We start from the raw sequence: 57,671 nt of genomic DNA, 5'->3' as shown, positions 1-57,671 counted from the left end.
GACGTATTCGTTATATCGGAGTTATGTTATATGACGCTGACAAAGTAAAAGAAGCTGCATCTGTACCAGATGAACAAGACTTATACGAGTCTCAGCTTAACGTATTCCTAGATCCAAATGATCCAGAAGTAGCTGCTGAAGCAAAGAAACAAGGTATTCCAGAAGAATGGATCAAAGCTGCTCAGCAATCACCAATTTATAAAATGATTATCGATTGGAAAATTGCTCTTCCTCTTCATCCAGAGTATCGTACATTGCCAATGGTTTGGTATATTCCGCCATTAAGTCCAATTATGAACATGGTCGAAGGAAAAGGAAGCAACTGGCAAGCAGAAGAAATCTTCCCTGCTATTGATAATATGCGTATTCCGATTCAATATTTAGCAAATTTATTAACTGCAGGCGATGAATCTCATATTCGTCTTACATTGAAAAAAATGGCTGTCATGCGTACTCATATGAGAGCATTGCAAATAAATAAAGAACCAAATGAAGCTATATTAAAAGAACTGAACTTAACAAAAGAAGACATTGAAGATATGTATCGCCTTCTTGCAATTGCGAAATATAAAGATCGTTTCGTCATCCCAACTTCTCACCGCGAGCAAGTGGCAGATCTTTATAACGAGCAAGGAAGCTGTGGTCTTTCCTTTGCTGGTGGTCCTGGCTCATGCATGACAATCTCTTAAAATAAAGGAGGTAACAATTATGAATCAAAGTTTACAAACAGCGTTTTCTTGTTCTTCCTTTCTTCTCTCCTATCCTGAACAAGGATGGAGAGAAGCACTTCCTCATTTACAAAGTGATATTCAAACTATCCAACATGAGGAAATTCGCACCACCCTTACAACATTTATCGAACAAGCAAAGCAAAAAACAAGTGGCGAATTAATTGAAACATATGTATATACATTTGATTTTGGCAAAAAAACAAATATGTATCTCACTTATATGAATACTGGTGAACAACGAGAACGCGGAATTGAACTACTAGAACTTAAACAACACTATCAACAAGCAGGCTTCGCTGTTACAGATAAAGAACTGCCTGATTATTTACCGCTTATGTTAGAATTTCTCGCAAATGCTGGTGAAGAAGATAGTGAACTGATCATGAAAAAATATGAAAGCAATATCGAAGCATTGCATCAACAATTAAAAGACATAAACAGTATGCACGAACCAATTGTCCGATGCATCCTTACTGCTATTCGTGCATGGCAGTATGAAATAAACTAGAAAGGAGTACGACAAAGATGATGGATCAATTTTTATGGGTACTCTTTCCGTATATCATTTTAGTCATTTTCATTGGTGGACATATTTTTAGATACAACTACGATCAATTTGGTTGGACATCAAAATCTAGTGAACTATTAGAGAAGAAAATGCTCCGAATCGGAAGTTTACTATTTCATTTTGGTATTATGTTCGTAATTGGTGGGCATGTCATGGGAATTTTAATCCCTGAATCCGTCTACAGCTCTCTCGGCATTTCTGAACATACGTATCATATAATGGCAATTAGCTTCGGCCTTCCAGCAGGTATTGCTTCTGTAATCGGATTATTCATTTTAACGTATCGCCGCTTTACCGTAAAACGGATTATTGCAACGAGTACAACCGGAGACTATATCGCTCTCATCTTGTTGCTTATTGTAATGCTCGCAGGACTTTCTTCTACATTTTTAAATATCGATTCAAACGGTTTTGATTATCGAACAACGATTAGCCCATGGTTCCGCAGCCTCTTTATTTTCCAGCCTAAAGCGGAATATATGGCGGAGGTGCCAATTTGGTTTAAAATTCACATCATTGCCGCTATGGGACTGTTTGCAACATGGCCATTTACAAGACTTGTTCATGTCTTTAGCGTACCAGTGAAATACTTACGACGCAGTTATATCATTTATCGGAAAAGAAAACCGATAAAATTTTAATAAAAATAAAAAAGTGTGCAGCACCTTGATTGCACACTTTTTTATTCCTGCTCTATTTGTGTTCGATACTGCTTTCCCCAATCACGCATCATTATGATAATCGGAATTAACGACTTTCCGAATTCCGTTAACGAGTATTCAACCTTCGGAGGTACTTCCTTATATACTTCACGGTGAATCACACCATCAGCCTCTAGCTCTCGTAATTGTCTCGTTAACATTCGCTGTGTGATACCAGGCATCAATCGTAAAAATTGATTAAAGCGAATTTCTCCATTTATTAAATGAAATAGAATAACACCTTTCCATTTTCCACCGATTACATCTAATGTTACTTCTACTGAGCAACGATGTATATTCTCTTTCTCCATCTCATCACTCTCCATTAGTATACATTTTGATACTATATGTCAAAAATGTGCGTACTTACATCTATAATGATACTATAGTAAAATCTATTTTGTAATCAACTTACTAAGAGAAAGTAAATTATCAAAAGGTGGTTATTGAAATGAAAAATACAAAAGAAGAAATTTTAAAAGCATATCAGTTTAGACATGCGTGCAAAGTATTTGATGTAAATAAAAAAATCTCTGATGAAGATTTTCATTTTATTCTAGAAACAGGTCGTCTTTCTCCCAGTTCATTTGGCTTTGAACCTTGGAAATTTGTCGTGATTCAAAATCAAGATCTTCGCAAAAAGCTCCTGCCGATAGCATGGGGAGCACAAAAACAATTACCAACAGCCAGCCATTTTGTTGTGATATTAGCTCGAAAAAAAGAAGATATGATGTATAACTCTTCTTATATTTCTAACTTCATGACAAATATCCAAAGACTTCCACAAGACGTGGTGAATGTGAAAGGTGATTTTTATAAAACGTTCCAAGAATCCGATTTCAATTTATTAGAAAGTGATCGTGCTATGTTTGATTGGGCTTCTAAACAAACGTACATTGCTCTAGGTAATATGATGACTGCAGCTGCTCAAATCGGTATCGATTCTTGTCCTATTGAAGGCTTTCATCAAGAAAAGGTAGAATCGCTTTTACGCGAAGAAGGAATTATGTCTGGAGATACATTCGGTGTCTCTTGTTTAGTGGCTTTCGGTTATCGATTAGAAGAACCACAACATGAAAAAACCCGTCAAACAATGGATATGGTTGTTGAATGGATTAAATAGAGCATCTATCAGTGGGGAGTTTTCCCTCTCCCACTGATGGATACTTTTTCATAGAAGTAATCAGCCCGCACTTCTATGAAAAACCTACTCCAAAATCTGTATTCTCTGTACTAGGAGTTGCTTGAGGAACTGCTTGTAAACCGCTCCCGCTGCTACTACTTGAACTATTACTTTGGCCACTGCTTGGGCTACTTCCTAGTGCAGCGCCTCGTGTAATCGTAGTCGTCACTGTATCTCCAGGGCGTAAACAAACTTGATTTGTATTCCCGATAACGACGACAACATCCATACATGTTGGTCCTGTTGATCCTGTAAATGTTTTCGAAGCAACAAACGAAGTATCTCGCAAATTATCTCCTGTGAAAATATTCCCAGAATTATTAACAATAACAAATTCCTTAATACAAGCCCCCATTTTTATACAACCTTTCTACATAAATCCATTTTATTTTTTCAACATATAAGTCGCTGCTATGCAGAACAAAACATGACCACTACTTGCTTTCTCCCTTTGTTTTAAACCTCGCATGTGGCAGGAAAAGGCCCTGACCATCTCTATGCACGGCCAGATGCCCTCGTCCCCCCTAAAAGGAAAGGGGTTTTTATGTCGTTTTTTTAACTTGTATATATATTATGCTCCTGCCGTTAAACTTGTCTCTAGCGGTGGAATAAATTCAGTACCTGTTGGTACGCTCGGCGGCATTAACTTCCCATTTAAGAATGTCGCAGAGCTTGATCCACCAGCGCCGCTAAATGCCTTCGTCGCAAAAAATGGAGAAAGATTGTAGCAATTCCCCATATTGATTGCTCCTCTATTGTTTATGACTTTGATTTTTCGAATAAGTGAATTCACTCTTGAACCACCTTCCTTAACAATATCTCGTGCTTTCTACACTGTATGCAAAAGAAAAAAACTTGAAACGGACGCGTTTCAAGTTTTCAAAAGAATTATTACATTTTAACAAGTAGTAGATGAAAGATTTTATTTTATCCCGCATTAACGGGCAGTATAGTGGGGATGCACAGGGAAGAAAACTGCCCGTAAAAGCCCGATTGGGAGGGCTAATAATCAGTGGGGATGAACCCCCCCACTGATTAAAGTTTCACTTTATTTCTCCTTCATACTGCATCATACCGCCAACCATGTTCAACGTCTTATAACCTAGTTCATTTAAATAATGACAAACATTTTCGCTGCGCATACCAGATCGGCAAATAAAAATATATTCATTTTCTTTATCAAAGAAGTCTAATTTATGAGGAATATCACCCATTTTAATATGCACTGCTTCTGGAATTTTCCCATATTCTACTTCTTCATCTTCACGTACATCTACTAAAAAGAGCGTTTCTCCTTTTTCTAAACGCTCTTGTACTTCTTCTGGCATAATTGTTTTCACTTCAGTCATAAACTCTCCTCCTTCTTTCTCCTCAATTTTAGCATGCACCACTGAGAAAACAAGTTATGTGTAAAAGCTACATAATACTTGAGATCCGCTGATTAAGAAATTGATGCACTTTCCCTGCAAATAAATGCGTCTCAAACACACCTGCCATATGTCCGTATATACTTTCAATTTCATATACTTCTGCAAATTTCCCATTCTTTCTCAACAATTCAACCATCTTATAATTATAACGGGGAGGCTGCAGTAAATCTTGCTTACAAGGAATCATAAGGACACTCGCTTCTACTTGCTGAAGCGCTTCTTCTAATGAAGAAAACCCGTGAGCAATATCGTGTAATAAAGTTGCTTTTGCGGTGTACATCCATGAATTTGCATCAACAAAGGAGATATTCTGTAATGTAGCCTCATTAATTGCTTCTTCAAATGAAGTTAATGTACAAAAATCTTGATACGGCGCAGATTCTGTACTGTCCCGCGGAAATGTCGTTTCATAATAGTGAGCATCATATGCATTTATAAACATCATTTTCGCTGCTAAGTGCAGTCCTTTTACAGGCTGCTGCTCCCCATAATTTCCCTCTTTCCAAGCTGGGTCTAATTGAATTGCATCGATTGCATGTTGCAAAACATTAATAGACGTTACAACTGGATTTTGCGGATTTGTAATCACGCCAACCATTCGTTCCATCATATGCGGATAATGAACGGCCCATTGCTGAGCAATCATACCTCCAGCAGATGGACCAATAACCGTATGCAGCCTCGTAATTCCCATATCCTTTATTAATTCATATTGAATGCGAGCCATATCAAGAAACGTGAAGACTGGAAATTCCATTCCATACTCTGCGCCTGTTTCCGGATTTATCGTTTTTGGTCCTGTTGTCACAACATCAGAATTTTTCACTTGTACATTACAAAGATTATCTGTACAAATAACAAAATATTTATTTGTATCAATTGCTTTTTCTGGTCCAATTAACTCATCCCACCAACCTGGAACCTGGTCTTGCTCTGTATACTTTCCTGCCGCATGACTCGTTGCACTAAAGTAATGACAAACTAAAATAGCATTTGACTTCTCACGGTTTAGCATACCGTATGTTTCATAGCCAATTTGGATTGGAATTGATGTACCGTTTTCAAATGTAAATTTCTCTAATCGAAATACTTGCTTTTGTATATATAACATCTTTTCGCCTCCTTATGTAACACCTCGTTTCTACGTGTACAAATGAAGTGTACTACTGAAGACTATTCAAAAAATGAAGCCATATTTCCTTTATTCGTTTGATTATTATTCCATCGAAAACGAATCATTCGTAGCCTCACTATGTATACAAAATTTTTTATCTTGCTATTCACGATCAATAAGGCCGTTTCACTTTTTCACACACAAATATATGCATAATATATAAAAATTCCCACAGACTAAAGTTATCTTATTTGGATAAAGAGGGAATACACATGTTTTTCAAATGGTTTCGCAAAAAAAAGCACAATAATGCGCAAGCAGAAAAGAGCAATACGAGTACGAAAAAGGAACAAAATGAACAAACCAAAAGCAATCAAGTAGCGCAAACGAAACAACAGACAAACCAACAGACAAATCAACAGCAAGCTCAATCGAATAAACAACAGACAAATCAACAGCAGACTCAATCGAACAAACAACAGACAAATCAACAGCAAGCTCAAGCGAATAAACAACAGACAAATCAACAGCAGGCTCAATCGAACAAACAACAGGCAAATCAACAGCAAGCTCAAGCGAATAAACAACAGACAAACCAACAGCAGGCTCAATCGAACAAACAACAGGCAAATCAACAGCAAGCTCAAGCGAATAAACAACAGACAAACCAACAGCAAGCTGCAACTAATCAACAATCAAAGCAAAGTCAAAACAGCATTTTCGATTTTAGTAAGCCAGAGCACGAAACTGCTTATTCACTACAAGAACTGATCCAAAAATTACAAGAATCAAGCGATTTTGTTCACTATCATACTTCTGAAGACCCAGCTAAGCCTTATTGGATCTCCTATTTTCGGACGTCAATGGATGGTATGCGATTACAAAATTATTTAATGCCTGCTTTATTGCACCATACTGCGCCAACACTAGAAGAAATAAAAGCAATGGTTCCAATCAGCGGACTCATTATTACAAGTGACGTAAAAAAAATTGAAGAAATGGTTTTAAAAGGGCATGCTATCATTCAACTACACGAGCATGATACGGAATGTTTACTTGCGAATATCGCAATTGAGAAATACAGATTACCAACTATACCATTAAACGAATCAACAGTTATCGGACCGCAAGAAGGATTTGTAGAGGATATCGATACAAACATTAACCTTGTTCGAAAACGGTTGCCAGTTCTGGAGTTAAAAACAAAAGAACTCTTAATTGGAGAATTATCCAAAACGAAAGTCGTTATCATGTATTTGAATAATATAGCAGAAAAAGAAAACGCTACATATCTAGAAAATGCCTTAAACACAATGCAATATGAACAAATTAATGATAGCTATTATATTCCCCAGCTAATGGGCAATACATCTATTTTCCCAACATTTATTAATACAGAACGGGCTGATCGTGTCAGCAACGGGCTCATTGATGGAAAAATCGCTATATTTGTTGATGGCTCACCAAATGTTTTGTTATCACCTGTATCTCTACTGGATTTCTTCATCTCTCCAGAGGATTACAGCGTGTCATGGTTTTATGCAACTTTTTCCCGTTTATTACGCTTTATCGCAGTTACGTTTTCCATTTGTGCAACGCCCCTATATGTAGCTGTGCTTAGTTATCACTATGAATTAATTCCTAGTGATTTGCTGGAGACATTAATTTTATCGCGGGCACAAGTACCATTTCCTCCTATAATAGAGGCTATTTTCCTAGAGTTAGCTATTGATCTTCTTCGGGAAGCAGGAGCACGTTTACCAGTGAAAGTCGGACAAACACTCGGCATTGTAGGCGGTATCGTAATTGGACAAGCGTCTGTCCAAGCAGGATTAACAAGTAACATTTTGTTAATCATTGTCGCCTTATCTGCGCTTGCATCGTTTATTACACCGATTTATCAAATGGGCAATGCCGTTCGTTTACTTCGCTTTCCCTTTCTCATACTTGCTGAGTTATGGGGATTATTAGGAATTTCTTTAGGATTTATCTTTCTATTAACACGGCTTTTTCGATTATCATCTCTTCGAAAGCCGTATGGGTTTGTCTATCCATTTCGCAAACAGTCGACAAAAGACTCTTTCGTACGAATGCCATTATCTAAAATAGATCAGCGCGGGGTCCAAGCAAGGCCACAACATGCTGGTCGTTATATAAAGGAAGTGTTTCAAAAACGTATGACAGATTTCGATGAGTAAAAAGCGAGGAGCGCATATGAGTACAGTTAAAATCAACTATAAAGTATCTCCCATTTTTGTTTTTTTCTTAGTCCATAGCGCGCAATTCGGTGTTGGTGTTCTTGGATTTGCACGTGTTATTGCAAAAGCTGCCGGATACGATGCATGGATGGGGGTTCTTATTGCGGGTATAATCATTCATATTCTTATGTGGATGATATACCGTTTATTAGAAAGTATAAATGGAAACTTGATTACATTACATCAACATCTATTTGGAAAGTGGATAGGCAATGCATGCAATGTAATTTTTATGGCATATTTCTTTCTTGTCAGCGTCTCCGTTATGCGCACGTACGTAGAAATTATTCAAGTTTGGATGTTCCCAACGGCATCTACATGGAAATTAACAATCTTTTTATCCATACTTAGCTATTATATTATTTCATCCGGCTTTCGGGTTATGACCGGAATTTGTGTTGTTTCTGTCGTTGCTACATGCGGATATATCATGCTGCTATTTGTGGTCATTAAATATGGAAATTTCGGAAATCTATTGCCTGTATTTTCTCATTCTTTTGGAGAGATTTTAAAAGCAGCTCAAGCATCGACTTATACAATGATTAGTTTTGAAGTTATTTTGATGATGTATCCATTTGTCAAAACGCCTGAGAAATCTCATAAATTTGCACAATATGGTGTTTTATTTTCTAACTTTTTATATTTATTAAGTACAATCCTTGCTTTTGCCTTTTTTAGCGAAAAACAATTGTCAAAAACAATTTGGTCACAGCTCTCTATTACACAAGTCATTCATCTTCCTTTCATTGAGCGTCTAGAATATATTGCAATCTCAGGCTATGCACTCATTGTCATTACAAGTATTATCTTACCATTATGGGCTGCAACAAGAGGATTACACGAAGTCTTTCATGTAAAACAAAAGTATATATTAATTTCTTTATTATTTATAACTGTCATTATTTCACAACTCCTAACAGAACGGCATGACATTAATAATTTTATTAGTCAAGTCTCAAAAGGAAGCTTTTGGATTGTTTTTGTGTACATCCCAATCTTATTTCTTATAATGTGGGTGAAAAAGAAATGGAAAACATTAAGAAACAAGTAATATTCCTTTTTAGTTTTTGCTTACTTTTTACAACAGCATGTGTCCCAAAAAGTATCATTGACGACATTAGCCTCATTCAAGGTGCTGTTTTCGATGTCGCTCCAAATACAGATTCAAACCGTGAAAGATTAAAAGTGACTTATGTTTGTCCAATTCAAAGAAAAGGGAATAAAGTACAAGTACTTCAAGGCTATGGAAATACAATTAAGCAAGTTAAAACAACAACCTCTTTAGAATCTGGACAACCTCTTGCAAGCGGACAAATACGCGTTACTCTTTTCACAGAAAAATTGGCTAAAAAAGGCCTCTCTGGTGTATTTGATACGCTTCTTCGTGATGTAAATATCGGGAACTTAGTATATGTTGGTATCCTTGAAGGAGGCGGCAATGACGAAGGTGAGAAACTTTTATCAGGCAAATACAACACTGCTTCTAACGTAGCAATTTACCTCAAAAAAATGTTAGAACAGAATATGAAAACAGGTGTTGTACCAAACGATAATTTATACATGCAAACTTTTCGATATTATCGTGACGGACAAGATACGTATATGCCTATATTAAAGAAAAAAAAGAAAAGCATTAAAGTTACAAGTATGGCTCTTTTCAAACAAGATAAATATGTAGGAAAAGTAGAAGAAAAAGATATGTTTCTTTTTAAAACGCTACTCGATAAAAGTCAAATGGAATCACATGAATTTAAAACACAGTTAGGCTATACGATAATTAACAATATTCGTTCTTCTCCTTCTTATCATGTATATGTACAAGGCGGAAAACCTTCCTTTGTCATTCACGTAAAAATGGCAGCACGTATTCAAGAAATTTCCAAACATACGAACTTAGAAAATAAAAAAAATGTAGAAAAAATACGAAAAGACATTGAAAAGAGCTTGAATGCAGATGGAGCAAAATTAGTAAAAAAGCTTCAATCACTAGGTGCAGACTCGCTTGCTTTAGGTGCAAGATTTAAACAACACTATAAGCCTTTCAAATTAAAAGAATGGCGAAAAATGTACAAAGACGTTCCAGTAAAGGTAAAATATACGGTCGATATTACGAATTCAGGAGTTATTGAGTAAAACATTTGATCCTCTTCCCGAAATAAAAACTGGTTAGAGGATCAAACGCAAAATGGCTTTTCATATTTCATTTTATTCCCTATACTCAAAGTTAAGAGTTGAAACGGGGGAATCTCATGCCTAAAAAATTAATAAAGCCTATATTACATATCATTCTCTTTTGCACCGTCTTTTTATTTGCTCATACATATTTAAAAAACGCTTCCTTTACACGTTATCTCCTTGTGACAGTACCGATACTTATCATTGGAATGTTTGGAATAGATATCGCACTATCCTTAACAGAAAAGGAAGAATAACATTTGCAAAAGTAGAATATACACTGCCCTAACCTAAATCATGTTACAATAACAATCGGAAAAGAACGAGAAAGGATGAAACAACATGACAATCGAAAAAGGTTTAGATAAAGGGTACGAACTTGTTGCGAAAATGCATGAAGTATTTGGTCACCCTGTTGCAGATACACCAACAAAATTAACAGAAGAGCGTGCAAAAATTCGTGCAAGCTTCATGCAAGAAGAACTAGAAGAGTTCTTAGAAGCAAACACAGTTGAGGATCAATATGATGCACTAATTGACTTAATTTACTTTGCATTCGGAACGTTTGCCGAAATGGGTGTACGTCCTGATAAAGGGTTTGAAATTGTAAACAATGCAAACATGGCAAAATTATTCCCAGACGGTAAACCACGCTTCCGCGAAGGTGACGGCAAAATTTTAAAACCTGAAGGATGGGAAGCGCCAGAACCACAACTTCGTGCAGAAATTGAGCGTCAACGTCAAGAAGCAAAAAAATAATATATGATTTCCATTTGAAAAGGAGCCACCTGTTAAATGGCTCCTTTTCTCTATTTCTTTTTCGAATCTCCCATTTGGGGTTGCTTTCCTTTCGAAGCATTTGCATCGAAATTAGGCTGTCTTTGACCAGTATTATTACTTCTTCCTTTACCCATATGTAACACCCCCTTCTTCTTTATCATTCCCAAATAAAAAATCTCCTTGCATAGAAGGAGATTTTACATAGTTGATAAATTTTACATTTTATTGGCCTTGATACGGCATGCCATAATGATGGCCATGGTGATGATGATGCGGATGATAAATAACATGTTGATAGCCATGGTGATGATGTGGATAATGATGATGATATGGATGATACCCCACATGATGATAACCATAAGGATAGCCTCCATGTGGATAATGTCCTACTTGCGTTGGAGGAAATACCCCCATACCGTATGGACTAGGCATTTGGCGTTGTTCATAATAATTCATTCGGTTCACCTCTTCTTCACGATTTAATGTGTCGATGTTATCATATTGCAAAAAGAGAAATAGGTGTTTGTCTATACTATAATTCCGCTTTAATATGCGAAAAAAGGCACCTAAAAATAGGTGCCCTTTTTCATTAGTTTGCTACGATATTTACAAGTTTTCCAGGAACAACAATTACTTTTCGAACTGTTTTCCCTTCAATTTGTTCTTTAATTGCTTCAAGTGCAAGTTGTTCCATTTCTTCTTTTGATGCGTCTTTTTTCATTGTTAGCTTCGCACGTACTTTACCCATGACTTGAACAACGATTTCAACTTCATCTTCTACAAGTTTAGACTCATCAAATGTTGGCCAACTTACATATGAAACTGTTTCGTTATATCCAAGCTTGTTCCAAAGTTCTTCCGCAACGTGTGGTGCAACTGGCGCTAACATTTTCACGAAACCTTCTACATATTCTTTTGGAAGTGTTTCTGCTTTATATGCATCGTTAATAAATACCATCATTTGAGAAATCGCCGTGTTAAAGCGAAGCTCTTCATAGTCTTCTGTTACTTTCTTCACTGTTTGGTGATATACTTTTTCAAGATTTTTGTTTGGTGCATCAGTAATTTTCTCGTTTAGTTCACCATTATCTTGAACAAATAGACGCCATACGCGGTCTAAGAAACGACGAGCTCCATCAAGGCCATTTTCAGACCAAGCAATGGAAGCATCTAATGGTCCCATAAACATTTCATATAGACGAAGTGTATCTGCACCATGGCTTGCTACGATATCATCAGGGTTTACAACGTTCCCTTTTGATTTACTCATTTTCTCGTTGTTTTCTCCTAAAATCATACCTTGGTTAAATAGTTGTTGGAATGGCTCTTTCGTTGGAACAACGCCAATATCATATAATACTTTATGCCAGAAGCGTGCATATAGTAAATGAAGTACCGCATGCTCCGCACCGCCGATATAAATATCAACTGGAAGCCATTGTTTTACTTTTTCAGGATCTACAAGTGCTTCGCTGTTGTTTGGATCAATGTAGCGTAGGTAATACCAGCAGCTACCTGCCCATTGCGGCATTGTATTTGTCTCGCGGCGACCTTTCTTACCAGTCACTGGATCAACCACATTTACCCACTCTTCAATGTTTGCAAGTGGAGATTCGCCTGTACCAGATGGACGAATGTTCTCTGTTTTTGGAAGAACTAATGGTAATTCTTCTTCTTTCACAGCTGACATTGTGCCGTCTTCCCAGTGGATAATCGGAATTGGCTCACCCCAGTAACGTTGACGGCTAAATAACCAATCACGAAGACGGTACGTTACTTTTTGATTTCCTGCGCTTGTTACTTCAAGCCATTCAATCATTTTCGCAATCGCTTCTTCTTTATTTAATCCATCTAGGAATGCAGAGTTAATATGTGCACCATCACCTGTATGTGCTTCTTTCGTAATGTCTCCGCCTTCTACAACTTCTTTCATCTGCAGTTCAAATGTTTTCGCAAACTCATAATCGCGCTCATCATGTGCCGGAACCGCCATTACTGCACCTGTTCCGTAGCTTGCAAGTACATAGTCAGCGATCCAGATTGGTAATTTCTCACCGTTTACTGGGCTAATCGCATAAGCACCTGTGAATACACCTGTTTTTTCTTTCGCAAGCTCTGTACGCTCTAAATCACTTTTCGCTTTTACAGAATCAACATAAGCTTCTACTGCTTCTTTTTGCTCTGCTGTTGTAATTTCTGCAACAAGTGCGTGTTCTGGAGCAAGCACACAGTATGTTGCACCGAATAATGTATCTGGGCGCGTTGTAAATACAGTAAATTTCTCATCTGTACCGTTGATAGCGAAGTGAACTTCAGCACCTTCAGAACGGCCAATCCAGTTGCGCTGCATATCTTTTAAGCTCTCTGGCCAATCAAGCTCATCTAAATCTTCTAGAAGACGATCTGCATAAGCTGTAATTTTCAGCATCCATTGTCTCATTGGACGACGCTCAACAGGATGTCCGCCGCGCTCACTCACGCCATCGATTACTTCTTCGTTCGCAAGTACCGTACCAAGTGCCGGGCACCAGTTTACTGGTACTTCATCAACGTATGCTAAACCTTTTTCATATAGTTTTAAGAAGATCCATTGTGTCCACTTGTAGTACGTTGGATCTGTCGTATTTACTTCACGATCCCAATCATAAGAGAAACCTAATGCTTTAATTTGGTTTCGGAACGTGTTAATGTTTTTCTCTGTAAATTCAGCTGGGCTGTTTCCAGTATCAAGCGCATATTGCTCAGCTGGAAGACCGAACGCATCCCATCCCATTGGATGAAGAACGTTATAGCCTTGCATACGTTTCATACGAGATAAAATGTCCGTTGCTGTATATCCTTCTGGATGTCCTACGTGCAGCCCTGCACCTGATGGATATGGGAACATATCTAGTGCGTAAAATTTTGGTTTGTCTGTTTCATCTGGCGTACGGAATGTTTTATTTTCTTCCCAATACGCTTGCCACTTCTTTTCAATTTCTTGATGATTGAAGCTCATGAAATACCCTCCATTCAAATTTTATATATTTTTCACCGCCAAAAATACAAAAAACCCCTCATCCCAGAAGGGACGAGAGGTTATATTCCCGCGGTACCACCCTAAATTAATGTCATAAAGGATGTTCAAAACGTCCGGTAAAGATAGCTATCGCATTTCTTTATCCTTCTTTTTGAACAAGCACTAATATACATTCGCTTAGATCCGTAACGTGGATAAACGGCAATCGCTACTTTGTTTCACAACTGCAACTCAAAGGCGAGTTCATAACGAAACTTGGATTGACTTGCACCGACCGTCAACTCTCTAAACCAGCTTCTATTACTACTACTCCTTCTCACTGTTATTACATATGAGTTATTTAAAGTATATTCTAAAACAAGTTACATGTTCCGTCAAACTAAACTGCAACTTTTTCGTCTCCTGTTTCTTCAACATGTACCCTCTTATCATACATACTCGTTGCGATAATTGCTACTACAAGCATTACCATTATCGCTATAAACAATACTTCCATATTATATAAATCTACAATTGCTCCGCCCACAACCGGTCCAAACATTTTCCCAACAGTCGCTGCGCTATTTACAACACCTTGATAGAAGCCAATCTTATCATTTGGTGCAAGGATATTCGCAATCGTTGGCACAGCTGGCCAAACAAATAATTCACCAATTGTTAATGTCACCATCGCGACAAGGAACATTGTAAATTGCTGCGCTTGACTTAATACGATAAACGACACTGCAAAAATACCAATTCCGATCATAATTTGTTGTTTTAAAGAGCGTTTCATCGCACGAATCATCATACTTATTAATGGCTGGGCACAAACGATCATCGCTCCGTTTATCGTCCATAATAAACTATAGTGGCGAAGACTAATATTCAGTTCCTGCATGTGCGTCGCAATCGCTCCTTGCCACTGTACATACGTAACCCAGCATAAAGCATATGCTACACATACAATAAGAAGCGCCTTGAATCCCGGTGTAAGTGACCAACCATCTTTCGTTTTTTCTTTGACTGCTACACGCTTATCTTTCTTATCTTCCATACCACGGAATCCAATAAATGCGATTAAGAAGAAAATAAAGTATAAAATAAAGTTCGCTAAGAAAATATAATCGAAGCGATAAGAAGCAACTAAACCACCGCACGCCGTCCCAACGGCGATCCCAACGTTTTGTCCCACATACATCGCATTAAATGCTCTCCGGCCGCCTTCTGGCCAAACCGTTCCGACCATCGCATACATCGCCGGAAAGACCATTCCAGAACCAAAACCAATTAACGCAAGCCAAATAATATAAAATGGCCAGCCATGGAAAAATACAAGACCTAAAATTGATAATAATGTAATCACAATTCCAACTAAAATTGACTTATATCCGCCCCATTTATCAAATAAAACACCGCCGAGTAAATTACCGATTACTCCTGTTAACGAGTTAATCATTAATACCATTCCGGCCATAGATAATGACTTTCCTAAATGATCATGTAAATAAATTGTATTAAAAGGCCATAAAAAAGAAGCACCCGTGACATTAATAATCATCCCAGCTACTAATAGCCATACTTTCCTTGGCATAGTCCCCCTCCTATTCTTTTTTTCGTTCCTCTATAACAGTAAAATTGTAGTCGTTTTTAAATAAGAAGGCAACTGATTAATAGTTGATGAAATTCAGATAATGAGATGTAAACCATATAAATACACATTAAAAAACTAACATAAAACCATTTTCTTTTTAGGTGGGCGAGAGCGTCTGGCCATGCGTAGGAGCGGTCAGGGCCTTTTTCTGCCACATGCGATGGTTTGCAAGCAAGTGCAGATCATAATGTATTCCGCATAGCAGCGACTTATATGTAAAAACATAAAAAAATAATTACCGAAGGGTTTTTACATCGAAATACCATTTTATGAAAATCAACTATAAATATGGTATATTATAGAATAAATTAAAGATAATATAATGATATATACATAATTATATTTAGGAGAAAACTTATGAAAAAAGCTCGTTTTTATTTTATTTTTGCTTTCATCTTACTCTCCCTCTCTTGTATTCCGATGTTTCATATACTAAGAGAGTTATGGATTGTTACAAAAATAGAAAACACTTATGAAATACACGAAGCATATGTAGCTAAAGATGGACTTGAAGGTTCATTAGATGTTCAAGAATTAAATGTAAATGGTATCAACCTTAAAATAAAAGAAGAAAAAACAAATAAACTAGCACCACGCACTTTTTTTGACATAGAAGACAACGTTCCTCCTGGTGAAATCGTTAAAATTCATCTTTTTATAAATAATAAAGAGGTTTCTACCCCTGATGAGATATGGCTCTCAAATCGACAAAAAGGTGGAAAGTATTTTTCATGGTTAGATATATTAACCGTAAAAAACAAACGAACTGATGAACAGCAAGTTTATTTTGTGCAGAGATTAACAGATGACAATGCTCCTATGGAAAAAAGAAAATGGAAAATTATTCGTATCAATCAAGATGGTACTTCTTTCGAAGAACGCTTCACTTATAACGAAAGAAGCAATCATAATCTCGGTGCAAAACTTATTAATTTCTCGCATACAGGTTTAATATCAACGGGACATCATTCAGACATAATGCAAGGATTTCCAAGCATGTTCTTTCCTCTACTTTATCCAATATTCACATGTTTATTAGGCGTTATGTTGCTAATCATGGCTATTGTATTACGAAAAAATAAACAAAAAACTCATAATTAAAGCTCCTTCTCTACAATTGAAGGAGCTTTAACTATAATATATAAAGTGAGTCTTCCGTCAGTATTTTTTCATCTCCTTATAAATCACGCGATTTAAATGTACGCATCGCTATAAAAATAGCTGCTAACACATATAAAACAGCATAAACAACCATCATGTTACTCGGTGTTGAAACACTTCCGAACACGCCTTGTGAGGCGATTGATAAAGGATTGTCTGATGAATCAAATAAATAGATTGTCATTTTACGATACATTGTATCGATTGGGAATACAAGGCTTGCAATTATACCCATGTTCACAAGTGCTGCTTTATGTGCCAATGTACCGATTTGTTCAACAAATCCGCCAATAAATCCAGTTCCGTATAAAATAATTAACACAATGCCAGCATTTAATGTCGCCATACGCGTGCTTAGTAATATCGCGATGCTAATTAAAATAACGGGCTGTATCAAGAAAAGCGCTAATGCTTTTATAATCTGCGCGGCTGTGAAATCTAAATGAAACGTACTACCTCCCATTGTTTGATGAATAATCACGATACTTATAAACAGGAAGGCCGCGTACGCAATCAGTAACAAGCATAAGCCGATCCATTTCCCCATTAAAAAGGAAAAGCGCGAGATTGGCCTCGTTAGCCACGTATCAATTTGATGACTTTCAATTTCATTTGCAATGCTGCCAACACTACTTAAAATAGCTAGCAACGCAGTAATAAATGAAGAAAAGTATAACCCCACTCCAAGCAGCTGTGTAGAAAAGAAACTCTTACTCATAAAGTCTTGAGCTGACGAAATACCGCTAGATTCTCCTGGAAGGATTTCACTGACGGCATAATGAATGGCCACTCCATAAAATATTAAAAAAGCAAATGTCATACATAACGTAATGGTAAAAATACGTTTTAACAGAATTTCTTTAAACGATAACTTGGCGATTGTCCACATGCTGCGTCCCCCCTTTCTTATTTACCCAGTACATAAACACATCTTCCAAATGCGGGTGAACCGGATTTAACTGATACACAGGAATTTGTAGTGATACAAATGCTTCTAACAATCTCGGAATGTCATCTTCTTGTTGCAGCGTTATAATCCAGCGCTTACGATTTTGCTGTTCTTCTATCTTCCTTACATTTTTAATAAACGAAGGCAGTTGTGTAAAGAATAATTCGCTCTTTTCACCAAGTGTTACCTCAACTTCCGTTTGAATCATCATCAATGAGCGCCAATCTCCTTGGACAATTAGCTCTCCTTTATTAATAATCGCTACGTGATCACATACATGTTCAATTTCATTTAATAGATGGCTGTTCAAAAATACTGTTTTCCCTTGGTCACGAAGCTCTTCCATTAAATGACGCACTTCTTTTCGCCCGATTGGATCAAGTGCTGATGTTGGCTCATCTAAGAAAATCAATTCAGGATCAGAAAGCAGGGCACAAGCAAGCCCGATACGCTGCTGCATTCCTTTTGAATAACCGCGAATTTTTTCTTTCTCCCTTCCCTTTAGACCTACCTTTTCAATAACCTCATTCATTTTTGCTTTCCGCTCCCGAAAAGGAAGATCGCATAACTTTGCATGCGTTTCAAGTAACTGCCAACCAGTCAGCCAATCAGGATAGCGAAACAGTTCAGGTAAATAGCCAATGCGCCGTTTTGATTCAATCGTCCCAATCGGTTGCCCTAACATTTGTGCTGTTCCAGAATCAGGGTAAATTAACCCAAGCATCGTTCGCACAAACGTACTTTTTCCTGCACCGTTAGGACCTATAAATCCGAATACAGTACCGCGCGGCACATCTAATGAAATGCTTTTGATACCGCCTTTTCCATTATATTGTTTTGTTAAGTTCTTCGTTTGAATAATCCAGTCTTGATTCATGTTTTACCTCCGCCTCATACAGGAACAGAGCCGCCCCTTTTTACGGAGCCGCTCTTGTTCAATCATTATTTTATTTCATTTGCAAGTTTAATAAGATCGTTTGCATTCGTATCTTTCCCCTGCTCTTTATGTTGCTCAATCATATGCAATTTCCCTTCTTTTTCCCACACAAGCACATTTTCATAATCCGTACTATATAAAACCGCCTTCACTCCTTGAACCTTTGTCTCTGATGCTTTTGCATCTTTTGCTACATAAGGAATCGGCAATGTATGTGTCCAATCTTGAATACCTGCAAGCTGTGTTTTTACATTCCCAGGAATAATCGGAAGCTCTAAAACTGTTTTTTGTAATTTCGCAACATCTACACCTTCTGGAACAGAAATTTTTGGTGCATCAATCACATTATAAGAAAAACCACTTGATGTTCGATTGCCCTCAACATCTATTTGTGTACGTACTGATTCTGGAACTGTGATTGAAAACTGCTTGCCATTCAAAGCACTTTCAAACTGCGTATTGCTCTGTAGTTGTTTCAACAACTTATTAGCTTTTTCTGTATCGAGTTCAAATTGCATAATAAATGACGGGTTCGTATCTACACTCGTTACATGGTATCCATTTGGTACTTTTGGAACAGCATATCCAGCTTCTCTCGCTTGCTGTTCCGACTGAAAATGAGCATCTTTTTTACTTCCGTTATCTTTGATTCCTATTTTCCCAATTCCTTTAATGGACTTCTCTCCTTCTTCCATATGAGAGATCCATCCTTCAATTTCATGTAAGTCCGACTCGGTAAGTTGAACTAATTGCACATCCTTTACTCGAAAAATCGATAACAAGTTACTTGCTCCTGCCCGTACTTCTGGAACTGTTAAAGACACACACACAATTGCCGCTGCTGCTGCTCCGGTAATCCAACGTTTAGATGATTTCTTCATATTATGCCATCTTCCCTTCTTTTTGCTTTCTTCACTGTTTATTTCTTCTGTTTTATGAGTTCGGATATTTTGTTCAAAGGTTTTCCAAGCTTGGTCAACATCGATATCAATTTCTTGACTAAAGTTTGCAAATTCATCATTTAATATCACTTGTTCCCATTGATTAAGCTTGCTCACTTCTTCTAACTTCTGTTGACATGCTTTACATTGATCAAGATGCTGAATATATTGCTTTCTTTCATCACGGTTTAACTCTCCATCTAAGTATGACTGAATAAATCCAATATCTTGGCATTTCATTTGTTATCCCTCCTTCATCCCTCTATACATTTTCCGGAATTTTGCTTTCGCTCGTGCTAGCAATGTTCCAACCGAGGATACTTCCATCTGGGTAGCCTCCGCTATTTCTTTGTATTGAAACCCCGAAAACTTCATTAATAAGAGGGTCCGTTCACGCTCATCCATCTCTTTTAATGTACTTTGTACGCGAGTAATTTCTTCATTTTGAATACATTGTTCTTCCGATGATGGACTACTAATTGACTGTTTATAATTTGCTTCTTTTTCGATTCTTGCTTGATGCCTTTTTTCAGATCGCAAATAGTTATATGCTGCATAAATGGATGCCTTTGCAAGCCATGCTGATACACTTTCAATCTGTTTCCATTCTGTATGATATAATTGCAAAAATACTTCCTGTGCTAAATCTTCAGCAATTGCTTGATCTCGCACAATCCTCATAATCTGTCTCACAACGTGAGCATAATATTCTTTAAATACATCTTGAAACTGTATATTGGAAACTGAATCTTGTTCATATATATTTAACAATGAAGCTTTCACCTCCACTCGTTTTTTCCTCCTTATTAGCTACTGTCACTATAAAGAAACCACAAACTAGTTATTTGTGACAAAAAAATAAAAAATATTTTCTTGTATTGAAACTAATTTTTATCCCTTGCCCTCTAAGATATTTTGTTGAGAAGCATAAATCTATATATAAGTTAAAAAACAACATAAAAACCTCCTTTCTTTTTAGGGGGGGACAAGAGCATCTGGCCGCGCATAGAAACGGTCAGGGCCTTTTCCTACCACATGCAATATTTAAAACAAAAGGAGGAAGCAAGTACAGGTCATGTTGTATTCTGCATAGCAGCAACTTATAAAGAAAGGCGGAAGACGCGAAGCCACCGACTGTTCTAGCCGCTGGAGCTGGATCATAAAGAAAGGTGGAGCCGACAGGACTAGGAGGCAGAGCTAGACAAAGATGTCGAAAAATTAATATATATATAAACCTAAATAACGACATAAAAATCCTCTGTTTTAGTGAGGCGAGAGCACCTGGACATACATAGAATTTATCCATAAAATGGTATACAATACATATAATCATTTTTAAAGGAGAAGTAAATGGATACTAAAAAAGCACAAAGAGAAATCAAGAAAACAAAGAGAAAAGTAGGAATTGTATTACTTTCTACGTTGATGATTGGAGCTGGCTTTATATATTGGAAGTTTTTTAGTTTGCAAGGTGTTCCAACAGGAAAATTAATTCGAACAGTTGAATCTCCAAATGGAGATTATAAAATAAAAACTTATGTTCAAGATGGAGGCTCATTAAGTGCAGACGCCGTTAGAGGTGAATTGGTCCATCTTAAAACGAATTCTGCTAAAACGATATACTGGAATTATCCTGATAACGATCCAACCGTTGAATGGATTGATGAAACTACAGTTACAATCGGAAATCAAACTTTACATATTCCGAAACAAGAAACATATGATTGGCGTGACGATAAAAATTATAAAAGAGAATATCCTAAACAATTTTCAAAATGAAAAAGGAGGATTATACAATCAACAACATACCTAAAAAAACGTTAAAAAAGATTGAAAACGATATTACAAATAATGATTTAGGAAAAGCAAGAGATCGACTACATGGCTTAATTTCGACTTATCCTAATGCATTAGACCTTCGTAAGAAACTAGGAGATGTTTATTACAAATTACAACACCCCGCAATGGCTGGTCGATATTGGTACTTAGAAGAGCAGAAAACATCTGAAATGATTGAGGCGTGTTCACTATTTGAGAAATCTATGGGGAACAACGCTAATCAGATAGCTAGAGCCTTAAAATTTAAAGGGGATAACGAAATAATTCAAAAGTTATGTTCTGAACCTATCGCATCTTCTCTGCAAGAAAAAGTAAAAGAAAGCATGATCGAAGAATATGAAGAAACGTGGCAAGATAAGCTCGTTCCTTTTGGATGCATCTCGGCGCTTATATTAATCATTTTGTTTGCTCTACTTGGTATTTATACTGTCTTTGATTGGATATTTTAATAACTTATTCTTAGAACAGGAGGCTACGCATGCAAAATATAAGTGAGCACAATTTCTCAGAGTTACTTGGTCAATCAGTAAAAGAAATAAACCCCGAAGTAAACCTTCCTCTTATCATCGTATTTGAAGATGGGCGCTTAACCGTGGAATGTGCGTGGCGTATAAGAAACCATCGTGAGGTGCAAGTAGGAAAACCAAACTATGAACTTACAAATTCGGATGGATCTAGATTTCGTAAAATCGCAAAAAAACTACTACGAAATCGGAAAGTACAAAAGATACATCATTTTTCACCAATTTCCGATTTAACAATTGAATTTGACGAAAATATCTTTTTAGATATCTTTCATGATAGTAGCTTTTTTGAAGGCTGGCAGTTAAATATAGGGGATGATTTTCATGTTTCTTTACCAGGTGGAAGTTTAGGATAAATAAAAAAGAAAAGAGAAAATAGAATGAATAATACGACGAGGTTAACGCAAGAAATTAACGAATTGAAAGCATCTGTTAATGAATTAAAAAATGAAGTCCGCAGTTTAAAAGAAGTACAGAAAAAGAAGAAATTTGATATTGGGGATAATCTATGGTTTATTGCAATGCTACTCATTGTTTTTGCAATTACATACATCACTCGTTAACAAAAAAGCTAGCAAACAAATCGTTTGCTAGCTTTTATTTATAGTACCGTATCTAATTCGACAATTTTTAAAAATCGGTTATTCCAAATGTTTTCATGATGTTTAATAATTTGCTCTGCATCTAATACTGTACTTGTTATTGTACTATGTGTATTTCTAGCAAGAAGGTTATTTTGGTATCCTAAGCTATAAGCAGCTCGAATTGTAGTATCAAAACAAAATTCAGTTTGAGCTCCCGCAAAAATAATTTGCTCAATTTCTTTCTCTTTTAAGTAGTTTAATAGCTCTGTTTGATAGAATGCATCCCATTTCGTTTTTTGAATAACTTTATCTGAGGAAGCCCTAGCTAATCCTTTATGTAATTGCCAGCCATCTTTCCCTTCAAACATTTCATCTGTTTCCTCTGTATCTGTATGTTGAATGAAGATAACGGGGATATTTTTTTCATGAGCCTTCGTAATTAATTCGTTGATATTTTCAACTACGCGTTCTTTATCATATAAAAAGTTTTGCGGTTCAAGAAAGAAAATCTCTTGCATGTCAATGACAACTAAAGCTTGTTTCATTACTATTCTCCACCCTATTCGTTTCTTTTTTATTATAACACTTATTGTTTCACTATTTTGATAAAATGATAAAAAGCATTCTTATCTTCAAAAGAACTAGAGGAGGAAAGCATGAAAAGAAGAAAAGACGAGAAAGAACTGAAAGCTTATGCTATCGGTACAGATGATTATGAAGTTGTAGTCAGTTACAACAAAGAAATTGCTTTCTACTGGTTACGAGAGCCATTCGGAAAAGAACACGCATCAGATTGGAAGATATGGGAATTTCCATTAGAACAAAAAGTTTATATAAGAGACTTTGGAGAAACAACTGCAAGAGAGTTACTTAAAGAAATAGATAAAACTCCTGCTGTTGTTTTTTCAAAAAAAGCAAAAAATGATTTCTACGAGAATTGGTTATCACATGATGATTTGCCAGAATACGACGAGGATGATGATACAATGTAAAATCTCGCCACAGAGAAACTATGTTTTCTCCGTGGCGGGATTTTAACTGTTACTTTCAACTATTTTACCTCTACTGTATAATTCCCTGTTCCACCGCTATATTTATATACACTCAAATAATATTTTCCTGGCTTCGCATTATAATTTCCGAGCAATTTGTTTCCGTCGCGTTTTGTTGCATAGGCGGCATAATTATTTAAGTCTGATTCAGAATATAATACCCAATTCATTCCAAGGTTTTGTTCATTCGTAACGGTAATCTGTAAATCTTTTGCTGTCTTCACATCAATAACAAACCGATCAACTTGATCTTGATCACTTAGGTTACCTCGTAATAATGTGTTCAGAGATAGTGGATTAGCTGTATTAAATGAATCATTCGGTTCTTTTTCTACGCTATTATCTTCTTCAGTATTCACTCCGCTAAACACAACATCATATTCAAATTGTCCAGCCGCATTGACATGGTAATTCACAAAATAAGCAGTCAATGTTTTATAGCCGCTCCACTCTTTTTCAGAAAGATGCTTTAACATCTCATTCGTTGCTTGATTCATCGCTTTCCAGTCCTCAGTTTCTCCTTTTGACGCACTTCCTGTATATGTTCCTTGTAGTGTAAATGTATTAAAGAATTGTGATTTGTTTTTTGTTACCTTCACATTTGTTAGCTTTGCCTCGTTAGTAATATCTGCTGCAACATCAGAAAGCGCTTTCGGTTTATGCTCTGCTAAATAATCATCTGATACCTGCGGAATTGTATACTTATCCCGATTATCAATCAGCATTTGCATATAAGATTGGTAGTCTTCATTTAATTTATTATCCTTACTTAATGCAGAGCGGTACGCATCATAACCTGGAACATCATTTGCACGAATTAAATCATGCACTTTATCGAACATACCAGAGCGATTATTATACATATAAGATTGCAATGCAAACGAATAGTTATAAAAATCCCACGTTCCGTATTTTGCATACAATGTTTGCTCTGCCGTGTATCGTTTCGCTGGATCATTAGATAATCTGTTAATTATACTTTTTCGCGGTACAACGCTATCTAATCGCGTTGATCCTGCAAAGAACTCCGCGTTTCCTTCTTCAAACCAAGTCAAACGTTCATCTTGATACATGTTTCCCTGTCCCCATAACCCTGGAACTTCATATCTTCCTTGTAAATAGTGTGTAAATTCATGACGGAACAATTCCTCCAAACTAAAAACACTTTGCTGTGGTGTACGTTCATATGTGAAGAACGTTCCGATTCCTTCAATGTAAATACCACCATTATTCGTTTCATAGCCATACAATTGACGGTTAAATTGATATTCGTCGGGACTATTGTAAATAACCATTGTTAACACATCATCAGCATGTCCGCCCTCGAGCGGCTTATCACTACCAACTGTACGATAAAATTGAGCGCGTACTTCTTTTGCCGCCCAGTATAAACGTTTAATTTTATCCTCAGTCACTTTATCTCCCGCTTTCAAGACGATTGCCCCGTCATCAAACGTATAGGTTTTAGGCAAATATTTCTTCTTACCATCTTCTCGAATTTGATCTAAATTTACTGTTTTTCCGTTCGCATCTACTCCGCCGTAATTTGTAACAATTTGTTCTACCGCAACAAAATATTGCTGTCCTAAATATGGATAAATCCACATCGCTTCTGTTGCAACTTGCTGTCCTTTTGCCTGTGTACTATGAAGCTTACCAAATCGGCTAGCATAGTAAATTCCATTATTAATTAACCATCCGTTTTTGTCTGTTACCGTACCAATGAGTGCAAAACGACTTATTTCATTAATAAAGCTATCGATATTCCTATACCACATCGTATCTTTTGGTTCTTTGTCTGTATCATACATATACGACTGAACATCATAATCAATTTCTTTCATCAAATTATATATAGCATTACCTTTTGTCCGATCTTCAATAAACGTGGAAAGATTATCATTATATTGTTTAAAAATTTTAGCAGCATATTGAATGATTTCAACATCACTTGATGCCCCGCCAATTAACATTCCATACGATGAAATAACTTTGTTTTGTTCCGATGTACCAAGTTTAAAATTCGGATTTTTTGCAATCGCTTTCAAAGATGGCAAACATTTATCATGATAGCTGCGTTCACTTAGTTTACTTAATTCTTGATGATAAAAACCTAAATAAAATCCCGAACGTATAACTTCTACTAATGTCTCAATTCCTTTTGAATCGTCCTGCGTATACGCTTGGCCTTGTTCTGCTAGTTTATCAATAAGCGCTTGTATCCGGCTATCATCTTGATAGAACTTCAGACTATCACTATTAAACTGAAATAATTCCGGAATTTGATACCATTGAATCGTAACAAGAAGATCGGCTAATTGTTTGTTGCTTAATTGATTTAATTCAGCCATCGAATATTTTTTTTCTTCAGCCAGCTGTTTAGCATCCTCTTTTGGTGCTGGCGGACGCTGCGATAAATCTGCTAACTTTAACCGTTTTGTAAAAGATGGACTTTCTTGTACGTTCGAAGAGTGCGCTAACTCATCAACGGATTTCTTTAATCCTACCGGCTCCATTTGTAATACATTCTTCGTATTTTTCTCTTTTGCCTCTGCTTGAATTTGCATGCCATTACATGATATAGTAACAAGCCCAACACCAAGCATCAGTTTATAAAATTTCGAGTATTTCGCCATGCTATCTCCTCCTTTTTAAAATAATGAAAATTCTGACTTTTTAAACTAAAGCTTTCTTTCATGTACCTTTACTAGACAACCTCATCCCCATTGATACCTGTAAAATAAGTGCCAATATTTTCAATAAGTATTCCCTTATTGCAGCTACTGCTAAATTTATTTATCCCCCTTCCTTATTTCAGATAAGCAAGAACCATGCCAATATTAAATTTCATAGAAAAAATGAATTTTTATCAGAATAATCTAATGATTTATACACCAATAATTTAGTCATGTATAAATTATTTGACATAAAAATTCCCTTTCAATCAAAAGCATCCTGAAGTTAATTGTTCTGTCGCGAATAAAAATAATATCGAAAAATGTCGAATTAATAAGAATATTGTCTTTTTTTATTGATTCATTTTATTTTTAATGATACACTCATATTATAAAGAAAGAGTAAAACGAAAAAACCCTTCAGCTTTATAATTTTCCGAAAATTAAGTTTTTAACCATTTTACTGTTCACTTCCATGCTTGTGTTTCTCCTACTCTTTCTTTTTAGCGTCCCCCCTTATCAAGCTACCCTTCTTGATAAGGGGGGATTTGTGTATAAAATCCTTGTTCATTAAAAAAAGCACTTTTGAAAATTTCATAAGTGCTTTTTAAAGTTAGCAAATTATCGATTAACAAATTGCATTCCTATATCTGTTGCATCTTCTTTATTTAAGTGATAGATTGTTTTGTTTCCAACACATTGAACATAAGCTTCGGCATAGTATGGTTCAACGCTAAACAATACTACATTAAATGTAATTCTTTTCCCGTCATCTAACACAAAATCAATTTTACAGTGCGAAGATTGTTCAAAAAATCTCTTCTTAAAAAATTCTTTTTGTGTCACCACTTTTTTTGAACTCGTTAACTTTTGAAATACATCTCTCGCATCTTTCCCGCCATCTGTAATCATACCCCCGGCAACCGAATCTGTTTCTAAATATTGCACCTTTGATATCATATCAGGTGTTAGCGCTACTTTATCTTCATGCTCTATTAGAAAGATATAAATAAAGGAACGAATATAAAGTGAAACTTTAATCAGTGGGGGTTTTCTTCATCCCCCACTGATTATTAGTTAAACCAATCGGGCTTTTACGGGCAGTTTATCTCCCACCTAACTTCTTTGCTTTCGCTGAATTTTGAGGTGGGAGTATTACTGCCCGTTAATGCGGGATAAATAATAAGCCGAATACTATTTTTTTCTTGTTCATTTTCTCCCCCCTCGTATAATCGTAGCACAAAAAACTTTATATCAGATTTACTAAGTTAAATCATTCTTGTAGATGTAAAAATACCGAGCATCACCGCTCGGTATTTCCCAAATTCTATTCCTCTTTCGGAAGAACAATTCCTTTATACAATTGAACGGTAATAAAATAATAGATCATATAAATGACTACGAAAATCAAGATTGGAAGCCATACACGGAAGTAAGGATTAATTAAAATGAACGAGAAGATGTTCATACCAACTAATACGTGGACAATCCCTACGATTCCTGGGAATAGGAATACTAAGAATAACTCTTTGTAAATTGATTTCGTTAATAATTCACGGCGAACGCCAATTTTGCGAAGCATTTGGTAACGTGTAATATCGCTTGATGCTCCTGAAAGAATTTTAAACATTAAACAACTTGCCATCATTGCTAGGAACGCAATTCCTAAGAAGAATCCCATAAATACTGTTCCGCTTGCAATGCCGTAAAATCCAGTATAAAATTGGTTCTTACTTTGCAAGGAATTTTCTTTTATATTTTTATATTTAGCTAGCTGCAATTCGTCAATTTTTTTCCATTCTTTTTTATATGTTAAGAAATCATCTACTTTTCCAATTAATGCAACACCCTCTTTGCCTTGCAAACCATCATACATTTTTTGATCTACAATTTTGATTGTTTGATTAGGGGATACATAAGATAGATGAATTGTGCTTAATGCCTGATCCCACTCTTTTGGAATCACATTATCAGATTTTTCTTGACTGGAACTCAAAATCGCACCTACTGGCAGTTCTTCAGAAGCTCGTTTTACTTTACCGATATCTTTCATCCCTTTAAAAACTTTTAAATCTTGTATTAAAGGACGATTTTTCTCTAAATCTTCTTTTAAATAATACACATATTTATCATCTATTTTATAACGATATTCATTTTTCTCTTTAAATGTAATACCATCTAAAATTTTCTTTTCTTCGGCTGTTGGATTATGAATTGCAACATCATAAATTGCCAAACCATCTACAGTAAGCATAACATTATTTTTAAATGCCATACCGCCAGAAATCGCACCTGCTCCAAGCGCAACTAACATCGCTACTGTCGCTAATACTTTTGTTAAGCTATTAATACGGAAATTTAATTGTGCAAATGTAAAGGCATTAAGTCCTTTTTCAGTAACCTTTTTATTACTTTTAAGCTTTTTAATAATAAGCGGAAGGAATGTTCCAAATAACATGTAAGTTCCGGACGTTACAGTAATTAATGCTATAATAATTCCCATTTGCGCCAACTTGTCCATGTAAACCATAGAAGCATAGCCGATTGCTAACAGAATAATTCCAACGAATGCAGCTATAACAGTCTTTATTCCTGTTTTAGAAACACGATCCGTTTTAGAATCTGCATGAACCAGTTGCAGAACCGTAATACGCGATAATTTGATACTATTCATAATTGCTGATAAAACAAATAGTACTAAGAAGAAAATACATGTAACAAGCATAGATGGGACATAAAACGCATGATAGCCACCTGCAGTAAACTCAAGCTGCTGCATAAGTAGTTTACCAATTCCTTGCGCTAGCCCTATACCAACTGCAATACCAACTATAAGAGATGCTGCTCCTAATACAATTGTTTCAATAAACATGAGCATTGTAACCTTATGTTTTTTCGCTCCTAGCATCATGTACATACCAAATTCTTTTTGACGAAGTGATAGTAAGAAAGAATTTGCATATAAAATGTAGAAGAATGTAATGATAGCTAATAGTACCGCACCTGCATGGAAGACGAATTGAATACTACTAATTACAGAATTCGCTTCAATAAACGCTTTATTTAGTGCTAACGTTTGAAACATGTAAAAAATCGAAATTGACATAACAAGACCAACGAGTAAGACAATATAGTCTTTCAGCTTACTTTTCAGTCCTGACATGGAAAGCTTAAATAACATGCCTGCCTCTCCTTTCTTACGCTTTTTGTGTGCCTAAGTCTGCCAGCACATCTAAAATTTCTTTATAAAATTCTTCACGTGTACCCTTGCGGTGAATTTCTTTATATAACTCACCATCTTGGATAAATAAAATACGTCGGCAATAACTTGCACTATACGGATCATGTGTAACCATCATAATAGAAACACCTTGTTCTTCATTTAAGTTTGTCATCGCATCTAACAAACTTGTTGCGTTTTTGGAATCCAGCGCTCCTGTTGGCTCGTCACCTAAAATAATGGCTGGTTCATGTACAAGTGCACGTGCCGCCGCTGAACGTTGCTTTTGTCCCCCAGATACTTCAGATGGATATTTTTGAAGAATCTCTGAAATTCCTAGCATTTCCGCTACCTTCTCTACTTTCGGTCCAATCTTTTTTGAAGGAACCCCTTGCAGTGAAAGAGGCAATGCAATATTTTCATAAATTGATAGGTTTTCTAGTAAGTTAAAGTCTTGAAATATGAAGCCTAATTTTTGTGAACGGAAATCAGATAATTCCCCCTGCTTCATTTTCGTAATATCTGTACCTGCAATTTCAACAACGCCGTCCGTCGCTTTATCTAATGTTGAAATAACATTCAATAATGTTGTTTTTCCAGAACCAGAAGGTCCCATAATCCCAACAAATTCACCTTCTTGAATGGAGAATGATACACCCTTTAATGCATGTGATTGACTTTCACCTTTTTTACCGTATACTTTTTGAACATTCTTTACGTCTACAACTGGTGTTTTCATATAAATCCTCCTGTACTTTGTTTTCCTGTTCCTATTTTGCTCTTTTAAAGCATTTCCTGCCATAGATTAAACTTACATTTATCTTACAATTTTGTAAGATATATAAACGGCTCCATATGTTACATGTAAACACGTAGCATATGGAGCCGCTTGTTATTTTAAGATATATATTTTCATTTCACGTAATAAAGTTACATTATTTTACCATAACGAACATAAAAGAGGCTGAACTCATATAAGCTCAGCTTCTTTCATTTTATCCTTTTAAAACAAACTCATTACCTTCGTTATCTTTAAAAATGGCAAATGTACCCCATGGCATTTCATTTGGCTCTTGTGTAAATTCCACACTATTTTTCTTCATTGTTTCATATGTATCTGTCATATTTTCCGTTACAAATACAATCGATGCTTTTAGTTCATTTGCATTTTTCATCATTGATTTTGGATAAATAACTAGGTGAGAACGTGTATCTTTCGGTCCTACTTCAATCCAACTTGCATTTGGCCCCATTGGATCATTACGGTATACTTCAAATCCCGCTTTCTCTGTCCAAAATTGTAGTGCCTTTTGCTGGTCATCTACGTACACGGCTACTGTGCCGATATGTACAATCATGTTTCATTCCTCCGCTCTGTGATATTCGAGCATTATTATAATACATCTCTCGTACGTATGAAAAAGAAAGCAAATTTCCATAAGAAATAAAACCAGGTCATATTTCGACCTGGTTTATTCTGATTGCTTTGATTTTTGTGGTTGGCCTTTTTTACGATTTCTTTGCTTTGCTTGTACTACTGGATCTAATTCATTTGAAAACTCAGCATTATGTCCGTTTTGTGTTTTTTGCTCTGGGTTATTTTGATCTGAACGCTTTGCCATCCTTATCGCTCCTTATTAATGCGGTGTAATAATCATTTGATGTTGTAATTGTCGTATTGCCATACGTGCACGATTCAGCTGTTCACGTTGTTCATCATTTGCATAGTGCTGCATCGTTTGCATCTCATTGTAAGCTTGTTCTAATTGAAGCTGCGCATCAGAGTAGTTCATTTTATTGTAATGCTCTTGTCTCATTCCAATGTCCAATTGTTCTTTTGCATATTCCATTGCTTGATGTGCATTTTGGATGCACGCTTCCAGTGATTCACGCTCTGCCATGATTGTTCCTCCTTACCAATATTTCTCCTTTAGCTTGTCCGTTCTATATGAACCTTATGAGTATGTTATAATGATTTTTGCTCATATCTTTGAGGAGGAATAACTATGAAGGTCCAAAATCCTTTCCCATATTCAAACGACAATAAACGTTACCATACGTGGAACTACCATCTACGCGGGCATTTCGGCGAGAAAATCTTTAAAGTTTCTTTAGATGCTGGATTTGACTGCCCAAACCGTGATGGCACAGTTGCGTACGGTGGCTGTACATTTTGTAGTGCGGCTGGTTCCGGAGACTTTGCCGGTGACCGCCGTGATGATGTTGTTACGCAATATCATGAAATGAAAGAAAAAATGCATACGAAATGGAAAGATGGTAAGTGTATTGCCTATTTCCAAGCTTATACGAATACACACGCTCCTGTTGAGGTGTTAAAAGAAAAATTCGAACCACTTTTAAAAGAAGACGGCGTTGTCGGTCTTTCTATCGCTACCCGGCCAGACTGCTTACCTGATGATGTTGTCGAATATTTAGCTGATCTAAATAAGCGTACGTACCTTTGGGTCGAGCTTGGCTTACAAACCGTACATGAACGTACAGCGCTTTTGATTAACCGCGCTCACGATTATCCTTCTTATGTAGAAGGTATAAATAAACTTCGTAAGCATAACATTAACGTGTGCTCACACATCATTAACGGTCTCCCTCTTGAAGACTATGACATGATGATGGAAACAGCGCGCGAAGTGGTAAAACTTGATATTCAAGGAATTAAAATTCATTTGCTACACTTATTAAAAGGAACGCCTATGGTGAAGCAATATGAAAAAGGACAACTACAATTTCTATCTCTTGAGGATTACGTAAATCTCGTTGTTGACCAGCTTGAAATCATTCCATCAGATGTCATCGTACATCGCATCACAGGTGACGGTCCACCTGACTTAATGATCGGTCCGATGTGGAGCTTGAACAAGTGGGAAGTATTAAATGCAATTGATGCTGAATTTGTACGCCGCGGCAGCTGGCAAGGTAAATATGCAAATGAGGTGAAGACAGTATGAAATTAGAACGCATCTTACCTTTTGCCCGCACGCTGCTAGAACGAGCGGTGAAAGAAGGAGATTACACTGTTGACGCAACGCTCGGCAACGGACATGATACGTGCTTTTTAGCAGAGCTTGTCGGCGAGAATGGAACAGTATTTGGCTTCGATATTCAAGAAGAAGCAATTACCAATTCAAGCACACGGCTGCAAGAAAAAGGACTGACTGAGCGTGCCGTTCTTATTCATGATAGCCACGATACATTAACAGCCGTATTACCAGAAGACGCAAAAGGAAAAGTAACAGGAGCTATCTTTAACTTAGGCTATCTTCCTGGCGGTGATAAAAACATCGTCACAAAACCAAACTCAACTCTTTCTGCCTTGCAGCAGTTATTAGAAGTTATGGCACCAGAAGGAATTATCATTCTTGTCATTTATCACGGACATCCTGAAGGACAAATAGAACGCGATGCCGTTGTCAAATTTGCCGGGCAGCTAGATCAAAAAGAAGCACACGTACTGAAGTACGAATTTATGAACCAACAAAATAACCCGCCGTTTATTATTGCGATTGAAAAGAGATAAAGTGAAACTTCCATCAGTGACGCTTTTCTCACTGATGGAAAGCCCGCCCAATCGGGCTTTTACGGGCAGTTTTCTTCCCCGTGCATACCCACTTTACTGCCCGTTAATGCGGGATAAAGCGCCTGGCCAATATATCGGCGACTTTTGAAATATATCGGCGCTTCGACACAGGATAAAGACCCTTCGACAAATTACAGCATGAATACACCTACCAAAATACGTGCATACTGCGCGTATTTTTTATTGTCTAAGAAGGATTCTTTCATACGAAACAAGAATTTCTATATTCGAATTAAAACAAAGGGGATGAACAACCATGATTGGAATACTAGCTGGAATGGGGCCGAAGTCTACTGGGCCATTCGTTGATAACGTAGTAAAGCAATGCCAAGAAATTTATGGTGCGAAAGATGACATGGACTTTCCTCATATGATGATTTATTCATGTCCAACACCGTTCTATATCGATAAAGCTATTAATCATGAAGATATGAAAAGAGCAATTATAAACGGGGCACAAAAACTTGAAAGTACAGGTGTCGATTTTATTGCTATGCCATGTAATACTGCACACCTTTATTTTGATCAACTGCATAGTTCCATTTCAATTCCACTATTAAATATAGTCGATGAAACAATAAAAGAAATACCTTATCACGTAAAAAAATTAGCTCTTTTAGCAACTGATTCGACCGTTCAATCTGGTATATATCAAGAGGGATTTTTGAAACGTGGTATACAATATATTCAAAAAAATAGCTGGCAAACTGCTATCAATCAAATTATATATAAAATAAAAATAGGACAACTAAACGAAGCGAGTCAATCGTGGAATACACTATGCTCAGAATTAACTGAAACTGTCGATGCTGTTGTCATAGCATGTACAGATTTAAATGTCATATTAGAAACAAAACAAAATCATCTTTACGTTGTAGATTCCTCTACATGTCTTGCCAAAGCTATTGTAAATAAGTATTTAGCTTATCAAAAATCTAATTGAACAAAAGGAGCCCTCATACAAAAATATGAGCGCTCCTTAATTCGTTTCTTCTTGATGTTTTAAAAACCAGATATCCACAATAATAACAACTGCTAATACCGCCTGCATGATGTAATCTACAGTTGTTGGCCCACCTGCTTTTATCAGCATATTATAAATGCCAAGTACAAATGAAATAGAAAGGCATACTAATAACGAAACTTCGGTATTATCATATAACTTTTTAAAGAATTTTTTCATTTTAGCACCTCCGCATCTATATTTTACCATATAAATACGAAGGTGCTAAATAAATCCAATGAGGAACTAGGAAGAGATAATCCTCATAAAAAAACGAGCGGAGCTGCCTCCTACCTCTGTAGAATACAGCTCAGCTCGTTTTCATCACTGTGCTATCTTCTTGCGATACATCCTTCCATTCCAATAGAAAAAGCGCGAAGTAAAGCCGCCGTATTTCACAATGCGCCGTGCCATGTGTTGCATTTCTTTTTGCTGTGACACTTTCTCGTCTGATAAATAAATTCCAAGCAACCCGCGGCTTATGAGGCGATGAAATTTCATATGTGGCAGTTGTTCCAAGCTTCTTTCTGCTTCTATTACAAAATGTTTCAATCTCTCAAGAGTTGCTTCTTTATTTTCATAGTAACTACAAAAATTTAAATCTCCGCCAATACGATCTTCTTCTTGGTCAATGAAATAATCAAGTAAAATATGTAATCCTTGTACATAAGGAAAATACCCTTGTTTAATTTTCATAATATCATCGTCTGTTAATTCATCATGGAATGCATATGCTACAAGACAGAAAATACCTAGCGTAGAACCTGCACAAGCTGAAAATTCAAACCAGCTCATTGGCGGAACTTTTTCACGATGCGCTGCAAACCACGTTTTCAAGCGATCTTCTCTCTCTTCTTGCTTTACATGTTTATGAATTTGCAAATCACAGTAATAACAAGCAAGTTCATGAAGAATCGGGGCAATCTTGTTATAATGCTTCGTCTTTGCAAGCACTTCTTGACAAGTTGCTACAAGTTCATCTAAATAACCACCGTCATCTTGATCATCACGGTAACGATAATAGTTGCTTCCTTCGCTTCCTGGTGTTAGCGCCGCAAGCATTGACTCATGGAGCGCTGCAAAATCCTTTGGATCAAGTGATGTACTACGGTCGCATAAATTGTCCAAATAATCACTAATCGTTTGGTACGCTACAATGAATCGAATACATTCCTCGCGATGTTCATCGGCAAGCAGCGCTAAAATGCTGCCGCCTTCACAGTGAAATGTTTTATGCTCAATGCTCGCTAACGCTTGATTATGAAGTTCATCATTCGGAATATGGTAGGCGCGTTCTTTCCACATTGCGAGCTCATGGTGTACAACCGGAAACACATCTCGGTATACTTTCGCCATGAGCGTTATGGGGTTACTCGGTACTTTCACTTCGTTCTTCATCTCCTCTAAATGAATATGGTCAAATACTTTTAAAATATATACTGGTAATTATTTATTTTTGTTTCCTAAATTAAATGCGTTTCCACAAATGATTTTGCATATGCAAAAATATCATCTTTCTCATACTCATTAAATAGCTCATGATAACAGTTTGGCCATTCTTTATATGCTTTGTCACTAATTTTCAGACTATCAAACCAGCTACAGACACGTGTTTTATCTACAAGTTTATCCTCACACGCCTGCATTAGCAAGAGCGGTACGTCTGGAAATTCATTTCGTTTTTCATGTGCAATTTCTACCGCTTTAATTAACTCACTATACCAACGAACTGATACTTTGCGCAAGAACAATGAGTCATTTTCCATTGCATCGCGAATTTCATGATTACGTGTCGCCATTTCGACTGTAATATTCGAATTAAATTGCATTTTCGGGGCTACAGCATTTAGTACTTTCGCAATGGTACGAAGCGGTAGTTTCGGCATTGATAACACTCCTAAGCACGGCGAAGTCAAGATTACTCCTTGCACATCCATTTTCGTTTCTTGCAGCACGCGAATAACTATTAACCCTCCCATACTATGTCCATATAGGAAAAGGGGCAAGTAATATTTTTTCGCTTCTTTAATCCATGTCTTTACTTCTTCTATGTATTCATCAAATGACGTAATATGTCCTCTATTTCTTGAAGTTGTTCCGTGCGCAGGTAAATCTCCCATCACAACATGAAAGCCAAGATAGCGCCACATGTCTGCAAGTGCCTCGTAACGTCCATGATGCTCCATTGCACCATGTACCATAACTATAACACCTTTTGCCTCTTCCGCTTCATAATTCCACATAAAATTCCTCCATTTCACTCTATTTCATAATTTGCTACACTAATATTAGTTTCTAGGAGAGGAAGGTTACTTATATGATTTATCCTTACAAAGACAAACATCCGAAAATTGCTAATAGCGCATTTATCGCTGACTACGTCACAATTACAGGTGATGTTACAATTGGTGAAGAATCAAGCATTTGGTTTAACACTGTCATCCGTGGAGATGTTTCTCCAACGATTATCGGAGACCGGACCAATATACAAGATCAATGTACACTTCATCAAAGTCCAAAGTACCCGCTTATTTTAGAAGATGATGTTACAATTGGACATCAAGTCATTTTACATAGCTGTACAGTGAAAAAAGATGCATTAATTGGCATGGGGTCCATTATTTTAGACGGAGCTGAAATTGGTGAAGGTGCATTTATCGGTGCCGGCAGTTTAGTACCGCAAGGAAAGAAAATCCCGCCAAATACACTTGCATTCGGTCGTCCGGCCAAAGTAATCCGTGAACTAACGGATGAAGACCGTGAAGATATGGCTCGCATTCGTCGTCAATACGTCGAAAAAGGACAATATTATAAAAGTTTACAAACGAAATAAAATTTTTAGCTGCCACCTGAAACGGCAGCTTTTTCTTCGTAAAACTCTACATTTTCTTTACAAAACCTTAGTATTCCCTCAATAAAATTTCATTAAAATAAAAGTGAGACTTCAGTTAGGAGGAGAAGTTTGATGAAAACTAGACCCATTAGCTCCTTATATAAAATAGAGTGCTACATCTTCAAAGGAATTAATCGCTATTTCGAGCGTAAAACATTAAACATCTTTTTTCGCACCATTACACATATGGGCGGTGCAACCTTTACAATCTCTCTTATTATATTCTTACTTGTTCTCACAAACGGATCTTTACGAGGCATAGCAATTGCAAGTGCTATTTCCCTTGCGATTAGTCATATTCCTGTGCAAATTTTAAAAAAGTTTTATCCGCGAAAACGTCCTTATTTAACCATTCATAATGCAAAGTATCCGACGAATCCATTAGCGGATCATTCTTTTCCATCTGGACACACGACGGCTATCTTTTCTGTGATTATCCCTTTTCTATTATATGAACCAAGCATAACATTTTTGCTACTTCCAGTGGCAATTAGCGTGGGCATTTCGCGTATTTATCTTGGCCTGCACTATCCATCTGATGTACTCGTTGGCATGTGTCTCGGGACAATAGCCGGCATTGTTTCTTATTATCAATTCATTCCACTTTTTATATAGAAGAAGGAGGGAATCTGATGAAGATTGCCATCTTTACAGATACGTTTACACCGCAAGTGAACGGTGTTGCCAAAACACTCGATCGTTTTACACAGTATTTGCAAAAACAAAATATTGCTTACTCTGTATTTGCCCCGCATCATACAACGGAAGATCACTTCGTTACCAACGTCAATAAAATGAAAAGCATCCCGCTTAAACTGCTCTATCCAGAATGCCGATTAGCATTTCCAAATCCACGTTTCATCAAAAAAGAACTCTTTCAATTTCAGCCGGATCTTATCCATGTCGCAACCCCCTTTAACATGGGGCTTTGCGGTATGTATTACGCAAAAAAACTGAACATCCCTCTCGTCGGCTCATATCACACAGATTTTGATGCATATTTACAATATTATAAAATTGAATTCTTCTCCAAGATGTTATGGAATTATTTAAAATGGTTTCATAGCGCTCTGCAAAAAACATTCGTTCCTTCTCTTGAAACGATGCAACAACTACAGAAAAAAGGCTTCCAAGACTTATATCTTTGGGGCCGAGGAGTAGATTGCAATCTATTTCATCCTCATTACGATCAAGACGCATTTCGAAAAAAATATAGCATCACATCACCGTACATCCTCTCTTACGTTGGACGTTTAGCTCCTGAAAAAGATATTGAAACCTTGCTGGTATTAATAAAACAAACAACAAAAAAACGACAAAATGATATTCATTGGCTAATCGTCGGAGATGGCCCTTTCGCTGGTGAAATAAAAGAAATAATGACAGAAAATATAACATTTACTGGATATTTACAAGGAGATGAATTAGCTGAAGCATATGCTTGTTCAAATATTATGGTATTCCCATCCCCAACAGAAACATTCGGAAACGTCGTCTTAGAATCGCTGGCATGCGGCACACCGGTTATCGGTGCAAACGCAGGCGGTGTGAAAAACATTATTACAAACGGAGCAACTGGTCTTCTTTGTGAGCCGAAACAAATAGACTCTTTTTTATCTTGTATTTATACATTGCTTGATCATCCAATAAAGCGTGAGTATATGGGGCAACAAGGTAGAAATTACGCTTTAACACAAAGCTGGGATGAAATTTTCAACGACCTTGTTATGCATTATGAAGATGTAATTCAAAACCGAAAAGCGGAAATGCTGGCGTAATCTCACTCTTGTTGAGCTAAACATATGGAAGTTTAACTTAAGATTGAAACTTCTATCAGTGGGAGGAATCCCATTAGCGGAAGCTTCAATCTTAAAATTTTTGAAGAAATCTTACTACCCGTTAATACGAGCTGAGTGTATCGTATTTAAAATTGAAGTTTTATTTGTAGTAAACAACAAATAAGCTTGTTTTTTAGTCCTAATCAAAATTCGATCTGTTGTCCCTTGCGGCATTCCGATTCGAATAGCTTTCGCTTCTTTTCCACCATAAGTGTCATCTTCAGTAACCTCAATAATTTCCTTCAATGGAATACGAATTTTTGCTAATTGCCATTCAATCATTAATTCTTCATCTGCTTTCGTAATTTTAATTCCTGGCATATGATCAAGACCTTTCTTTTTATTCATCCCATAACAAAAAATGAGAATATATTAAAAATTTTACATTATTAACAAAAAATAAAATATGCAATTATGCATATTTTCCAAAGTAATTATTGTATTATAATTATTTTATGTACCAAAGATACCGAGGTGGATATACATGAAATTCAAAGTAAAGCAAAATCCTTTTCATATGCTTATACTTTTACTGACTATTTTCTTTTTTATTGCACTATTTTTCATACAAGAAACGAATAATATTTACTTAAGTTGTATGATTTTGTTAAACATAATCAACTTTTTATTTGTTTATAAATCTACTTACACAATCACTGATGAATCACTCATTATTAAATATTATTTCACAAACACCGAAATCCCTTTTAATGATCTCCAACATATGAAATACTACGGAAAACCATTGGATTCAAACAAATGGACAAGACAGCGATTAGAAATTATGTATGGTTTATTTGATATAATAACAGTTTGTGTGCCGCAAGACGAGGAGACATTTATTCGTTTATTAAAAGAAAAATGTCCTAATATAAAGATAATAAATAAACCTGCTAATTAATAGTTTTAGTAGGTTTATTTATTACAAAATAGTCACTTTTCTTCTATTACAAGTAACCGTTTCTCTGACTTTACAAACCATAAACCAATAAAAATAACGAGCCCGCCAATCAATTGTTGTAAAGATAATTGCTCTCTTGCCCATATTGCTGCAAATAAAACCGCTACAAACGGTGTAATGTACATATATACCATCGTATGTGATGCACCAATTTTTTGAATCCCAACGTACCACATCACAAGCCCAAATACAGTAACAAGAAAAATGGAATAGAGTAACGAAAACCATGTACTGCTGTGCTCGATCGCAAAAGGTAACTGAACAATTTGCCAACCGCTCAATAATACAAGCGGCACCGCACCAATTGCTGAAGCCCAGGCCGTTACGCGCAAAGCAGAATACCTTTTCATAAGCGGCGTTGCTAAAACAGGATACAATCCCCAGCAAATCGAAGTAATGAGCCCAATTGCATTACCATAAAAAGATTGCACAAGAGAATGCCCTGCAAGTAATACAAGTGCCGCTCCGATACACGCAATAACTGATCCAACAAGTTTACGTGATGAAAACTGCTCTTCTTTCAAAAATACAGCAAACATCGTCGTAAAAATGGGAGAAATCGAGATTAATAACGATGCATTTGTTGCAGACGTATATTGAATCGTCTCCATAAATAACGTTTGATACAGCGTAATCCCAACCATGCTAACAAAAATAAGTCTTATCATATCTTTCCATGCAATATAAAGCGATTTTTCTATGTAAAACGTTAGCAACAATAACAGCGGTGCCGCAGTAACCATGCGAATGGCTGTAAATTGGATTGCAGTTAATTCTACGAGTCCGTATTTTCCGATTGTATAATTGACGCCCCATATGATAACAACACATAAAAGCAGTAATTCAATTCCCCATCTTTTCATATATTTCCCCCGCTATATCCGATACTTTACTCCATTAATTTTCGAGACATATGCTGTAACTCCTTCTTACTTGCAAAATTCCTACTTTTCTCATTGAATTTTAGTTTTTTTACGTATGCATAAAAGAGGAATATACATATGAATACAGACAAACAACTATCTCAATATCATGGAAAGCAGGGATTCCTTACCAGAAACGACTATTCGGAAGAAACAATTTTTGAATCAGTGCATGAAGACTCTCACTGCCGAGTCTCCTACAAACTATTTCTCTAGCTATCCTCTTTGTTTATTCTAAATTTTAACGTATACAAATAGCAAAAAAGAAGAAAGCAAATATAATCTGCTTTCTTCTCACTTTGTTGAAAAAATCGTTTTTCAACAGTTTGTAGAGACACTTCTTTCTATAAAGAAATATCTCTATTTCTATCTTTATTTTACTTTAACAGAATATGTCCCGGTTACAAAATTAGGGGCATACACATATAAATAATACTTCCCTGGTTTTGCAGTAAACTTCCCTTTAAGTATAGTTCCATCAGGGCTCCCATCAGGTCTTTCGGCTGCAACGTAGTTTTTCATATCTGATTCATGAAAAAGTACCCACATCATGTTGATGTTATCTTTGTTTTTGACCAAAATATCCATTTCTTTTGGTGATGACACGTTAAATGTATAAATATCCTTAGCATCTTCATTATCAAGTGAACCTTTGAGAAGCGTATTAAACGGAATTACATTTGCTTGTTCAAGATGATTATTTGGTTCTGTTTCAGTTGCTCCTATTCGATCTACACTAACTGTCATTTGTTCTTTACTTTCTTTTCCTTTATCATCTTTCGTTGTTAAGGTTGCCGTATACGTTCCTGCTTTTTCATATGTATGAGTAGGATTTTCTTCTGTACTTGTTTTCCCATCTCCAAAGTCCCAAAGGTAAGAAACAACTTTTCGACCTTCAGCTTTTGAACTATCGCTCTTAAACTGAATTGCGCTATTTTCTTCTCCGTAATATGTTGCTCTTGCTCGCTCTACATGAACTGTCACTTGTTCTTTACTTTCTTTTCCTTGATCATCTTCCATTGTTAAGGTTGCCGTATACGTTCCTGCTTTTTCATACGCATGCGTAGGATTTTCTTCTGTACTTGTTTCCCCATCTCCAAAGTCCCAAAGATAAGAAACGATGTTTCGATCTTCAGCTTTTGAACTCTCTCTCTTAAACTGAATTGCGTTATTTTCTTCCCCAGAATATGAATCTTTTCGCCTTACAATCGTTCCTTGATTTGCGCCTTCATCTGTTGCAATGCCGTGGAAAACAATATCATATTGGAACTGATTTTCATTATTTACACGATAATTTACAAAGTACGCTGTTACTGTTTTATAACCGCTCCACTCTTTTTGTGACAGCTTCTCTAATGCTTCGTTCACTTGTTTACTCATCGTTTTCCAGTCTTCAGATTCACCTTTCGTTGCATTGCCTGTATACGTACCTTCAACTGTAAACGTATTAAAGAATTGAGACTTGTGCTTTGTAATCGTTGCATCTTTTACATTCGCAACATCCGCAATTTCCTGCTTCACTTCAGCTAATGCTTTCTGTGCATGACTTACTACATAATCATCTGATACTTGCGGCACAGTAAATTTTTCTTGATTATCAATTAATTGCTGCATATATGTTTGATATTCTTTATTCAATTGTGCATCTTTACTTAACGCCTCTCGGTATGCATCATAACCTTGCACATCATTTGCACGAATTAAATCTTGTACTTTATCAAATGTATCAAATTTGTGATTATACATATAAGACTGCAATGCAAAGGAATAGTTATAAAAATCCCACGTTCCGTATTTTGCATATAGTGTTTGTTCTGCTGTATAGCGTTTTGCTGGTTCGTTTGATAAACCTCTTATAACACTCTTACGCGGCACTACATTATTCGTACGCGTCGATCCCGCAAAAAATTCTGCATTTCCTTCTTCATACCATGTCAAACGTTCATTTTGCTGTAATTCCCCTTGCCCCCATAATCCAGGCACTTCATATCTTCCCTGTAAATAATGTGTAAATTCATGACGGAACAATTCTTCCAAACTAAAAATACTTTGCTGCGGTGTACGTTCATATGTAAAGAACGTTCCGACGTTTTCTATATAAATACCACCATTACTCGTTTCGTATCCGTACAATTGCTGGTTAAATTTATATTCATCTGGCGTATTATAAATCACGATTGTTAATACATCATCCGCATTCCCTTGTTCTAATGCTTTATCATTTCCGATTACACGATGATATTGTGCTTTTACTTCTTTCGCAGCCCAGTACATTCTTTGGATTTTTTCCTCTGTCACTTTATCTCCCGTTTTAAAGACAATCGCCCCGTCATCAAATGTATACGTGTTAGGTAAAAATTTCTTCTTTCCCTCTTCTTTAATTTGATCTAAATTTACTGTTTTTCCGTTCGCATCTACTCCGCCGTAATTTGTAGTAATCTGCTGTGCCGCACCAAAATATTGCTCTCCTAAATATGGATACATCCCCATTGCTCGCGTAACAACGTCTAACCCTTTCTTCGGATTACTATGAAATTTCCCTAAACGTCCTGCATAGTAAATCCCATTATTAATGAGCCAACCATTTTTATCCGTCACATTACCTATAAGCGCCATTTTATTGACTTCATTTATAAAACTATCAATCTTCCCATACCACATTGTCGCATTTGGCTCTTTACCCGAAAGGACCCAATCAGTATCTATACTGGCATCGACAGCTCCCATCAAAGCGTATACAGCATCTCCTTTCTTACGGTCACTTTCATATGTAGAAAGGTTATTATTATACTGTTTTAAAATTTTTGCTGCATATTGCACCGTTTCAATGTCACTAGAAGCATTCCTCATTAAATCCCCGTATGCATTTACAACCAAATCTTGCTCAGCTGTACCAAGTTTAAAGTTTGGATTCTTTGCAATTGCTTTCAGTGCAGGTAAACACTTATCCTTGAAGCTTCTCTCTTTTAAATAACTTAATTCCTCATTATAAGCTCCGACATAAAAAGCGGAACGGAGCACTTCAGTAAATGTATCAATTCCTTTTGTATCATTTTTTGTAAACGTACTTCCTCGTCTCTCTAATCCGTTCATAATTACTTGCATACGCTCTTTATTTTTATAGAAAGCTTTTGTTTCTTCATTAAACTGAAATAAACCTTTAATTTGTCCGCTGCGAATATTTGCTAGTGTATTAATTAACTCCTCATCGCTCATTTTATTCAGTTCATCTAAAGTATAGCTTTTCTGAGACTGCTCCGCTTTCACACTTGTCTTAGCGGAAGCTGGCTTCTGTGAAAAATCTCCTACTTTTAAACGGTCTTCAAATGATAATGTTTCATCAGCTTTTGAGGAATGAGCAACTGCATCTTTTGGCGTTTCTATCCCTGCTGGTTTCATTTGCAGTACATTGTAAGGTACTTTTTCTTCCGCTGATACTTCAGCTTGCAATGCCCCTAACGACAATGCCATTGTACTAACTCCAAGCATAATTTTATTCATTTTCTTTTTCATAATGTCCCTCCATACCAATATATAACTGAAACAAGATAACATATTATTTAAATGAATAAAATTAAATATGCAAGATTTCATATTACTTTTGAATAGTTTTTAAACACTTTGTGAATGATTCAACAGAAGAGAAAGGCATTTTTAGGCTATGAATAAGCTTCATATAAGGAGTACACAACATACTGATATTGTAAATGTGGATAAAAAAGATGAGGTGATGTTTTCATGAATAATCAACCAATGTATTTTCCATATGCAAATTATAATCAACCACAGTATTACCCTATGCAAACTCCTGGTTATCAATCCTTCGAGGACATAAGAGAAATCGATGATGACGTATATCGTCCCGACGATGCTGAAGATGCTCCAACATCAGCACCACCGGCACAAGCACCATCAGTACCATCAACATTTTCTTCTCCTGTACAAATGGGTCAAATACGATCATTGATGTGTAATTGTTTAGGAAGATGGGGATTTATTGGCTTAAAAGGACAAGGACCTTTTGGAAGAAATTTTTGGTTTTACCCTACTGAAGTAAGAACGCACGGAGTATCCGGATATACCTGGCAAGCAGGACGACGTCGCAAAGTAAGCTATCGATATTCACAAATCAGAAACTTTATATGTGTTTCTTAACATAAATAACAAACCAACACATCTCAAACTGACAACATCCTAAAAGTACGATATGCAATATTGCATAAAATTCAAATAATTTACAGTGTTATAATATATATAAAGAGTGAATTTACCTCATATATAGCAAGATACCCTAGTATTCAATTACAAAAAAGCGAAGAATCTTTATGGTTCTTCGCTTTTTTGTATCATTCTAATCCCCTTGCTTTATTATATATACAAATTAAAAACTTCTTTCTTTTGAATGGATGAGAGCATCTGGCTGTGCATAGAAGCGGTCAGGACCTTTTTCTGCCACAGGCTAGGTTTAAAGCACAGGGCAAGTAGCGGTCATGTTGTATTCTGCATAGCAGCGATTTATATGTCGGAAAATTAAAATGAATTTATATATTTTTAATTCAAAAATGAAAGCTATAAAATTTCAAACATTAATATTATGATGGATATAACTATATACAAGTTAAAAAAACTTTCTTTTTCAGGGAGGACGAGAGCATCTGGCCGTGCATAGAAGCGGTCAGGGCCTTTTTCTGCCACATGCAAGGTTTAAAACAAAAGAAGAAAGCAAGTAGCGGTCATGTTGTATTCTGCATAGCAGCAATTTATATCTCGAAAAATTAAAATTGAAAGAAGCTGAGAAATATGAAAAAAATATGTTTAAAAAATGGTAAAGAAGTGATGATAAAAGAAGCTGTCCAAGAAGACGCTCAGTCTATGATCAAATTTTATAATATAGTCGGCGGAGAAACTGATTTTCTTTCGTTCGGAAAAAATGGGTTCAGTATGTCTCAACATGATTATGAAAACTTCATCGAGTCTACTAGAACAGATAATCATTCAATTATATTGCTAGCAACAATGGATAATGAGATCATCAGTATCGCATCTATTACCTCTAGTCAAAAAGCGCGAACGAAGCATGTAGGAACGCTCGGAATCGTAATTGCAGAAGAACACTGCGGACTTGGTTTAGGCAGAACATTGATGGACGAACTTATTGAATGGGCGAAAGGAAATGGAACAACTAAGAAAATACATCTTGTAACTCGAGAGGACAATGATAGAGCAATAGAACTTTATAAGAAAGTTGGCTTTAAAGAAGAAGGATTATTACAACAAGATACGTATATAGATGGTATGTATTATAGTACTCTTATTATGGGATTGTTGATTTAAATATTCTGTATACACAATTAACAAAGACAACATAAAACCTCTTTTCTTTAGGGGGGACGAGAGCATCTGGCCATGCATAGGAGCGGTCAGGGTCTTTTTCTGCTACGGGCAAGGGATAAAACAAAGTGAGAAAGCGAGTGCAGACCACTTTTTTCTCCATAGCAACGACTTATGTGTCGAAAAATTAAAATACATTTATATATTTTAGATATATAAATGTATTATTTTTACGAAAGTAAAAGCATTCGAATATGAGTGCTTTTGCTAATTCAATCTTATGTGGTTGTTTTTTTGGATGATTTTGATTTGTAAATACAGAGCAATCATTTTTTAGACCAATAACTTCATATTCTCTCTCATCAACGTGATAATGCTCTCATAATACGAAAGCTCATGCGGCACAAAATAACTTTTATCTATCGTTTTATGAATAGAAACTTTTTCTCCGGCTTCATTCATTTCGAATCCTTCTACTGTAATTTCATTTCTTTCTCCTAACCAAAGTTCAGCAAAACTATTGAAGTCAATTTTGACAATACCTGACACTTCTTCTGCTTGCAGTGTATAATCGTCCATTGTGCCTTTCATTTCATATAAAAAGACGTGAGCTAATTCTTTATCAATAAAATCTTCCATTGTAACGCAATAATTGATAATGCCTAATGATATAAGTTCATCAAACGAGACATCAATCCCCACTTCTTCTTGCACTTCGCGTATTCCGTCGTACACGTTTTCATGAGCTAGTATATGTCCCGCGGCTGTAATGTCTAACAAATTTGGATAATCCTTTTTTATATGACTACGAATTTGCAGATGAATATAATCTACTCCATTTTCCCTACTTATAAACCAGCAATGAAATGTTTCATGCCAATGCCCTATTTTATGTACTTCTTCACGTGTTGCGACTCCGACTGGATTTCTATGTTCATCAAATATTTTTAGTAATTCGCTTTCCATTATGTACTCCCCTTATTTGCTCTTTTTCTTCTGTAATTCCTTATATTCTTCCTTTGTATTCACATTTACAAAAATATCTGTTTCTGTCACCGTTACATACTGAACGTTACACTGCGATAATAACCCCTGCATACTTCTTTTCTCTTCTTTTAATAACCGTTCTATTTTCTCTTTTACTTTATAATGGTATAGTGCTAAAAGCGGTTGTTTCCGCCCTTCAGCTAACGGAACAATTGCTTCATATGCTTCTTCCGCTCGTTCTATTAATTCCAGTGCCCACTCTTTCGAAACATTTGGTGTGTCACACGGTGCAACGATGTACCAGTCTGCGCTTACATATCCCATGCCTGTTACTAAACCAGCAAGCGGGCCGTTTCCTTTATACAGCGCAAGATCTTCTATAACAGGAACATTCAGCATATGTGAAAGCTCATCTGTAATGTCTGAATGGCTAATGACAACCATATCTGTTACAACTTCTTTTAACGCTTCTATACTATGCTCAATAAATGTTTTCCCCTGCCAATTTGCTAATGCTTTCGGCTCTCCAAAACGACTCGATCTCCCGCCGGCTAATACAATTCCTGCTATTTTCATTGACGATGCAGCTCAAATGTAATATGGCCAAGCTCTGGTAAAATTAATTTATTCATTGCCAGACGAACTGCACCTGTCGATCCTGGCATAGAAAAGACCACCTTTGTACCAATTGTTCCGCCAATCGCCCTGCTTAGCATCGCTGCGCTGCCGATATCTTCTAAATAACTAATCGTTCGAAATAACTCACCAAAACCAACGATTTCCTTATCTAATAATGGAGAAACAGCTTCAATTGTCACGTCACGCTTTGTAATACCTGTTCCTCCATTAGTTAATACAACGTCAACATCCTCTTGATGATATCCAGACAAGACAGCTTGCTGAATGCTTTCCTTATCATCTTTCACAATCTCATACGCTGTTACTTGATGATTTGTTTCTCTTAATAACTCTTTTAATAGCTTACCACTTTTATCGGTTTCTTCTGTACGCGTATCCGAGATTGTGATGATTTTACAACGAACTTGTACAGGTGCTTGTTTTTTATGTTCTGTGACGCTCATTCTTTTTTCCTCCTCATTGATAAGCTTTTCTAAATTTTATCATACATAATATAACAGTAAAAAAATGTGAGACCTATCACACTTCTTTATCGAAAAAACATTTCTTTTCCGAAATTTACCTTATAATAAAAATATAGACTTTTAAAGGGGGAACTTCATATGGATACAATGAGAAAATTAACGACGGTATTTATTTTGCTATTCGTCGCTTCTATTAGCGCTGGCATGGCATTAAAAGACGCTGTACCATATGCTGCAATTGGAGGCTGGGGACTTGGCACACTCTTTTTACTATGTTCAGCCTTTTGTGCAGGAAAAATTCGTTATCGTAAAGGGGACTAACTATGTTTGGTAAAAAATCAACTATGTGTACAACATGTGGGAAGGAAATTGCAGTACATGAACGTTCTTGGGTGTACATGCAATATCCACCAAGTGGGATGACAAATATTCAAAAATATATTGAACTCAGCGGCGAAGTGTATTGCACTTCTTGTGTTGGAAAACTAGAGGAACGAAAATAAAAAGTCTTTGCGTGTGTGCGCAAAGATTTTTTATTCCTATAACGAATTCTATTTTAAAGTAACAACAAAAAAGAACGCTCTTGATTGACTTGTATATTCTATATATCTATTTTAATTTTTCGCCATATAATGCTGCTATGTAGAATACAACATGACCGCTTCTATGCATGACCAGCTGCTCTCGCCCGCCTAAAAAGAAAGACGGTTTTTATGTCAATTTTTTAATTTGTATTTATATAGTAGTGTATGTAACTATTCTAGTAAATTATCCGTATTATTTATAATAAAGCTTCCTCATCTGCTTTTTTTACAGCTTCACTTCTCCCTGAAACCTTAAGCTTCATATATATAGAAGAAGCATAATTCCTTACAGTCCCTTCAGATAAAAACAATTTTTGGGAAATTTCTTTATATCGAAGGCCCTCTTTAAGAGCACCTAAGACCTCAATTTCACGTCGCGTCAATTCATAAGGATACTTTTTCGGTATTGAGTTATATTCATTAAACAAACGATTCGCAACACCTTGAGACAACATAGTCCCTCCTGAATTTACTAATCTAATTGCCGCTACTAATTCTTTAGGCGGGGCAGATTTAAGTACATATCCTTCAGCCCCTGCTTTAAGCGCTTCAGAAACACTAGAAGATTCTTCAAAAGTCGTCACCATAATAACTTTAATATTTGGCCATTTCCTTTTAATTTCTTCTGTCGTTATAATCCCATTCATCTCAGGCATTTGTACGTCCATAAGAATAATATCTGGTTGATTTACTTCACATTTTTCTAACGCTTGTCTTCCGCTATTCGCAATAGTAACATGAAAACCAGTATATTCAGTCAATAAAAGTTGTAAGCTATCTAAAACCATAGATTGATCATCTACTATTAGTATATTTATTTCATCTTGAGTAGGAGTCTTCTCTATATTTAAACTTGGAATTACACAAGTTAAAATGGTGCCAACATTCTTTTGAGAGTCTATGTACAAGCTTCCTTGATATTCATTTAAACGATTTCTCATTCCAGATAAGCCAAATCCCTCTTGGATATATTCTATTCCTTTACCATTATCTTGTACCTGAAGCATGACATGACTTTTATGATATTGTAAAAGAACTTGTATCGATTCTGCTTCTCCATGCCTAGTTGCATTTGTCATTGCCTCTTGTAAACAACGACAAAAAGTCATTTTAACTTTTTTCGCTATCGTATACTGCTCTCCAATTGTTCGAAAAACAACATCAATGTGTGTATTGCTTTTAAATTCTTCTATAATATTAAGTAAAGATACATCTAAATTTGACTCCTCTTCCAATGGATCCATTTCATGAATTTGCCTTCGAATACTCTCTAAGCCAGATCGTGACATATCTAATATATCTTGTAATTTTTTTTTCCCCTCTTCAGTAGTTAAATGAGGTTTTAATGTTTCCATACTTAATATAACTGACGTAAATTTATAACCAACAGTATCATGTAATTCCCTTGCCATTCTACATCTTTCCTCAAGTAAGGTCATTCTTTCAACTTGTGAAGAGTATTGTTCTAAAATCGCATTCTTCTCTTTAATTAATTCGAGTTTTTGTTTAATTGAATCCATAGAAAAAACAATTCTCTGTGACACATGTCCAACACCATAGATGAAAAGAACGTCAAATATATTTAGAAGCAGGTGATTTAATTTATAATCAAAATTCAAGAAAACTCCGAATATATAAACGATAATTGTTAAAGGTAATGTATAGAAATTAGCTTTTCCACGACAAAAAAATGCCAATGTTAAAATTGCAGGAGAAAAAAACTGTGCTAAATGATAAGTATATGCAAGATAAAGCGAAAGCCCTCCCACTAATATTATCTCAGCCAATAAATATAGTTCATATCGAATTTTATATAATATTACAGGTATGACATACAGTATTAAAGTCATACCAAAAACAATTTCAAAAGGAAATGTAGGATTATCTTGATACGTTAAAATCGTAACTGCCGTAATCCAAAAGATACGAATGAATACGATTGACCAATGCTGCCAAAGTAATTTATTTTGTATGGAAATCAACTGTATAAGCACCTCCTACTAAAAAACTTCTACTTAATGTATATATTTTACATCATTATATTTTTATCATAGCAAGGTTATTACATTTTGTCACTGTACTTTATTACATTAATTTTGATACGTTGATACCAAGAACACGACTCATAATATTGAATCGAAAATGAAAATGAATAAGGAGATGAAAAAAGTGAGTATCTTGCAAGTAAGCAATTTAACTAAAAAAGTCGGAAAAAAAACACTTGTCAATCAATTGTCATTTGATGTGAACGAAGGAGAAATACTTGGACTCCTCGGTCCAAACGGAGCTGGAAAAACCACGACAATTAGAATGATAGTTGGATTAATTTCAAAATCTAGTGGAACAGTTGAAATCAATGGAAAAAATGTAGATAAAGATTTTAAAGGGGCGATGAGACATGTAGGCGTAATTGTTGAAAACCCTGATTTGTACAAATTTCTATCTGGCTATGATAATCTTCTTCACTTCTCTCGTATGACGCCCAATGTCCCAAACGAACGATTAAATGAGGTTGTATCTTTAGTTGGTTTAGAGAAAAGTATTCATAATAAAGTTTCAACTTACTCTTTAGGAATGAAACAACGGCTTGCCCTTGCGATTGTTTTAGTACACAAGCCTTCACTTCTACTATTAGATGAACCTACAAATGGGCTTGATCCTAAAGGTATTCGTGATTTAAGGCTTCATTTAAAAAAGCTAGCTAAAGTTGAAAATGTAGCAATTGTTGTATCAAGCCACCAAATGGCTGAAATGGAAATGATGTGTGACCGTATAGCTATTATTGATAAGGGCAATATGGTGGGCTTACATGACATTAAAGATATTACAAAAGAAAAGGTAAGTCACGTTCAATTTGAAGTAGATCGAACAGATTTAGCTATTCCAGTACTTCAAAAGTTATTAGTAGGAGCTGAAATTGTAACAAACCAAAATATGATCAATATTAAAATTAGTAAAGAACGTATACCAGAAATTAGTGATACGTTAGCAAGAAGTGGAGTAAATGTTTACGGTGTTCAAACTATGAAAGCCACTCTAGAGGACAAATTTATCGAAATGACAGGAGATGAACTACGTAATGCTTAATCTAATAAAAAATGAAAACATGAAAACTTTTAAACGAAAAAGAACTTGGGTCATGATAGGAGTTATGGTTCTATTTATTCTAGTCCAATTTCTAAATGTGAAATTTTCTCATCATGTCAACTATGGAGATGATTGGAAAACTTCCCTTATAGAAGAAAATGAATTACTTAAAGTTGAAAAAGAATCTAAAACATTACCTGTGGAAATACTCGAAAATGAAAAAAAGTTTTTACTAAATAAGTACTACATTGACAATAATATAAAACCAGAAAACAATGCATGGTTCTTTACAATTGGACAAAGTACAAACTTTTTAGTAGCGATTTCTATTCTTACCTTAATAATAGCTGGTGAAAGTGTGGCAAGTGAATTTCAGTCAGGAACCATTAAATTTCTATTAACTCGAACTGCTACTCGTACAGAAATATATTTTTCTAAATATATTTCGACTTTATTATTTGGACTGTTTCTAGTCGGAATCACATTTATTCTTTCAATTATATTTAGTGGTATTCTGTTAGGATTTGATGGCATAAACGGTGACTACTTATTTGTCAAAGATCAAGTCGTTCAAAAAACAAGTGTCCTTCAGGCACTAATTGGTAGCTTACTCTTTAAAATTCCTTTCTTACTTATTGTTGCGACTTTAGCATTTATGATTTCAGCTGCATTTAAAAGTTCAACATTCTCTATCGTGTTTTCTCTTTTAATAACAATTGCAGGTTTTGTTATGAGCATTTCATTAAAAGGTTTCAGCTGGACACAATATTTTATCTTCTCTAATACAGATCTATCGAATTTTATATATGAGAGTCCACCTGTAGAGGGAATGACCTTAAGTTTCGCTTTAATATTAATCTTAATTCATATATTCATCATGCATCTAGTTTCTTATCCGATTTTTGTAAAAAGAGATGTCGTTTAAATTTTTTATTAAAGACTGGAGGAAAGCAAAATGAAACAAAAATTAATTACTTTCTGTGCGTTAATCCCTTTAATTCTTACTGGCTGTTCAAGTTCTGAAAGTGAAACAAAAGAACAAAAACTGGAACTACCAGCCTCTAATGTTAAAACACTAACATTAGATAATCGTAATGGTAATATTGATATTTCAACAAACTCTACATCGGATAAAATAGTAGCTTCTATCAATGCAAAAGCAAAAGGAATTAGCATGGACAAATTAAAGCTAGATCTTTCAGAGAAAAATGGAGTTGCCCACTTAAATACATCTTTTGACGGGCAATTCTTTAGTAATAGTGAAACTTGGGTTGATGTTAAACTCTCGGTACCTAAAAATGTAAAAGTAGAATTTAAAGACAACCATAGAGACGGAGATATTAAAGTTTCTAAACTGGATTCAGATATAAACATACTTAATGTTAATGGAAATATAGACATTTCCAATGTTAAAGGGACTGTAAGTGTAACAAATAGGGATGGAAAAGTTAATATTTCCAGCGTGTCATCTGATATTAATGTTGACAATAATAACGGGGCTGTTGTTATTAAAGATATTGATGGATCAGTACGAGCTAAGATTGGTGATGGTTCAGCCGATATCAATGGTATTGAAAAAAATGTTACGATTTTAGGCGCTAAAAATGATAAGATAAAAGTGGATGGTGTTAAAGGGAAAGTAACATTCAATAAATAACTTTCGACTTATTGATATAAAAATGAATTAAACCAACCGCATTTTTAGTATAATGCGGTTGGTTTAATTCATTCCATTTTAATTTTTCGACATATAAATCATTGCTATGTAGAATACAACATGATCTGCACTTGTTCCCTCCCTTTGTTTTAAACCTCGCATGTGGCAGGAAAAGGCCCTGACCGCTTTCATGCGCAGCCAGATGCTCTCGTCCTCCTCTAAAAGAAAGGGGTTTCTATGTCGTTTTTTTAACTTGGATATATATAGTACTTTATTATCCTTACGCTAGCGTAGTTTAATGTGAAGTTACCTTTTCATGTTTTAAGCCTATATCTTGTTCTAATGTTTCCTTACTAAAATAGCTTTTTACTTCTTCATTTCTATTTGCCAAAAAACCAACTATCAAAACGATAACACCAGATGCGATTGGAATATAAAACCAATTAATACCCTCTAACAATATTCCATATAACCACATGCCTATTGGTGTACATATGCTTGTAATAGAACTAACTACACCAAAAAAACTAGCTCTAATATTTTCAGGTGTGTGAATTTGTATATGTGAAGTCATTGGTATATTCGCTAAAGCATTAAAGATTCCTGTTGTAGAAATGATAATGCAATAAATTACAATAATAAGTAACGTTATGTTTAAAAAATCTTGTGATAAGAAATTTGGAAAACACCACATCATAAAAAGTAGTGCTTGTATTTGAAACAAAATAAATATCTTATCTATGACAGCTTGCATAATTTTTTTTCTTGAAACTAATAACGCACCTATAATAATCCCAACAAAGTAAGAAGATTGAATAATAGATAATCCTTGTCCAGAAAGGTCTAACTTTTGATAAATTACATATGGTAAAACAACTTGTAAAAGAGGTGTAAGAACAAAGTTAATTGTAAAGAATGCCACTAATAAGTATTTCACAGCTGTTTGCTTATTAATATATCTATATACTTCCTTAAAGCTTTCTGTGTAACTTTTGTTCTCTTCAACCATCGTTTTACGCTTAAATTTCAAAAATACTTGAAAAAAACCAGACAAGATAACTACTATACCATAGATTAGCACGATCATTTCTAGATCAATTAATCTATAAATAACCGCACCTAATATCGGTCCTACAACATTAATTACAGCTCCAATCGTTTGATACGACGAATTAACACTAGCTACCTTATCATTATTCACAATGTTTGCAATAGAAGCGTTTAATGTCAAAAAACAAAATGCTTGAATTAAGCTTAATAATACAGTGAAAATTGTGACACTAACAATGTCTAGGCTAAAAAACTTAAAAGCTCCAAAGAAAATTAGTAGCAGTAATCCACTAAAAACCTCTGAAAGTATAATGATCTTCTTCTTATCATGTTTATCAATATATACACCTGCAAAAATATTAACAAGTATTCCAGGTATAATAGAAAAACCTAAAACCATCGAAAAGGCAGTAGGTGATCCAGTTACATCTAAAACATATAGGCTTAGTGCAAATTTAAATATTGAACTTCCCATTTCTGAAAGAAAACGTGTAACTGTAAAAATAAGCATATTCAAAGATTCGACTTTCGGTTGATGTAGTACACTTGTATTACTCATAGTATCTCCTTTCAAATAAAACTGAAATAGTAAAGAAGTACCTAAACTTCTTTACTATTTCAGAAGATCACTACACTTATTTACACATTTTGTAAAAATAAACTTTCTGGAGTATCTACTAAATATTGTTCAAGTAATTCTTCCGATTCTACATACGGTATTGTCAGTGCTACATAAACCATGTCTTCCTCATACCAAACTTCACAAATAATTCTATTTCTATCCTTTACATTAGCTTCTTGTAAATCAACAGACTGTAATATTTTTTGTTCATTACGTATTTCGCCTAAGAAGTTAAAAACAATTGGAATCTCTTGCAATGATTCTTTAAGGTATTCCCTTGACATTGAATAATCTTCTTGCATCTTTTCATTGAAAATTAAGTTAGCAAAACTAATATTTTTTGAAACCGCCAACTCAATATTTTCTTTAATTTTCTTTCCACTCGTTATTAAATCCATTTCTTTTGATACAACGATTGGAATATAATCTACAAACTCACCGATTACATTAAAATATTTTTTATTCCTAAAAGTTCTAGCATAGTTCGCAATCAAAATTGGAGCATGGGTAATATTAAAATACTTATGACAGAAATTAACTAACATATTAAACGGCACTTCAAGTTTACTTTCATCGCCATATTTTTCATTTAACTTGTTAATTTCCATTCCCAATTTAATCGTAGTGTTTCCACCTATTTTTTTATTATTAATTACAAAATTAGAAATAGCTTTCTGACCTTCACTAAATTGCTTAAGCTTATATTTTTCTACAATTTCGGCATCACTAATCTCTATTGGTCCCAGCATAATTTGTTCATTATAATCCCAATAACTATTATCTTTAGTCCAATTTTCTACACTTCCTCTATGATAGTAATTATAATATCGTTCAATTTTGTTCTTTATAATTTCACCACTCATAAAGTCAAAAATCGAATGAGAAAATGGTAGGATAAGTAAATAATCTTTTAAACTCTCTTTCACTAAGATCATTCTATATTGTAATGAATCTTGATCATATTTCTTATAAAAATACGGCCAGATTATTTGATCCATTAACTCTTGTTTTGTAGAAAAACTAAATTCAGATATATCTAGAAACGGTAATAGTATATCTTCTGGGCACTGTACTGTTTCCCACATATATTCATTATCTTTTTTAATAAGCTTACTTCTCATTAAATCCTGTTCTCTTATGACTTTTAATATAGCTTTCTTTAAATTTTCTACATCCATATACTGCTCAAACTTCATTACTGTTCCAGAAATATCAGTTTGATTAATGTGATAGCATTGAGAAGGCACAATTGCTCTTACACTTTCTGATTCCATAGAAAGTACAGAATCTGAGAACTCTGTAAGCAAGTTCTCTATTTTTTCCTTCCATTCTTTTTTTACCACATCTGCTTCTAAGTTTTTATTAGGCAATTTTTGCTCTTTACCCATAAGAATATAATGTGGTTGAACAGATGGATGACAATTTTTATCTATTGCATCTTGCAATTCTTCTAGACTTACATGTTGTTGGTCCTCTACTGTTAAAATATTTAATGTATTATCCTCTATTGTTAATTGACTCATCTTACACTTAACAAAGAATTTTTCTTCAATTAACTGTTCAACCTGTTCAAAATGATTCAAATATTGAATTCGATCAGTTGTATCATTATCAAGCAGGTGCTGAGCTAAACTTCTTATTGTATGATGTTCAAAAATATCACTTAGCTTCACTTTCTTACCTAAGTTTTGAAGTCTAGAAATTAGTTTAATAGCTGTTAAGGAATTTCCACCTAGATTAAAGAAACTGCTCTTTACACCAATTCTTTTTAAGCCCAGTATTTCTGTCCAAATTTCATGTAGCTCTGTCTCCAACTCAGTAACTGGTTCTTCATTGGATTCCTGTTCATTGGTCGGCAGCTCTCTACTCATTAATTCTTTTCTATCTGCCTTTCCACTCGCATTTAAAGGCATTTCATCTATAGAAATTAAAAACGCAGGAATCATGTAACTAGGTAATTGTTCATTCATATAATTTCTCAATTTATCTTCATTAAAATTACCTTTGTGTACTATATATCCACATAAAATTAATTCTTTAGCTTCGTTAAATCTCGCAACTACCACAGCCTCTTGAATCATCTCATGTTGTAATAATGTTTGTTCGATTTCACCTAGTTCGATACGATACCCTCTAATTTTCACTTGATGATCAATACGTCCTAGATATTCAATTTGTCCATTTTCTTTCCATCGTACAAGGTCGCCTGTTTTGTACATTTTTTCCCCTTCAACAAACGGATCCTCTACGAAAGCTTTTTTCGTTAATTCTTCCCGGTTCAAATACCCTCTTGCGAGGCAATCCCCTGCAATGTGTAATTCACCTGGAACACCAATTGGTACAAGTTGGTTACAGCGATCCAAAATATATAAGCGGACATTATCAATTGGTTGACCAATTGGAATTGAATCTGGTACACATTCATTTTCAGTTGGACAATCATAGTATGAAACCTCTACTGTTGCCTCAGTTGGTCCATACAAATTATGCAACGTGGTTCCGCATGCTGCATGCCATAAACTATTAAATCGTTTTACATGTTCTGGCATCAACGCTTCTCCAC

At 35.5% G+C, this 57,671-nt stretch carries 60 protein-coding genes, 2 pseudogenes and 1 other annotated feature (1 of these 63 running past the window's edge); of the genes and pseudogenes, 29 read left to right on the top strand and 33 right to left on the bottom strand.

Translation table 11 applies throughout. The annotated features are described in order from the left end of the window. The 3 genes in view from narH to narI are tightly spaced (at most 19 nt apart) and all read left to right on the top strand, a layout consistent with a single transcriptional unit that may run on beyond the window. Nucleotides 1–689, top strand: partial view of a nitrate reductase subunit beta gene (gene narH, locus WAZ07_RS00305; RefSeq protein ID WP_336470866.1) — the final stretch only. Its footprint begins 787 nt before the window's first position; only the last 689 of its 1,476 coding nucleotides appear in the window; its start codon lies off the left edge, out of view; the stop codon is at nt 687–689. Nucleotides 690–708: 19 nt separating this feature from the next. Next, a complete protein-coding gene (gene narJ / locus WAZ07_RS00300) occupies nt 709–1,239 on the top strand; it encodes a nitrate reductase molybdenum cofactor assembly chaperone (protein WP_336470865.1) in 531 nt (176 codons plus the stop codon). A gap of 17 nt (nt 1,240–1,256) precedes the next feature. Continuing rightward, entirely contained in the window at nt 1,257–1,940 is a 684-nt protein-coding gene (gene narI, locus WAZ07_RS00295) for a respiratory nitrate reductase subunit gamma (RefSeq protein WP_336470864.1), read from the top strand. Between the two features lie 41 nt (nt 1,941–1,981). Here the strand turns inward: narI and WAZ07_RS00290 are convergent, their stop codons facing one another. After that, nucleotides 1,982–2,311, bottom strand: coding sequence for a winged helix-turn-helix transcriptional regulator (locus WAZ07_RS00290; RefSeq protein ID WP_336470863.1), 330 nt, complete (start codon nt 2,309–2,311; stop codon nt 1,982–1,984). A gap of 140 nt (nt 2,312–2,451) precedes the next feature. Between WAZ07_RS00290 and WAZ07_RS00285 the strand changes: the two genes are divergently transcribed. After that, a complete protein-coding gene (locus WAZ07_RS00285; protein ID WP_090918762.1) occupies nt 2,452–3,123 on the top strand; it encodes an NAD(P)H-dependent oxidoreductase in 672 nt (223 codons plus the stop codon). A 73-nt stretch (nt 3,124–3,196) separates the two neighbouring features. Here WAZ07_RS00285 and WAZ07_RS00280 read toward each other — a convergent pair whose 3' ends face one another. The 4 genes from WAZ07_RS00280 to WAZ07_RS00265 form a co-directional block, all read right to left on the bottom strand. Beyond that, on the bottom strand, nt 3,197–3,538 hold the full coding sequence (locus WAZ07_RS00280; protein ID WP_336470862.1) for a hypothetical protein: 342 nt from the start codon (nt 3,536–3,538) through the stop codon (nt 3,197–3,199). A gap of 216 nt (nt 3,539–3,754) precedes the next feature. Further along, entirely contained in the window at nt 3,755–3,976 is a 222-nt protein-coding gene (locus tag WAZ07_RS00275) for a spore germination protein (protein WP_336470861.1), read from the bottom strand. 250 nt (nt 3,977–4,226) lie between these two features. Further along, nucleotides 4,227–4,532, bottom strand: coding sequence for a rhodanese-like domain-containing protein (locus WAZ07_RS00270; protein ID WP_336470860.1), 306 nt, complete (start codon nt 4,530–4,532; stop codon nt 4,227–4,229). Between the two features lie 67 nt (nt 4,533–4,599). Continuing rightward, on the bottom strand, nt 4,600–5,724 hold the full coding sequence (locus tag WAZ07_RS00265) for an alpha/beta fold hydrolase (RefSeq protein WP_336470859.1): 1,125 nt from the start codon (nt 5,722–5,724) through the stop codon (nt 4,600–4,602). A gap of 275 nt (nt 5,725–5,999) precedes the next feature. On the opposite strand from WAZ07_RS00265, the gene WAZ07_RS00260 reads away from it, so the two are divergent. The 5 genes from WAZ07_RS00260 to WAZ07_RS00240 all read left to right on the top strand — a co-directional run bounded on the left by WAZ07_RS00260 (nt 6,000) and on the right by WAZ07_RS00240 (nt 10,919). Further along, complete coding sequence (locus tag WAZ07_RS00260) at nt 6,000–7,925, top strand: spore germination protein (RefSeq protein ID WP_336470858.1); 1,926 nt, start codon at nt 6,000–6,002, stop codon at nt 7,923–7,925. A gap of 16 nt (nt 7,926–7,941) precedes the next feature. Continuing rightward, nucleotides 7,942–9,036, top strand: a complete 1,095-nt coding sequence (locus tag WAZ07_RS00255) for a GerAB/ArcD/ProY family transporter (RefSeq protein ID WP_336470857.1) — start codon at nt 7,942–7,944, stop codon at nt 9,034–9,036. Next, nucleotides 9,012–10,118, top strand: a complete 1,107-nt coding sequence (locus tag WAZ07_RS00250; RefSeq protein ID WP_336470856.1) for a Ger(x)C family spore germination protein — start codon at nt 9,012–9,014, stop codon at nt 10,116–10,118. Before WAZ07_RS00255 ends, WAZ07_RS00250 begins: the two co-directional genes overlap by 25 nt. A gap of 116 nt (nt 10,119–10,234) precedes the next feature. Beyond that, nucleotides 10,235–10,417 (top strand): hypothetical protein, encoded by a 183-nt coding sequence (locus tag WAZ07_RS00245; RefSeq protein ID WP_336470855.1) that lies wholly within the window; start codon nt 10,235–10,237, stop codon nt 10,415–10,417. 85 nt (nt 10,418–10,502) lie between these two features. Next, complete coding sequence (locus tag WAZ07_RS00240; RefSeq protein ID WP_336470854.1) at nt 10,503–10,919, top strand: pyrophosphohydrolase domain-containing protein; 417 nt, start codon at nt 10,503–10,505, stop codon at nt 10,917–10,919. A gap of 243 nt (nt 10,920–11,162) precedes the next feature. Here the strand turns inward: WAZ07_RS00240 and WAZ07_RS00235 are convergent, their stop codons facing one another. The 3 genes from WAZ07_RS00235 to WAZ07_RS00225 all read right to left on the bottom strand — a co-directional run bounded on the left by WAZ07_RS00235 (nt 11,163) and on the right by WAZ07_RS00225 (nt 15,532). Further along, nucleotides 11,163–11,396, bottom strand: coding sequence for a hypothetical protein (locus tag WAZ07_RS00235; protein ID WP_336470853.1), 234 nt, complete (start codon nt 11,394–11,396; stop codon nt 11,163–11,165). 133 nt (nt 11,397–11,529) lie between these two features. After that, on the bottom strand, nt 11,530–13,938 hold the full coding sequence (gene leuS, locus WAZ07_RS00230) for a leucine--tRNA ligase (protein ID WP_336470852.1): 2,409 nt from the start codon (nt 13,936–13,938) through the stop codon (nt 11,530–11,532). Between the two features lie 65 nt (nt 13,939–14,003). Next, nucleotides 14,004–14,288 (bottom strand) — a binding site (T-box leader). 50 nt (nt 14,289–14,338) lie between these two features. Then, complete coding sequence (locus WAZ07_RS00225) at nt 14,339–15,532, bottom strand: MDR family MFS transporter (RefSeq protein WP_336470851.1); 1,194 nt, start codon at nt 15,530–15,532, stop codon at nt 14,339–14,341. A gap of 417 nt (nt 15,533–15,949) precedes the next feature. Between WAZ07_RS00225 and WAZ07_RS00220 the strand changes: the two genes are divergently transcribed. Further along, nucleotides 15,950–16,693, top strand: a complete 744-nt coding sequence (locus tag WAZ07_RS00220; RefSeq protein ID WP_336470850.1) for a hypothetical protein — start codon at nt 15,950–15,952, stop codon at nt 16,691–16,693. A 76-nt stretch (nt 16,694–16,769) separates the two neighbouring features. Here WAZ07_RS00220 and WAZ07_RS00215 read toward each other — a convergent pair whose 3' ends face one another. The 4 genes from WAZ07_RS00215 to WAZ07_RS00200 form a co-directional block, all read right to left on the bottom strand. After that, nucleotides 16,770–17,642, bottom strand: a complete 873-nt coding sequence (locus tag WAZ07_RS00215) for an ABC transporter permease (protein WP_336470849.1) — start codon at nt 17,640–17,642, stop codon at nt 16,770–16,772. Beyond that, entirely contained in the window at nt 17,614–18,579 is a 966-nt protein-coding gene (locus WAZ07_RS00210) for an ABC transporter ATP-binding protein (protein WP_336470848.1), read from the bottom strand. Before WAZ07_RS00210 ends, WAZ07_RS00215 begins: the two co-directional genes overlap by 29 nt. 65 nt (nt 18,580–18,644) lie before the next feature. Continuing rightward, on the bottom strand, nt 18,645–19,820 hold the full coding sequence (locus WAZ07_RS00205; protein ID WP_336470847.1) for an anti-sigma factor family protein: 1,176 nt from the start codon (nt 19,818–19,820) through the stop codon (nt 18,645–18,647). A gap of 3 nt (nt 19,821–19,823) precedes the next feature. Next, on the bottom strand, nt 19,824–20,351 hold the full coding sequence (locus tag WAZ07_RS00200; RefSeq protein ID WP_336471393.1) for an RNA polymerase sigma factor SigX: 528 nt from the start codon (nt 20,349–20,351) through the stop codon (nt 19,824–19,826). A gap of 579 nt (nt 20,352–20,930) precedes the next feature. Here WAZ07_RS00200 and WAZ07_RS00195 point away from each other — a divergent pair. The 4 genes from WAZ07_RS00195 to WAZ07_RS00180 are packed head-to-tail and all read left to right on the top strand — an operon-like array spanning nt 20,931 to nt 22,506. After that, complete coding sequence (locus WAZ07_RS00195; RefSeq protein ID WP_336470846.1) at nt 20,931–21,359, top strand: DUF5412 domain-containing protein; 429 nt, start codon at nt 20,931–20,933, stop codon at nt 21,357–21,359. Continuing rightward, on the top strand, nt 21,356–21,868 hold the full coding sequence (locus WAZ07_RS00190) for a DUF6584 family protein (protein WP_336470845.1): 513 nt from the start codon (nt 21,356–21,358) through the stop codon (nt 21,866–21,868). The genes WAZ07_RS00195 and WAZ07_RS00190 overlap by 4 nt, the downstream gene beginning before the upstream one ends. 29 nt (nt 21,869–21,897) lie before the next feature. Then, a complete protein-coding gene (locus WAZ07_RS00185) occupies nt 21,898–22,299 on the top strand; it encodes a hypothetical protein (protein ID WP_336470844.1) in 402 nt (133 codons plus the stop codon). A gap of 24 nt (nt 22,300–22,323) precedes the next feature. After that, nucleotides 22,324–22,506 carry a hypothetical protein gene (locus tag WAZ07_RS00180; RefSeq protein ID WP_336470843.1) on the top strand — a complete coding sequence of 61 codons (183 nt, stop codon included), beginning with the start codon at nt 22,324–22,326 and terminating at the stop codon, nt 22,504–22,506. 38 nt (nt 22,507–22,544) lie between these two features. Here WAZ07_RS00180 and WAZ07_RS00175 read toward each other — a convergent pair whose 3' ends face one another. Next, the gene (locus tag WAZ07_RS00175) at nt 22,545–23,072 is read right to left on the bottom strand and encodes a cysteine hydrolase family protein (RefSeq protein WP_336470842.1); all 528 of its coding nucleotides are present in this window, start codon (nt 23,070–23,072) and stop codon (nt 22,545–22,547) included. A 111-nt stretch (nt 23,073–23,183) separates the two neighbouring features. Between WAZ07_RS00175 and WAZ07_RS00170 the strand changes: the two genes are divergently transcribed. Then, a complete protein-coding gene (locus WAZ07_RS00170; RefSeq protein WP_336470841.1) occupies nt 23,184–23,519 on the top strand; it encodes a hypothetical protein in 336 nt (111 codons plus the stop codon). A gap of 59 nt (nt 23,520–23,578) precedes the next feature. Here WAZ07_RS00170 and WAZ07_RS00165 read toward each other — a convergent pair whose 3' ends face one another. The 7 genes from WAZ07_RS00165 to WAZ07_RS00135 form a co-directional block, all read right to left on the bottom strand. Beyond that, nucleotides 23,579–26,215, bottom strand: coding sequence for a collagenase ColA (locus WAZ07_RS00165; RefSeq protein WP_336470840.1), 2,637 nt, complete (start codon nt 26,213–26,215; stop codon nt 23,579–23,581). Between the two features lie 660 nt (nt 26,216–26,875). Further along, complete coding sequence (locus tag WAZ07_RS00160) at nt 26,876–27,202, bottom strand: hypothetical protein (protein ID WP_336470839.1); 327 nt, start codon at nt 27,200–27,202, stop codon at nt 26,876–26,878. A gap of 379 nt (nt 27,203–27,581) precedes the next feature. Beyond that, nucleotides 27,582–29,435: an ABC transporter permease gene (locus WAZ07_RS00155; RefSeq protein ID WP_336470838.1), complete on the bottom strand. Its 1,854-nt coding sequence runs from the start codon at nt 29,433–29,435 to the stop codon at nt 27,582–27,584. Between the two features lie 16 nt (nt 29,436–29,451). Then, complete coding sequence (locus tag WAZ07_RS00150; protein WP_336470837.1) at nt 29,452–30,213, bottom strand: ABC transporter ATP-binding protein; 762 nt, start codon at nt 30,211–30,213, stop codon at nt 29,452–29,454. 256 nt (nt 30,214–30,469) lie between these two features. Further along, entirely contained in the window at nt 30,470–30,832 is a 363-nt protein-coding gene (locus WAZ07_RS00145) for a VOC family protein (protein ID WP_336470836.1), read from the bottom strand. Nucleotides 30,833–30,946: 114 nt separating this feature from the next. Continuing rightward, nucleotides 30,947–31,096, bottom strand: coding sequence for a hypothetical protein (locus tag WAZ07_RS00140; protein WP_003208774.1), 150 nt, complete (start codon nt 31,094–31,096; stop codon nt 30,947–30,949). 15 nt (nt 31,097–31,111) lie between these two features. Next, nucleotides 31,112–31,375, bottom strand: a complete 264-nt coding sequence (locus tag WAZ07_RS00135) for a YtzC family protein (RefSeq protein ID WP_090919392.1) — start codon at nt 31,373–31,375, stop codon at nt 31,112–31,114. A 105-nt stretch (nt 31,376–31,480) separates the two neighbouring features. Here WAZ07_RS00135 and mnmL point away from each other — a divergent pair, with 105 nt between their 5' ends. The 3 genes from mnmL (at nt 31,481) to WAZ07_RS00120 (ending at nt 34,012) form a co-directional block, all read left to right on the top strand. Next, nucleotides 31,481–32,440, top strand: coding sequence for a tRNA modification radical SAM protein MnmL/YtqA (gene mnmL / locus WAZ07_RS00130; protein WP_336470835.1), 960 nt, complete (start codon nt 31,481–31,483; stop codon nt 32,438–32,440). Further along, nucleotides 32,437–33,009: a tRNA 5-(aminomethyl)-2-thiouridylate-methyltransferase MnmM gene (gene mnmM / locus WAZ07_RS00125; RefSeq protein ID WP_336470834.1), complete on the top strand. Its 573-nt coding sequence runs from the start codon at nt 32,437–32,439 to the stop codon at nt 33,007–33,009. The genes mnmL and mnmM overlap by 4 nt, the downstream gene beginning before the upstream one ends. Before the next feature lie 316 nt (nt 33,010–33,325). Then, a complete protein-coding gene (locus WAZ07_RS00120) occupies nt 33,326–34,012 on the top strand; it encodes an aspartate/glutamate racemase family protein (protein WP_336470833.1) in 687 nt (228 codons plus the stop codon). Nucleotides 34,013–34,048: 36 nt separating this feature from the next. Here the strand turns inward: WAZ07_RS00120 and WAZ07_RS00115 are convergent, their stop codons facing one another. From WAZ07_RS00115 to WAZ07_RS00105, 3 genes are all read right to left on the bottom strand, one after another. Continuing rightward, a complete protein-coding gene (locus WAZ07_RS00115) occupies nt 34,049–34,252 on the bottom strand; it encodes a hypothetical protein (protein ID WP_336470832.1) in 204 nt (67 codons plus the stop codon). A gap of 144 nt (nt 34,253–34,396) precedes the next feature. Further along, nucleotides 34,397–35,458, bottom strand: coding sequence for a tetraprenyl-beta-curcumene synthase family protein (locus tag WAZ07_RS00110; RefSeq protein ID WP_139207761.1), 1,062 nt, complete (start codon nt 35,456–35,458; stop codon nt 34,397–34,399). 77 nt (nt 35,459–35,535) lie between these two features. Beyond that, nucleotides 35,536–36,315 (bottom strand): alpha/beta hydrolase, encoded by a 780-nt coding sequence (locus WAZ07_RS00105; RefSeq protein ID WP_336470831.1) that lies wholly within the window; start codon nt 36,313–36,315, stop codon nt 35,536–35,538. A gap of 74 nt (nt 36,316–36,389) precedes the next feature. On the opposite strand from WAZ07_RS00105, the gene WAZ07_RS00100 reads away from it, so the two are divergent. The 3 genes from WAZ07_RS00100 (at nt 36,390) to WAZ07_RS00090 (ending at nt 38,743) form a co-directional block, all read left to right on the top strand. Further along, nucleotides 36,390–36,905 (top strand): gamma carbonic anhydrase, encoded by a 516-nt coding sequence (locus WAZ07_RS00100; RefSeq protein WP_336470830.1) that lies wholly within the window; start codon nt 36,390–36,392, stop codon nt 36,903–36,905. Nucleotides 36,906–37,037: 132 nt separating this feature from the next. Beyond that, the gene (locus WAZ07_RS00095) at nt 37,038–37,580 is read left to right on the top strand and encodes a phosphatase PAP2 family protein (protein ID WP_336470829.1); all 543 of its coding nucleotides are present in this window, start codon (nt 37,038–37,040) and stop codon (nt 37,578–37,580) included. 17 nt (nt 37,581–37,597) lie between these two features. Next, entirely contained in the window at nt 37,598–38,743 is a 1,146-nt protein-coding gene (locus WAZ07_RS00090) for a glycosyltransferase family 4 protein (protein ID WP_336470828.1), read from the top strand. A gap of 114 nt (nt 38,744–38,857) precedes the next feature. On the opposite strand, the gene WAZ07_RS00085 is transcribed toward WAZ07_RS00090, so the two are convergent. After that, nucleotides 38,858–39,124, bottom strand: coding sequence for a SunI/YnzG family protein (locus WAZ07_RS00085; protein WP_336470827.1), 267 nt, complete (start codon nt 39,122–39,124; stop codon nt 38,858–38,860). Between the two features lie 163 nt (nt 39,125–39,287). On the opposite strand from WAZ07_RS00085, the gene WAZ07_RS00080 reads away from it, so the two are divergent. Continuing rightward, nucleotides 39,288–39,704, top strand: coding sequence for a PH domain-containing protein (locus tag WAZ07_RS00080; protein ID WP_336470826.1), 417 nt, complete (start codon nt 39,288–39,290; stop codon nt 39,702–39,704). Between the two features lie 32 nt (nt 39,705–39,736). Here the strand turns inward: WAZ07_RS00080 and WAZ07_RS00075 are convergent, their stop codons facing one another. From WAZ07_RS00075 to WAZ07_RS00070, 3 genes and pseudogenes are all read right to left on the bottom strand, one after another. Next, nucleotides 39,737–40,627 carry a DMT family transporter gene (locus WAZ07_RS00075; RefSeq protein WP_336470825.1) on the bottom strand — a complete coding sequence of 297 codons (891 nt, stop codon included), beginning with the start codon at nt 40,625–40,627 and terminating at the stop codon, nt 39,737–39,739. 432 nt (nt 40,628–41,059) lie between these two features. Beyond that, nucleotides 41,060–41,299 (bottom strand): annotated as a pseudogene (locus tag WAZ07_RS26160) (hypothetical protein); the annotation flags it as partial. Then, nucleotides 41,279–44,200: pseudogene (locus tag WAZ07_RS00070) on the bottom strand (collagenase); the annotation flags it as partial. The pseudogenes WAZ07_RS00070 and WAZ07_RS26160, both read right to left, overlap by 21 nt. Before the next feature lie 225 nt (nt 44,201–44,425). On the opposite strand from WAZ07_RS00070, the gene WAZ07_RS00065 reads away from it, so the two are divergent. Together WAZ07_RS00065 and WAZ07_RS00060 are read left to right on the top strand one after the other, a co-directional pair. After that, a complete protein-coding gene (locus WAZ07_RS00065) occupies nt 44,426–44,842 on the top strand; it encodes a hypothetical protein (RefSeq protein ID WP_336470823.1) in 417 nt (138 codons plus the stop codon). Between the two features lie 645 nt (nt 44,843–45,487). Next, nucleotides 45,488–46,021, top strand: a complete 534-nt coding sequence (locus WAZ07_RS00060) for a GNAT family N-acetyltransferase (RefSeq protein WP_336470822.1) — start codon at nt 45,488–45,490, stop codon at nt 46,019–46,021. A gap of 330 nt (nt 46,022–46,351) precedes the next feature. On the opposite strand, the gene WAZ07_RS00055 is transcribed toward WAZ07_RS00060, so the two are convergent. Genes WAZ07_RS00055 through WAZ07_RS00045 form a run of 3 tightly spaced genes read right to left on the bottom strand, consistent with a single transcriptional unit; the run spans nt 46,352 to nt 48,087 of the window. Further along, nucleotides 46,352–46,984, bottom strand: coding sequence for an NUDIX hydrolase (locus WAZ07_RS00055; protein ID WP_336470821.1), 633 nt, complete (start codon nt 46,982–46,984; stop codon nt 46,352–46,354). A 12-nt stretch (nt 46,985–46,996) separates the two neighbouring features. Further along, on the bottom strand, nt 46,997–47,581 hold the full coding sequence (locus WAZ07_RS00050) for a molybdenum cofactor guanylyltransferase (RefSeq protein ID WP_336470820.1): 585 nt from the start codon (nt 47,579–47,581) through the stop codon (nt 46,997–46,999). Further along, complete coding sequence (locus WAZ07_RS00045) at nt 47,578–48,087, bottom strand: MogA/MoaB family molybdenum cofactor biosynthesis protein (RefSeq protein ID WP_336470819.1); 510 nt, start codon at nt 48,085–48,087, stop codon at nt 47,578–47,580. The genes WAZ07_RS00050 and WAZ07_RS00045 overlap by 4 nt, the downstream gene beginning before the upstream one ends. A 159-nt stretch (nt 48,088–48,246) precedes the next feature. On the opposite strand from WAZ07_RS00045, the gene WAZ07_RS00040 reads away from it, so the two are divergent. Both WAZ07_RS00040 and WAZ07_RS00035 read left to right on the top strand, forming a co-directional pair. Next, nucleotides 48,247–48,429, top strand: a complete 183-nt coding sequence (locus WAZ07_RS00040; RefSeq protein WP_336470818.1) for a hypothetical protein — start codon at nt 48,247–48,249, stop codon at nt 48,427–48,429. A gap of 2 nt (nt 48,430–48,431) precedes the next feature. Beyond that, nucleotides 48,432–48,611, top strand: coding sequence for a hypothetical protein (locus WAZ07_RS00035; protein WP_336470817.1), 180 nt, complete (start codon nt 48,432–48,434; stop codon nt 48,609–48,611). 278 nt (nt 48,612–48,889) lie between these two features. Here WAZ07_RS00035 and WAZ07_RS00030 read toward each other — a convergent pair whose 3' ends face one another. Then, nucleotides 48,890–50,674 (bottom strand): hybrid sensor histidine kinase/response regulator transcription factor, encoded by a 1,785-nt coding sequence (locus tag WAZ07_RS00030; protein WP_336470816.1) that lies wholly within the window; start codon nt 50,672–50,674, stop codon nt 48,890–48,892. A 187-nt stretch (nt 50,675–50,861) separates the two neighbouring features. Between WAZ07_RS00030 and WAZ07_RS00025 the strand changes: the two genes are divergently transcribed. Genes WAZ07_RS00025 through WAZ07_RS00015 form a run of 3 tightly spaced genes read left to right on the top strand, consistent with a single transcriptional unit; the run spans nt 50,862 to nt 53,436 of the window. Beyond that, on the top strand, nt 50,862–51,779 hold the full coding sequence (locus WAZ07_RS00025; protein ID WP_336470815.1) for an ABC transporter ATP-binding protein: 918 nt from the start codon (nt 50,862–50,864) through the stop codon (nt 51,777–51,779). After that, complete coding sequence (locus tag WAZ07_RS00020) at nt 51,772–52,704, top strand: ABC transporter permease (RefSeq protein WP_090920451.1); 933 nt, start codon at nt 51,772–51,774, stop codon at nt 52,702–52,704. The genes WAZ07_RS00025 and WAZ07_RS00020 overlap by 8 nt, the downstream gene beginning before the upstream one ends. A 30-nt stretch (nt 52,705–52,734) precedes the next feature. After that, nucleotides 52,735–53,436 (top strand): DUF4097 family beta strand repeat-containing protein, encoded by a 702-nt coding sequence (locus WAZ07_RS00015; RefSeq protein ID WP_090920448.1) that lies wholly within the window; start codon nt 52,735–52,737, stop codon nt 53,434–53,436. Nucleotides 53,437–53,731: 295 nt separating this feature from the next. Here WAZ07_RS00015 and WAZ07_RS00010 read toward each other — a convergent pair whose 3' ends face one another. Both WAZ07_RS00010 and WAZ07_RS00005 read right to left on the bottom strand, forming a co-directional pair. Beyond that, complete coding sequence (locus tag WAZ07_RS00010) at nt 53,732–55,045, bottom strand: MFS transporter (RefSeq protein WP_336470814.1); 1,314 nt, start codon at nt 55,043–55,045, stop codon at nt 53,732–53,734. A gap of 80 nt (nt 55,046–55,125) precedes the next feature. Continuing rightward, the gene (locus tag WAZ07_RS00005; RefSeq protein WP_336470813.1) at nt 55,126–57,657 is read right to left on the bottom strand and encodes a non-ribosomal peptide synthetase; all 2,532 of its coding nucleotides are present in this window, start codon (nt 57,655–57,657) and stop codon (nt 55,126–55,128) included. Between the last annotated feature and the right edge of the window lie 14 nt (nt 57,658–57,671).

The sequence above is a fragment of the Bacillus bruguierae genome (genome assembly GCF_037104725.1).
Taxonomy (GTDB): Bacteria; Bacillota; Bacilli; order Bacillales; family Bacillaceae_G; genus Bacillus_A; species Bacillus_A bruguierae.
This window is presented reverse-complemented; position numbering and strand designations above follow the sequence as displayed.

Bases quoted from the DNA above. Each gene is read 5' to 3' on its own strand.
- narJ (WP_336470865.1), top strand. From the start codon at position 709: ATGAATCAAAGTTTACAAACAGCGTTTTCTTGTTCTTCCTTTCTTCTC.
- narI (WP_336470864.1), top strand. From the start codon at position 1,257: ATGATGGATCAATTTTTATGGGTACTCTTTCCGTATATCATTTTAGTC.
- WAZ07_RS00290 (WP_336470863.1), bottom strand. From the start codon at position 2,311: ATGGAGAAAGAGAATATACATCGTTGCTCAGTAGAAGTAACATTAGAT.
- WAZ07_RS00285 (WP_090918762.1), top strand. From the start codon at position 2,452: ATGAAAAATACAAAAGAAGAAATTTTAAAAGCATATCAGTTTAGACAT.
- WAZ07_RS00280 (WP_336470862.1), bottom strand. From the start codon at position 3,538: ATGGGGGCTTGTATTAAGGAATTTGTTATTGTTAATAATTCTGGGAAT.
- WAZ07_RS00270 (WP_336470860.1), bottom strand. From the start codon at position 4,532: ATGACTGAAGTGAAAACAATTATGCCAGAAGAAGTACAAGAGCGTTTA.
- WAZ07_RS00265 (WP_336470859.1), bottom strand. From the start codon at position 5,724: ATGTTATATATACAAAAGCAAGTATTTCGATTAGAGAAATTTACATTT.
- WAZ07_RS00260 (WP_336470858.1), top strand. From the start codon at position 6,000: ATGTTTTTCAAATGGTTTCGCAAAAAAAAGCACAATAATGCGCAAGCA.
- WAZ07_RS00255 (WP_336470857.1), top strand. From the start codon at position 7,942: ATGAGTACAGTTAAAATCAACTATAAAGTATCTCCCATTTTTGTTTTT.
- WAZ07_RS00250 (WP_336470856.1), top strand. From the start codon at position 9,012: ATGGAAAACATTAAGAAACAAGTAATATTCCTTTTTAGTTTTTGCTTA.
- WAZ07_RS00245 (WP_336470855.1), top strand. From the start codon at position 10,235: ATGCCTAAAAAATTAATAAAGCCTATATTACATATCATTCTCTTTTGC.
- WAZ07_RS00240 (WP_336470854.1), top strand. From the start codon at position 10,503: ATGACAATCGAAAAAGGTTTAGATAAAGGGTACGAACTTGTTGCGAAA.
- WAZ07_RS00235 (WP_336470853.1), bottom strand. From the start codon at position 11,396: ATGAATTATTATGAACAACGCCAAATGCCTAGTCCATACGGTATGGGG.
- leuS (WP_336470852.1), bottom strand. From the start codon at position 13,938: ATGAGCTTCAATCATCAAGAAATTGAAAAGAAGTGGCAAGCGTATTGG.
- WAZ07_RS00225 (WP_336470851.1), bottom strand. From the start codon at position 15,532: ATGCCAAGGAAAGTATGGCTATTAGTAGCTGGGATGATTATTAATGTC.
- WAZ07_RS00220 (WP_336470850.1), top strand. From the start codon at position 15,950: ATGAAAAAAGCTCGTTTTTATTTTATTTTTGCTTTCATCTTACTCTCC.
- WAZ07_RS00215 (WP_336470849.1), bottom strand. From the start codon at position 17,642: ATGTGGACAATCGCCAAGTTATCGTTTAAAGAAATTCTGTTAAAACGT.
- WAZ07_RS00210 (WP_336470848.1), bottom strand. From the start codon at position 18,579: ATGAATCAAGACTGGATTATTCAAACGAAGAACTTAACAAAACAATAT.
- WAZ07_RS00205 (WP_336470847.1), bottom strand. From the start codon at position 19,820: ATGAAATGCCAAGATATTGGATTTATTCAGTCATACTTAGATGGAGAG.
- WAZ07_RS00195 (WP_336470846.1), top strand. From the start codon at position 20,931: ATGGATACTAAAAAAGCACAAAGAGAAATCAAGAAAACAAAGAGAAAA.
- WAZ07_RS00190 (WP_336470845.1), top strand. From the start codon at position 21,356: ATGAAAAAGGAGGATTATACAATCAACAACATACCTAAAAAAACGTTA.
- WAZ07_RS00185 (WP_336470844.1), top strand. From the start codon at position 21,898: ATGCAAAATATAAGTGAGCACAATTTCTCAGAGTTACTTGGTCAATCA.
- WAZ07_RS00180 (WP_336470843.1), top strand. From the start codon at position 22,324: ATGAATAATACGACGAGGTTAACGCAAGAAATTAACGAATTGAAAGCA.
- WAZ07_RS00175 (WP_336470842.1), bottom strand. From the start codon at position 23,072: ATGAAACAAGCTTTAGTTGTCATTGACATGCAAGAGATTTTCTTTCTT.
- WAZ07_RS00170 (WP_336470841.1), top strand. From the start codon at position 23,184: ATGAAAAGAAGAAAAGACGAGAAAGAACTGAAAGCTTATGCTATCGGT.
- WAZ07_RS00165 (WP_336470840.1), bottom strand. From the start codon at position 26,215: ATGGCGAAATACTCGAAATTTTATAAACTGATGCTTGGTGTTGGGCTT.
- WAZ07_RS00155 (WP_336470838.1), bottom strand. From the start codon at position 29,435: ATGTTATTTAAGCTTTCCATGTCAGGACTGAAAAGTAAGCTGAAAGAC.
- WAZ07_RS00150 (WP_336470837.1), bottom strand. From the start codon at position 30,213: ATGAAAACACCAGTTGTAGACGTAAAGAATGTTCAAAAAGTATACGGT.
- WAZ07_RS00145 (WP_336470836.1), bottom strand. From the start codon at position 30,832: ATGATTGTACATATCGGCACAGTAGCCGTGTACGTAGATGACCAGCAA.
- WAZ07_RS00140 (WP_003208774.1), bottom strand. From the start codon at position 31,096: ATGGCAAAGCGTTCAGATCAAAATAACCCAGAGCAAAAAACACAAAAC.
- WAZ07_RS00135 (WP_090919392.1), bottom strand. From the start codon at position 31,375: ATGGCAGAGCGTGAATCACTGGAAGCGTGCATCCAAAATGCACATCAA.
- mnmL (WP_336470835.1), top strand. From the start codon at position 31,481: ATGAAGGTCCAAAATCCTTTCCCATATTCAAACGACAATAAACGTTAC.
- mnmM (WP_336470834.1), top strand. From the start codon at position 32,437: ATGAAATTAGAACGCATCTTACCTTTTGCCCGCACGCTGCTAGAACGA.
- WAZ07_RS00120 (WP_336470833.1), top strand. From the start codon at position 33,326: ATGATTGGAATACTAGCTGGAATGGGGCCGAAGTCTACTGGGCCATTC.
- WAZ07_RS00115 (WP_336470832.1), bottom strand. From the start codon at position 34,252: ATGAAAAAATTCTTTAAAAAGTTATATGATAATACCGAAGTTTCGTTA.
- WAZ07_RS00105 (WP_336470831.1), bottom strand. From the start codon at position 36,315: ATGTGGAATTATGAAGCGGAAGAGGCAAAAGGTGTTATAGTTATGGTA.
- WAZ07_RS00100 (WP_336470830.1), top strand. From the start codon at position 36,390: ATGATTTATCCTTACAAAGACAAACATCCGAAAATTGCTAATAGCGCA.
- WAZ07_RS00095 (WP_336470829.1), top strand. From the start codon at position 37,038: ATGAAAACTAGACCCATTAGCTCCTTATATAAAATAGAGTGCTACATC.
- WAZ07_RS00090 (WP_336470828.1), top strand. From the start codon at position 37,598: ATGAAGATTGCCATCTTTACAGATACGTTTACACCGCAAGTGAACGGT.
- WAZ07_RS00085 (WP_336470827.1), bottom strand. From the start codon at position 39,124: ATGCCAGGAATTAAAATTACGAAAGCAGATGAAGAATTAATGATTGAA.
- WAZ07_RS00080 (WP_336470826.1), top strand. From the start codon at position 39,288: ATGAAATTCAAAGTAAAGCAAAATCCTTTTCATATGCTTATACTTTTA.
- WAZ07_RS00075 (WP_336470825.1), bottom strand. From the start codon at position 40,627: ATGAAAAGATGGGGAATTGAATTACTGCTTTTATGTGTTGTTATCATA.
- WAZ07_RS00065 (WP_336470823.1), top strand. From the start codon at position 44,426: ATGAATAATCAACCAATGTATTTTCCATATGCAAATTATAATCAACCA.
- WAZ07_RS00060 (WP_336470822.1), top strand. From the start codon at position 45,488: ATGAAAAAAATATGTTTAAAAAATGGTAAAGAAGTGATGATAAAAGAA.
- WAZ07_RS00055 (WP_336470821.1), bottom strand. From the start codon at position 46,984: ATGGAAAGCGAATTACTAAAAATATTTGATGAACATAGAAATCCAGTC.
- WAZ07_RS00050 (WP_336470820.1), bottom strand. From the start codon at position 47,581: ATGAAAATAGCAGGAATTGTATTAGCCGGCGGGAGATCGAGTCGTTTT.
- WAZ07_RS00045 (WP_336470819.1), bottom strand. From the start codon at position 48,087: ATGAGCGTCACAGAACATAAAAAACAAGCACCTGTACAAGTTCGTTGT.
- WAZ07_RS00040 (WP_336470818.1), top strand. From the start codon at position 48,247: ATGGATACAATGAGAAAATTAACGACGGTATTTATTTTGCTATTCGTC.
- WAZ07_RS00035 (WP_336470817.1), top strand. From the start codon at position 48,432: ATGTTTGGTAAAAAATCAACTATGTGTACAACATGTGGGAAGGAAATT.
- WAZ07_RS00020 (WP_090920451.1), top strand. From the start codon at position 51,772: ATGCTTAATCTAATAAAAAATGAAAACATGAAAACTTTTAAACGAAAA.
- WAZ07_RS00015 (WP_090920448.1), top strand. From the start codon at position 52,735: ATGAAACAAAAATTAATTACTTTCTGTGCGTTAATCCCTTTAATTCTT.
- WAZ07_RS00010 (WP_336470814.1), bottom strand. From the start codon at position 55,045: ATGAGTAATACAAGTGTACTACATCAACCGAAAGTCGAATCTTTGAAT.
- WAZ07_RS00005 (WP_336470813.1), bottom strand. From the start codon at position 57,657: ATGCCAGAACATGTAAAACGATTTAATAGTTTATGGCATGCAGCATGC.